Annotated in this window: 56 protein-coding genes and 1 pseudogene (1 of these 57 running past the window's edge); 29 read left to right on the top strand and 28 right to left on the bottom strand. The window is 55.0% G+C overall.

All coding sequences use genetic code 11. The annotated features are described in order from the left end of the window. A protein-coding gene (locus TW80_RS13505) for a sugar ABC transporter ATP-binding protein (protein ID WP_045997968.1) crosses the window boundary here: on the bottom strand, positions 1–1,397 show its 5' portion. It extends 121 nt beyond the left edge of the window; only the first 1,397 of its 1,518 coding nucleotides appear in the window; the start codon lies at positions 1,395–1,397; its stop codon lies beyond the left edge, outside the window. 61 nt (positions 1,398–1,458) lie between these two features. Then, positions 1,459–2,595, bottom strand: a complete 1,137-nt coding sequence (locus tag TW80_RS13500; protein WP_045997967.1) for a sugar ABC transporter substrate-binding protein — start codon at positions 2,593–2,595, stop codon at positions 1,459–1,461. 117 nt (positions 2,596–2,712) lie between these two features. Between TW80_RS13500 and TW80_RS13495 the strand changes: the two genes are divergently transcribed. Continuing rightward, positions 2,713–3,627 carry an SMP-30/gluconolactonase/LRE family protein gene (locus tag TW80_RS13495; protein WP_045997966.1) on the top strand — a complete coding sequence of 305 codons (915 nt, stop codon included), beginning with the start codon at positions 2,713–2,715 and terminating at the stop codon, positions 3,625–3,627. A 62-nt stretch (positions 3,628–3,689) separates the two neighbouring features. Next, positions 3,690–4,391 (top strand): transcriptional regulator NanR, encoded by a 702-nt coding sequence (gene nanR, locus TW80_RS13490; RefSeq protein WP_045997965.1) that lies wholly within the window; start codon positions 3,690–3,692, stop codon positions 4,389–4,391. A 913-nt stretch (positions 4,392–5,304) separates the two neighbouring features. On the opposite strand, the gene TW80_RS13480 is transcribed toward nanR, so the two are convergent. Continuing rightward, complete coding sequence (locus tag TW80_RS13480) at positions 5,305–6,066, bottom strand: SDR family NAD(P)-dependent oxidoreductase (protein WP_045998181.1); 762 nt, start codon at positions 6,064–6,066, stop codon at positions 5,305–5,307. A gap of 268 nt (positions 6,067–6,334) precedes the next feature. Between TW80_RS13480 and TW80_RS13475 the strand changes: the two genes are divergently transcribed. The 4 genes from TW80_RS13475 to TW80_RS13460 all read left to right on the top strand — a co-directional run bounded on the left by TW80_RS13475 (position 6,335) and on the right by TW80_RS13460 (position 10,118). Continuing rightward, on the top strand, positions 6,335–7,360 hold the full coding sequence (locus TW80_RS13475) for a TRAP transporter substrate-binding protein (protein WP_084625817.1): 1,026 nt from the start codon (positions 6,335–6,337) through the stop codon (positions 7,358–7,360). Between the two features lie 71 nt (positions 7,361–7,431). Continuing rightward, positions 7,432–8,013 carry a TRAP transporter small permease subunit gene (locus tag TW80_RS13470; protein WP_045997962.1) on the top strand — a complete coding sequence of 194 codons (582 nt, stop codon included), beginning with the start codon at positions 7,432–7,434 and terminating at the stop codon, positions 8,011–8,013. A 2-nt stretch (positions 8,014–8,015) separates the two neighbouring features. Beyond that, positions 8,016–9,329: a TRAP transporter large permease gene (locus tag TW80_RS13465; protein WP_045997961.1), complete on the top strand. Its 1,314-nt coding sequence runs from the start codon at positions 8,016–8,018 to the stop codon at positions 9,327–9,329. A 69-nt stretch (positions 9,330–9,398) separates the two neighbouring features. After that, positions 9,399–10,118, top strand: coding sequence for a FadR/GntR family transcriptional regulator (locus TW80_RS13460; protein WP_045997960.1), 720 nt, complete (start codon positions 9,399–9,401; stop codon positions 10,116–10,118). A 385-nt stretch (positions 10,119–10,503) separates the two neighbouring features. Here the strand turns inward: TW80_RS13460 and TW80_RS13455 are convergent, their stop codons facing one another. Together TW80_RS13455 and TW80_RS13450 are read right to left on the bottom strand one after the other, a co-directional pair. Beyond that, a complete protein-coding gene (locus TW80_RS13455; protein ID WP_045997959.1) occupies positions 10,504–11,499 on the bottom strand; it encodes a glutathione S-transferase family protein in 996 nt (331 codons plus the stop codon). Positions 11,500–11,611: 112 nt separating this feature from the next. Next, positions 11,612–12,043 carry a DoxX family protein gene (locus TW80_RS13450; protein WP_045997958.1) on the bottom strand — a complete coding sequence of 144 codons (432 nt, stop codon included), beginning with the start codon at positions 12,041–12,043 and terminating at the stop codon, positions 11,612–11,614. Here TW80_RS13450 and TW80_RS18485 point away from each other — a divergent pair. The 3 genes from TW80_RS18485 (at position 12,042) to TW80_RS18545 (ending at position 13,917) form a co-directional block, all read left to right on the top strand. Continuing rightward, positions 12,042–12,170, top strand: coding sequence for a hypothetical protein (locus TW80_RS18485; RefSeq protein WP_275041306.1), 129 nt, complete (start codon positions 12,042–12,044; stop codon positions 12,168–12,170). The genes TW80_RS13450 and TW80_RS18485 overlap by 2 nt on opposite strands. Positions 12,171–12,523: 353 nt before the next feature. Further along, positions 12,524–13,087: an ester cyclase gene (locus TW80_RS13445; protein ID WP_045997957.1), complete on the top strand. Its 564-nt coding sequence runs from the start codon at positions 12,524–12,526 to the stop codon at positions 13,085–13,087. A gap of 14 nt (positions 13,088–13,101) precedes the next feature. Continuing rightward, a complete protein-coding gene (locus TW80_RS18545; RefSeq protein ID WP_084625797.1) occupies positions 13,102–13,917 on the top strand; it encodes a CGNR zinc finger domain-containing protein in 816 nt (271 codons plus the stop codon). 189 nt (positions 13,918–14,106) lie between these two features. On the opposite strand, the gene TW80_RS13435 is transcribed toward TW80_RS18545, so the two are convergent. Continuing rightward, positions 14,107–15,117, bottom strand: a complete 1,011-nt coding sequence (locus TW80_RS13435; protein ID WP_045997955.1) for an alpha/beta hydrolase family protein — start codon at positions 15,115–15,117, stop codon at positions 14,107–14,109. A gap of 54 nt (positions 15,118–15,171) precedes the next feature. Between TW80_RS13435 and TW80_RS13430 the strand changes: the two genes are divergently transcribed. Continuing rightward, complete coding sequence (locus TW80_RS13430) at positions 15,172–15,783, top strand: GNAT family N-acetyltransferase (RefSeq protein ID WP_239450554.1); 612 nt, start codon at positions 15,172–15,174, stop codon at positions 15,781–15,783. A gap of 369 nt (positions 15,784–16,152) precedes the next feature. Here the strand turns inward: TW80_RS13430 and TW80_RS17890 are convergent. After that, positions 16,153–16,473 (bottom strand): annotated as a pseudogene (locus TW80_RS17890) (FAD-dependent oxidoreductase); the annotation flags it as partial. A gap of 184 nt (positions 16,474–16,657) precedes the next feature. Here TW80_RS17890 and TW80_RS13420 point away from each other — a divergent pair. Continuing rightward, positions 16,658–17,467 (top strand): IclR family transcriptional regulator, encoded by an 810-nt coding sequence (locus tag TW80_RS13420; protein ID WP_045997952.1) that lies wholly within the window; start codon positions 16,658–16,660, stop codon positions 17,465–17,467. A gap of 34 nt (positions 17,468–17,501) precedes the next feature. Here the strand turns inward: TW80_RS13420 and TW80_RS13415 are convergent, their stop codons facing one another. After that, positions 17,502–18,566, bottom strand: coding sequence for an OmpP1/FadL family transporter (locus tag TW80_RS13415; protein WP_052700988.1), 1,065 nt, complete (start codon positions 18,564–18,566; stop codon positions 17,502–17,504). A 492-nt stretch (positions 18,567–19,058) separates the two neighbouring features. Between TW80_RS13415 and TW80_RS13410 the strand changes: the two genes are divergently transcribed. Genes TW80_RS13410 through TW80_RS13400 form a run of 3 tightly spaced genes read left to right on the top strand, consistent with a single transcriptional unit; the run spans position 19,059 to position 21,842 of the window. Continuing rightward, positions 19,059–20,303 (top strand): acyl-CoA dehydrogenase family protein, encoded by a 1,245-nt coding sequence (locus tag TW80_RS13410; RefSeq protein WP_045998179.1) that lies wholly within the window; start codon positions 19,059–19,061, stop codon positions 20,301–20,303. 3 nt (positions 20,304–20,306) lie between these two features. Continuing rightward, positions 20,307–21,071 carry an SDR family NAD(P)-dependent oxidoreductase gene (locus TW80_RS13405; RefSeq protein WP_045997951.1) on the top strand — a complete coding sequence of 255 codons (765 nt, stop codon included), beginning with the start codon at positions 20,307–20,309 and terminating at the stop codon, positions 21,069–21,071. 3 nt (positions 21,072–21,074) lie between these two features. Next, positions 21,075–21,842 carry an SDR family oxidoreductase gene (locus tag TW80_RS13400; protein ID WP_045997950.1) on the top strand — a complete coding sequence of 256 codons (768 nt, stop codon included), beginning with the start codon at positions 21,075–21,077 and terminating at the stop codon, positions 21,840–21,842. Positions 21,843–21,875: 33 nt separating this feature from the next. Here the strand turns inward: TW80_RS13400 and TW80_RS13395 are convergent, their stop codons facing one another. The 10 genes from TW80_RS13395 to TW80_RS13350 all read right to left on the bottom strand — a co-directional run bounded on the left by TW80_RS13395 (position 21,876) and on the right by TW80_RS13350 (position 32,279). Beyond that, positions 21,876–22,577 (bottom strand): ABC transporter ATP-binding protein, encoded by a 702-nt coding sequence (locus TW80_RS13395; protein WP_045997949.1) that lies wholly within the window; start codon positions 22,575–22,577, stop codon positions 21,876–21,878. A gap of 1 nt (position 22,578) precedes the next feature. Beyond that, positions 22,579–23,337 carry an ABC transporter ATP-binding protein gene (locus TW80_RS13390; RefSeq protein WP_239450553.1) on the bottom strand — a complete coding sequence of 253 codons (759 nt, stop codon included), beginning with the start codon at positions 23,335–23,337 and terminating at the stop codon, positions 22,579–22,581. Further along, positions 23,334–24,623 (bottom strand): branched-chain amino acid ABC transporter permease, encoded by a 1,290-nt coding sequence (locus TW80_RS13385; protein WP_052700987.1) that lies wholly within the window; start codon positions 24,621–24,623, stop codon positions 23,334–23,336. Before TW80_RS13385 ends, TW80_RS13390 begins: the two co-directional genes overlap by 4 nt. Continuing rightward, positions 24,620–25,576, bottom strand: coding sequence for a branched-chain amino acid ABC transporter permease (locus TW80_RS13380; protein ID WP_045997947.1), 957 nt, complete (start codon positions 25,574–25,576; stop codon positions 24,620–24,622). The genes TW80_RS13385 and TW80_RS13380 overlap by 4 nt, the downstream gene beginning before the upstream one ends. Before the next feature lie 76 nt (positions 25,577–25,652). After that, positions 25,653–26,897: a branched-chain amino acid ABC transporter substrate-binding protein gene (locus TW80_RS13375; RefSeq protein WP_239450552.1), complete on the bottom strand. Its 1,245-nt coding sequence runs from the start codon at positions 26,895–26,897 to the stop codon at positions 25,653–25,655. 145 nt (positions 26,898–27,042) lie between these two features. Then, positions 27,043–28,068 carry a phosphotransferase family protein gene (locus TW80_RS13370; RefSeq protein WP_045997946.1) on the bottom strand — a complete coding sequence of 342 codons (1,026 nt, stop codon included), beginning with the start codon at positions 28,066–28,068 and terminating at the stop codon, positions 27,043–27,045. Positions 28,069–28,075: 7 nt separating this feature from the next. Continuing rightward, complete coding sequence (locus TW80_RS13365; protein ID WP_045997945.1) at positions 28,076–28,726, bottom strand: histidine phosphatase family protein; 651 nt, start codon at positions 28,724–28,726, stop codon at positions 28,076–28,078. Positions 28,727–28,738: 12 nt separating this feature from the next. Next, entirely contained in the window at positions 28,739–29,935 is a 1,197-nt protein-coding gene (locus TW80_RS13360; RefSeq protein WP_045997944.1) for an acetyl-CoA C-acyltransferase, read from the bottom strand. A gap of 57 nt (positions 29,936–29,992) precedes the next feature. Beyond that, on the bottom strand, positions 29,993–31,108 hold the full coding sequence (locus tag TW80_RS13355; protein ID WP_204218507.1) for an acyl-CoA dehydrogenase family protein: 1,116 nt from the start codon (positions 31,106–31,108) through the stop codon (positions 29,993–29,995). Positions 31,109–31,118: 10 nt separating this feature from the next. Next, on the bottom strand, positions 31,119–32,279 hold the full coding sequence (locus tag TW80_RS13350) for an acyl-CoA dehydrogenase family protein (RefSeq protein WP_045998175.1): 1,161 nt from the start codon (positions 32,277–32,279) through the stop codon (positions 31,119–31,121). Positions 32,280–32,422: 143 nt separating this feature from the next. Between TW80_RS13350 and TW80_RS13345 the strand changes: the two genes are divergently transcribed. Continuing rightward, positions 32,423–33,421, top strand: coding sequence for an NADPH:quinone oxidoreductase family protein (locus TW80_RS13345; protein WP_045997943.1), 999 nt, complete (start codon positions 32,423–32,425; stop codon positions 33,419–33,421). 17 nt (positions 33,422–33,438) lie between these two features. Further along, complete coding sequence (locus TW80_RS13340) at positions 33,439–33,906, top strand: MaoC family dehydratase (RefSeq protein WP_045997942.1); 468 nt, start codon at positions 33,439–33,441, stop codon at positions 33,904–33,906. A 7-nt stretch (positions 33,907–33,913) separates the two neighbouring features. Here TW80_RS13340 and TW80_RS13335 read toward each other — a convergent pair whose 3' ends face one another. Further along, positions 33,914–34,639, bottom strand: coding sequence for an IclR family transcriptional regulator (locus TW80_RS13335; protein WP_045997941.1), 726 nt, complete (start codon positions 34,637–34,639; stop codon positions 33,914–33,916). A gap of 172 nt (positions 34,640–34,811) precedes the next feature. Between TW80_RS13335 and TW80_RS13330 the strand changes: the two genes are divergently transcribed. The 9 genes from TW80_RS13330 to TW80_RS13290 are packed head-to-tail and all read left to right on the top strand — an operon-like array spanning position 34,812 to position 46,674. After that, positions 34,812–36,317, top strand: a complete 1,506-nt coding sequence (locus tag TW80_RS13330; protein ID WP_045998174.1) for a class I adenylate-forming enzyme family protein — start codon at positions 34,812–34,814, stop codon at positions 36,315–36,317. Next, a complete protein-coding gene (locus TW80_RS13325) occupies positions 36,310–37,500 on the top strand; it encodes an acetyl-CoA C-acyltransferase (protein WP_045997940.1) in 1,191 nt (396 codons plus the stop codon). Before TW80_RS13330 ends, TW80_RS13325 begins: the two co-directional genes overlap by 8 nt. Beyond that, entirely contained in the window at positions 37,497–38,258 is a 762-nt protein-coding gene (locus TW80_RS13320; RefSeq protein ID WP_045997939.1) for an electron transfer flavoprotein subunit beta/FixA family protein, read from the top strand. Before TW80_RS13325 ends, TW80_RS13320 begins: the two co-directional genes overlap by 4 nt. Beyond that, entirely contained in the window at positions 38,258–39,184 is a 927-nt protein-coding gene (locus TW80_RS13315) for an electron transfer flavoprotein subunit alpha/FixB family protein (protein ID WP_045997938.1), read from the top strand. The genes TW80_RS13320 and TW80_RS13315 overlap by 1 nt, the downstream gene beginning before the upstream one ends. A 16-nt stretch (positions 39,185–39,200) precedes the next feature. Beyond that, complete coding sequence (locus TW80_RS13310; protein WP_045998173.1) at positions 39,201–41,282, top strand: 3-hydroxyacyl-CoA dehydrogenase NAD-binding domain-containing protein; 2,082 nt, start codon at positions 39,201–39,203, stop codon at positions 41,280–41,282. A gap of 2 nt (positions 41,283–41,284) precedes the next feature. After that, entirely contained in the window at positions 41,285–42,472 is a 1,188-nt protein-coding gene (locus TW80_RS13305; RefSeq protein WP_045997937.1) for an acyl-CoA dehydrogenase family protein, read from the top strand. Positions 42,473–42,476: 4 nt separating this feature from the next. After that, positions 42,477–43,529, top strand: a complete 1,053-nt coding sequence (locus TW80_RS13300; RefSeq protein ID WP_045997936.1) for an acyl-CoA dehydrogenase family protein — start codon at positions 42,477–42,479, stop codon at positions 43,527–43,529. Positions 43,530–43,560: 31 nt separating this feature from the next. Next, positions 43,561–45,156: a GMC family oxidoreductase gene (locus TW80_RS13295; protein WP_045997935.1), complete on the top strand. Its 1,596-nt coding sequence runs from the start codon at positions 43,561–43,563 to the stop codon at positions 45,154–45,156. Between the two features lie 39 nt (positions 45,157–45,195). Beyond that, complete coding sequence (locus TW80_RS13290; RefSeq protein ID WP_045997934.1) at positions 45,196–46,674, top strand: aldehyde dehydrogenase family protein; 1,479 nt, start codon at positions 45,196–45,198, stop codon at positions 46,672–46,674. Between the two features lie 735 nt (positions 46,675–47,409). On the opposite strand, the gene TW80_RS13280 is transcribed toward TW80_RS13290, so the two are convergent. After that, complete coding sequence (locus TW80_RS13280; RefSeq protein WP_045997932.1) at positions 47,410–48,330, bottom strand: LysR family transcriptional regulator; 921 nt, start codon at positions 48,328–48,330, stop codon at positions 47,410–47,412. Between the two features lie 99 nt (positions 48,331–48,429). Here TW80_RS13280 and TW80_RS13275 point away from each other — a divergent pair, with 99 nt between their 5' ends. After that, positions 48,430–48,837, top strand: coding sequence for a RidA family protein (locus TW80_RS13275; RefSeq protein ID WP_045997931.1), 408 nt, complete (start codon positions 48,430–48,432; stop codon positions 48,835–48,837). A 68-nt stretch (positions 48,838–48,905) separates the two neighbouring features. Here the strand turns inward: TW80_RS13275 and TW80_RS13270 are convergent, their stop codons facing one another. The 3 genes from TW80_RS13270 to TW80_RS13260 form a co-directional block, all read right to left on the bottom strand. After that, entirely contained in the window at positions 48,906–49,193 is a 288-nt protein-coding gene (locus tag TW80_RS13270) for a hypothetical protein (RefSeq protein WP_045997930.1), read from the bottom strand. A 59-nt stretch (positions 49,194–49,252) separates the two neighbouring features. Continuing rightward, positions 49,253–49,528 (bottom strand): hypothetical protein, encoded by a 276-nt coding sequence (locus tag TW80_RS13265; protein ID WP_045997929.1) that lies wholly within the window; start codon positions 49,526–49,528, stop codon positions 49,253–49,255. A 125-nt stretch (positions 49,529–49,653) separates the two neighbouring features. Next, positions 49,654–49,953 (bottom strand): substrate-binding domain-containing protein, encoded by a 300-nt coding sequence (locus tag TW80_RS13260; RefSeq protein WP_204218506.1) that lies wholly within the window; start codon positions 49,951–49,953, stop codon positions 49,654–49,656. Between TW80_RS13260 and TW80_RS13255 the strand changes: the two genes are divergently transcribed. The 3 genes from TW80_RS13255 (at position 49,942) to TW80_RS13245 (ending at position 51,558) form a co-directional block, all read left to right on the top strand. Then, on the top strand, positions 49,942–50,295 hold the full coding sequence (locus tag TW80_RS13255) for a 4-hydroxythreonine-4-phosphate dehydrogenase PdxA (RefSeq protein ID WP_084625795.1): 354 nt from the start codon (positions 49,942–49,944) through the stop codon (positions 50,293–50,295). The genes TW80_RS13260 and TW80_RS13255 overlap by 12 nt on opposite strands. Next, the gene (locus tag TW80_RS13250) at positions 50,292–51,011 is read left to right on the top strand and encodes a dihydrodipicolinate synthase family protein (RefSeq protein WP_084625794.1); all 720 of its coding nucleotides are present in this window, start codon (positions 50,292–50,294) and stop codon (positions 51,009–51,011) included. The genes TW80_RS13255 and TW80_RS13250 overlap by 4 nt, the downstream gene beginning before the upstream one ends. Positions 51,012–51,189: 178 nt before the next feature. Next, positions 51,190–51,558, top strand: a complete 369-nt coding sequence (locus tag TW80_RS13245; protein ID WP_045997927.1) for a DUF3768 domain-containing protein — start codon at positions 51,190–51,192, stop codon at positions 51,556–51,558. Positions 51,559–51,758: 200 nt separating this feature from the next. Here TW80_RS13245 and TW80_RS13240 read toward each other — a convergent pair whose 3' ends face one another. From TW80_RS13240 to TW80_RS13220, 5 genes are all read right to left on the bottom strand, one after another. Beyond that, complete coding sequence (locus TW80_RS13240) at positions 51,759–52,859, bottom strand: Hint domain-containing protein (RefSeq protein ID WP_045997926.1); 1,101 nt, start codon at positions 52,857–52,859, stop codon at positions 51,759–51,761. A 195-nt stretch (positions 52,860–53,054) separates the two neighbouring features. Further along, positions 53,055–54,098: a succinylglutamate desuccinylase/aspartoacylase family protein gene (locus tag TW80_RS13235; protein WP_045997925.1), complete on the bottom strand. Its 1,044-nt coding sequence runs from the start codon at positions 54,096–54,098 to the stop codon at positions 53,055–53,057. After that, a complete protein-coding gene (rimK, locus tag TW80_RS13230; protein WP_045997924.1) occupies positions 54,098–55,003 on the bottom strand; it encodes a 30S ribosomal protein S6--L-glutamate ligase in 906 nt (301 codons plus the stop codon). The genes TW80_RS13235 and rimK overlap by 1 nt, the downstream gene beginning before the upstream one ends. 19 nt (positions 55,004–55,022) lie before the next feature. Next, a complete protein-coding gene (locus TW80_RS13225; protein ID WP_045997923.1) occupies positions 55,023–55,493 on the bottom strand; it encodes an ATP-dependent zinc protease family protein in 471 nt (156 codons plus the stop codon). Beyond that, positions 55,493–56,405, bottom strand: a 913-nt coding sequence (locus TW80_RS13220; protein WP_045997922.1) for a magnesium transporter, incomplete at its 5' end; no start/stop codon positions are given. The genes TW80_RS13220 and TW80_RS13225, both read right to left, overlap by 1 nt.

The raw sequence follows: 56,405 nt of genomic DNA, 5'->3' as shown, positions 1-56,405 counted from the left end.
CAGCCGATCAGCTCGGCATAGTCGGTCGAATAAAAGAGGATCGTTTTGCCTGCGGATGCCAAATCGCGCATCAGGCGGAATATCTCTTGCTTGGTGCCCACGTCGATCCCGCGAGTTGGGTCGTTCAGTAGGACGATGTCGGGATCAAGCATCATCCACTTCGCGATGACCACCTTCTGCTGATTACCGCCGGACAAGGTTTCCACCGGGTTCGCGGTATCGCCCGCCTTGATTTGCAATCGGGTGACCCCGTCGCGCACCGCTTCATCTGCCCGTCGGCTGTCGATGATCGGCCCGCGTGACACGGCTGCGTAATTCGGCAGCAAAAGATTGTCGCGGATCGACAGGTTCAGCATCAGACCTTCGGTCTTGCGGTCTTCCGGGATGAGGGCCAGCCCTGCTTTTTTGCAAGCGGCGGGCGAGGTGGGCCGAAAGGGTTTGTCATGCAGCTTGATCTCTCCTTCTACGCCTTTCAGCGCACCGAAAACTGCGAGCAGCAATTCCTTGTGGCCCTGGCCGTCAAGACCGCCCAAGCCATGAATCTCGCCCGCTTCGACCTTCAGGTTCACGCCTTTCAGGCTGTTTTCCCATCGCAGGTTTTTCACTTCCAACGCCGGCGGCGCAGGCTGTCGCTTGGGCTTGGGCGGGTATTGTGCGGAAATCTCGCGCCCGATCATAAGGCGCACGATCTCTGCATCGCTGCGTTCGCCTTTGTCGAAGGTCTCGATATGCTGGCCGTTGCGAAAGACCGATAGGCGATCACAAAGCGCGTCAACCTCATGCATCCGGTGGCTGATAAAGATGCTAGCCACACCGTCTGCGCGCAGATCCGAAAGCAGTGCATATACGGTGTCGACGTCCTTGCCAGTCAAGGCCGAGGTCGCTTCATCCAGGATCAGTAGCTTGGGCGATTTGGCCAGCGCCTTGGCGATCTCAACGATCTGGCGACGCGACAGGCTCAGATCGCGGATCAGGGTGTCGGGATGGACCTCTGACGCATTGAGCCGGGCAAGAAGTTCCGCTGCCTGCTTCCGCTGGGCTCTTCTGTCAATCAGGCCGAAACGCTTGGGCGGAGTATCGATATATATGTTGTCGGCCACCGAAAGATCGGGGATCAGCGATAATTCCTGAAACACACAGACGATGCCATCGCGCACCGCTTCGGCGGTCGAGCTATAGGTCACAGGCCGTCCCTCGACCAGCACTTCGCCCGCGCTTGGCTTCAAAACGCCGGACAGAATCTTGATCAGCGTCGATTTACCGGCGCCGTTTTCGCCAAGAATGCCGTGCACGCTGGCGCTGTGGCAGGTGAAATCCACCCCCGACAGCGCCGTGATGCCGCCAAAATAGCGTGAAACGTCGCGCAGCGCGACAATTTCCTCTTTCGCCTTGGTCATCTGTGGTTTCCCTGAAAAAACGGGGCGCAGACGTTCAGGTCTGCGCCCGCCCTAGTTCTGCTTAGTTCGTGTCGGACTCATCCTGCGCCATAATCGCGGGGCCAGAGATATTCACGTCACATGGCGGGAATTCGTTCACAGTGAAGAAGTTGTCCGGTAGGTCCGACCAATAATTCACACCGTCTTCCAGTTCATCATAAGTCGCCATCGGCAGCGGAACCGAGATCAGCTGCGGCATGACATTGCCTTCAAGTGCCGAGATCGCGGCCTTCATCGCGATGGCCACAAGACCGGGCGACTGACCGATAGAAATTCCTTTCAACCCTTCATCGGCATACTCGGCCAGATAATTGCGATAGCCGTTCTCTGACTCACCTGAAATCGGGACCATAGGATGCCCCGAATCGAGCATCGCCTGCACGACGCCAGTGGTTCCACCTTGTGCGAGGATGGCGTCGAATTCACCATGTACGGCAATGGCATCCGCCACGACCTTCTGCGCGGTTCCGTCATCCCAGTTGCCGACAACGCTGACCCGATCCCAGTCACCACCAGATTCATCCAGCACGTCGTTGATCCCCTGCGACCGGTCACGGTCAACGGAATTCCCCGCCAGCCCGCGCACTTCCAGCACCTTGCCAGAGGTCTTGCCGACTGCCGCAAGTTCACCCAGCACATGTTCAGCATAGGTGCGCCCCATCAGATACTGGTCTTCATTGACTTGCATGACCTGGTCAGTGTCGAGCACATTGTCGAATGGTACGAGGACCACATCGTTGCGGTCGGCCAAGCGGATCACACGATCGAACCCGTCAGGGCTTACGGCAATGGTGACGATGGCGTCGTAGCCTTGGTTGATAAAATCCTCGATCGCGCCAAGTTGCGCAGGCGCGTCTGTTCCGGTCGAGACCACCTTCAATTCGGCAATACTATCTGAAATTGTCGGGTCTTCAGCAAAGGCCTTTGCCGTTTGGATCATCTGAATCCGCCAGGTGTTTCCGACGAAGCCGTTGACGACTGCGATCCGGTATGGTCCCTCGCGTCCCTCCCACTGCAGATATTTCGTTTCTTCGTCCCACGGCGCAAAGCATGCCGGGTTGTAACCGGGTCCTTCGACGACCTCTGGCCCGGCCAAGGCTGATGTAGTCAGGAGCGCCGCACCAAGCGCGAGTCCCCAGAGCGCTTTCTGAGTCTTCATTGTCTTCCTCCCATAAAACTTTTTTCCGGCTTCCTCCAAAGCCGTCGTGACTCGACCTTATATACTAATCATGTCATCATACCAGTATAAATTCGATGATCTAGAGGAGAACAACATATGCCGCTTCGGGACTACGAGGTTCATGACGACCGTTTTCGGGGGCTGATCCTAGCGAACACGCATATCGAAGTGCTTTGTCAGGGTGGCCGCTGGCTCGAAGGGCCCGTCTACTTCCCGGCAGGAAAATATCTACTGTTCTCTGACATTCCGAATGATCGTGTTATGCGGTGGGATGAAACGGATGGTAACGTGTCCACGTTCCTTTCACCTTGCGGATATCACAATGGCCACAGCCTGGATCCGCAGGGGCGGTTAGTCTCTTGTGAACATCAGGGGCGCCGGGTCAGCCGGATCGAACATGATGGCACGACCTCCAATCTCGCCGACCAGTTTGAGGGGAAGCTCCTGAATTCACCCAATGATATTGTCGTCAAGTCCGATGGGACTGTTTGGTTCACCGATCCAACCTACGGGATCGACAGTGACTATGAAGGCGATGCGGCACCCTCTGAGATTGGTGAGAACAATGTCTACCGGATCAGCGTGAGTGGTGAACTGAGCAAAGTCGCAGGTGACCTGCGGCAGCCCAACGGGTTGGCCTTCTCTCCAGATGAGAAGATCCTCTATGTCTCGGATACCGGCCAGACACATGACCAGGACTGTGCGCCCGTGATCCGCGCCTATCCGGTGTCGGCCGACGGCCTTGGGGCCGGGCAGACCGTGGCAGCCAGCGATTGCGGTCTGTTCGACGGATTTCGGGTCGATGTCGCAGGCCGCATCTGGACCTCCGCCGGGGATGGGGTGCACTGCTATGCGCCTGACGGCACCTTGCTGGGCAAGATCCTAATTGATGAAGTTGTCGCAAACCTCACCTTTGGAGGGCCAAAGCGAAACCGGCTATTTATCTGCGCTACAACCACACTCCGCGCCGTCTATGTTAATACATCTGGCGCTACATGGCCCTTGGCCTAGGTTGAAAACCAGCCCTCGCTCAAGTATTCATCACCTCACTGATAGGGACAGATCTCTGCACAATGGCTGACGACGACAAGACCAAACTCATCACCCGCCTGAAGCTTTCGGATCAGGTGTTCGACAAGCTTTGGCAGATGATTGCGGATGGTGATTTGTCACCAGGCGATTTCATGCCATCGGAACGATCACTGATGGAACGTTTCGGCGTCGGTAGGCCCGCTGTACGGGAAGCGCTTCAAAGCCTAGCCAACAAGGGCGTCATCACGATCTCACATGGGGAGCGCAGCCGGGTAAATGAATTGAGCGCCAGCAATGCGCTGCATCAAATCGAAGACATCGCCAAGCTGCTATTGTCGTCAGAGCCGGACAATATTGAACACCTCAAGAACGCCCGGAAACTTCTGGAGTACGGCATTGCCCGCTTGGCCGCCCCCCGATGCACATCGGCAGACGCTGCCGACCTGCGGGCATTGATCGATAAGCAGCGTAAGTGTGTTAACGATAGTGAGCGGTTCATCGAGATGGATATCGCATTTCATATGCGTATCGCGGAGATAGCCGGAAACCCAATTCTGTTAGCCGTTTCAAAGGCGACACTGACATGGCTCTTTGAGTATTATCGGCCCCTGCTCTATTGGGAGGGGCGCGAGGTGACAACGCTGATAGAGCACAGTCATGTCGTTGATGCGCTTGAAATGCAGGATGAAGAGGCAGCGGTTGCTGCCATGCGGCAACATCTCAATAGGTTGGATGCAGCCTAAGGTGCGCGGCAGACTTCAAGTATACCAATGACAATGTCGGTAATTTCACGGTACCGTCCAGCGCGGCCATGATCGTTGGTGCCAATCAACTGGGTATGGCCGCGGCCAATTTCTATAATTGCTACGATCTCGACCGCCTAACAGGGGCCGCCAGTGTATGGGACAACCAGCGGGTCCGGACCGATGGCTTCACGCTCGCCATGTCTTGCGATTCGATCTACGACATCGCAGTCAAGGAGCAACGGCACATCCGCACGCCATCGGAGGCGAGGTCGATTAGTGGCGCACCACTTATGACTGGACATACACCAAGAGGGCGGCCCAGCCTGATCCGGGACCGCAGCTTCAGCTAAGACCTGATCCCCAACCAGACTGGCTGGGAGTACATTTTGAGCGGTACCTGCCGGACCTTCGCCTGGGGCGAAGAATTCTGCATCTAGGCGGTGGCGGACATCGTTAGGAAAATGACTTACCGTTAAGATGACGCAGGCGAACTTGTCATCAAGTGGGGACCGGACGGTGAACCTCATAGGTCAACCAGTTCTAGACCATTTGGAACCGCGCGCTAGTAGAGATGCGTCTCTTCGCAGGTGGCAAGCGGCTTGTGTCCTTGCTGGTGGGGTAACCGTGGGGTGTGGATGGCAAGGAGTATGCGGGCGAAAACGCAGGCAATCGACCTAGCGAGAGGAACATCCAAAACCATCGCTACGCATCTTGACTAGCACTGCTGCACGTCCTTGCGTCCACCATCCAGTCAACAAGGCGATGCGGCAATACATGAGTAAGGTCTATTCGAGCACGCAGGGATTTCTCGGGGAGTCCACGTGGTTCGCAGTTGCCCATACCCTTATCTGTTCCCTGTCGCTTATGCCCCGTGTCGCTGATCTGTGTCTCGGGTCTTCCTGCGAACCAGTCAAACCGCGCAGGAGTAGCCGCCGTCAACAGGCAGACTGACACCTGTCACAAAATCAGCTGAACGTGAGCACAAGAACACTGCTGCCCCGCGCAGATCGTCGGGTCGGCCCCAGCGTCCTGCGGGTGTCCGCAGCTTCACTTGTTCCCCCAGCGTCGGTATCTGCTGCTTGGCAGTGACCGTCAGATCCGTCTCGATCCAGCCGGGCAGAATGGCATTCACTTGAATGTTGTCCGTTGCCCAAGCGCAAGCCAGCGATTTGGTCATCTGCACCAATCCGCCCTTAGCTGCAGCATAGGGAGCAGACATCGCTGATCCGAACAACGACAGCATCGAGCCGATATTTACGATCTTGCCCGCACCTTGGTCGCGCAGGATCGGGTAGGCGGCCTGTGATACCGCGAAGGCCGAGGTGAGATTGCTCGTAAGCAAGGCGTTCCATTCTTCGAGGGAATACTGCTGTGGCAGTTTGCGGTCGTTTGTTCCGACATTATTGATCAGGATATCAAGTCTGCCAGCATCTTGGGCAACGTGACTGATGACGGATTCGACGTCGCGGGGGTCCGTCATATTGCCGACATAAGAGAGTGGGGCAGCGGAGCCCGTTCGGCGCAGCAGTGCTGTCGCGCCGTCGTTTTTTGAGCCGTCGCGCCCGACAATGGCCAAGTTTGCGCCCGCGTCGGCAAGAGCTTGCGCCATCGCCAGCCCAATTCCTCCATTGCCGCCGGTCACAAGCGCGACTTTGCCCTTCAGAATGTTCATGGTTTTGCTTTCCTTCTGGTGATCGCGATTCTCATTTTGTAGGACCAGTGACTTCAATTTGCTCCGCATTGGAAGAAAAATCATGTCATAACCTCGCGAAATATTCTTAAAACTATGCATTTGTAGGATGAAAAGCCTGATTTTCCACAAACTGTTGTTGCTTTGATATGTCGACCATGCGTAGTTTTTGACATCACGGTGGAGGATTTTATCTCCGCCCGTGAGACTAAGCACGAGATTTAAGCATCAACAAATGGGAGGTATGGAGATGCGCTTTATTGAGAAGCTGACCAGTATAGCTGCGCTTGCAGTTTCGGTCTTTGGATTTACTGGTGCTGCCACGGCGCAGGATTACAACTGGACATTCCAGACATCTGAAACCGCGGGCGAACCCGGTTTCGTCAACAAACAGAAATGGGCCGAGGAAGTCGGCGCGCTGTCCGGTGGACGTATTGCAGTAGAGATTTTGCCGATTGGTTCCGTCGTGCCGCACACGGATACGCTGGACGCCGTCGGTGCCGGCATTCTGCAAGGGCATCTGACCGACCCGAGCTACTTTTCCGGCAAGGATCCGGCTTTCGCGATGATGGGCAACCTCGTTGGCGCATGGAGCGATCCCTTTGAACTGCTGGGCTTCATGGAAAGCGGCGGCGGTAACGAGCTTTATTCTGAACTGGTTGAGCCTTACGGTGTACATTTCATCGGCGCAGCTGCAACAGAGCCTGAGGCCTTTGTATCCCGTGTGCCGATCCGTGCGGTCGAAGACTTACAGGGCGTCAAAATGCGTGCCCCCGAAGGCATGGTCTTCGAAATCTTCACCAAGGCAGGTGCGGCACCCGTGTCATTGCCAGGGTCCGAGATATTTTCGGCTCTGGACAAAGGAGTGGTTGATGCGGCTGACAACACCGTCTTTGCAACTAACCAGGCGCTGGGGATGAACGATATCGCGAACTATCCGCTTTATCCTGGTTTCCATTCGCTGCCTATGATTGACGTGTCGATCAACAAGGAAATCTGGGACGGCTTACCAGGAGATCTTCAATCCATTCTTACAGCCTCTGTGCAGCAGTTCAGCTTTAATCACATCTATTCTGTTCGTCAGCTAGACGCGGCTGCCGTAGAAGAAGCCCGTGCAAATCCCGACATCGAAATCATCAACTGGTCCGGTGATGAGCGCGCCAAATTCCGTCGCATTGCACAGGAAGAATGGCAGAACTGGGCGCCGCGCACAGAGATGACACAGCGCTACTATGATGCTGTGACGTCATATCTGCGCGGCCGAAACCTGCTCTGATACAACAAAATGCGTCCGTCATGTGATGTGGCGGGCGCAAGACTGGTTTGCGAAAGGAGGGCTGGCACATCATGGTGGATGCGGCTGAAATTAATTCCGAGATCAAAGATGTAGATACCGATACCCGGACTGGGTTGGATCGACATGTCGCGTCATCAACCAAGTTTTTTGCTTGGGCTATCTTCGTAGCATTTGTGATTACCGTCATTGAGGTGATTTCGCGATATGTCTTCGATACTCCGACCTACTGGGCCCATGAGACGACTACATTTCTGATCGCCGCGATTTTCCTGTTGGGTGGTCCTATCGCCTTGGCGCGCGACAAACATATCCGCGTGCGCATGATCTACGATGCTGTTAGCCCGCGCCGTCGCCGGATGCTGGATATCATCAATTCCTGCATCGCATTGGTCTTTTTTGCGGGTCTTTCCTTTGCCAGCTGGACGATGGTCGGAAAGTCATGGTTTACGCCAACGGGCGAGTTGCGGCTGGAAGGCACGGGCACCTCATGGAACCCGCCAACCCCTGCCTTGCTGAAAATGCTTGTGATGATCTGTGTGGTTGTCATGTTCGTGCAGACACTTTTTCACCTGATCGCTGCGATCCGCCGAGATGTCTCTCAAAACACATTCACATCAAAGGCGGAGCACTAAATATGGGCCTGAACGCGCTTGGCATCGAATACGGCTCATATCTGTTGGTCGCATCGATCTTTCTGTTGCTTTTAACGGGGCAGCCTCTTGCCTGGGTCACGGGTCTCGTTGCGCTGGCCTTTACCTTTGGCTGGTTCGGCACTGCGGCGCTGCCGCTGGTGACGTCACGGATATTTGGGTTCATTACGGAATACTCGCTGGTCGCCATTCCGATGTTCATTCTGATGGCAGCGATGCTGGATCGCTCTGGCATCGCCAGGTCGCTCTTTAACGGCATGCGCATTCTGGCCGGGCGCCTACCTGGTGGCGTCGCAGTGCAAACGCTGATCGTAGCGATCCTCATGGCTGCGATGTCAGGCGTCATCGGCGGAGAGATCGTGCTGCTCGGCATCTTGGCGCTGCCGCAAATGCTGCGTCTGGGCTACGACCGGAACCTTTCGATCGGTGTCGTTTGCGCCGGAGGCTCGCTAGGCACTATGATGCCGCCGTCGATCGTCTTGATCATCTTCGGACTGGTCGCCAGTGTGTCGATCGCTGATCTCTTTGTGGCGGCGATTACGCCCGCACTGTTGCTACTGGCCTTTTATGTCGCGTACGTTCTTTTCATGTGCTGGCGCAATCCGCAGTTGGGGCCACCCATGTCCAACGAGGAGGCAGCCGAGGAATCGCTGTGGAGTGCGCTGCGCTCGCTCGGGGCACCTTTGCTGATCGTTGTGGTGGTTCTTGGGTCAATCTATGGCGGGATTGCTTCCATCACCGAAGCGGCTGCGATGGGCGTATCGGCGGTGATGATCATTTCGCTTTTCCGACGCGAGTTGAGTTTCAAGATGATGCAAGACAGCCTTGTCCACACGCTCGAAACATGTGGCATGATCATCTGGATCGGGATTGCTGCGGCGGTGCTGGTCGGGGTCTATAACCTGATGGGGGGCAACCGGTTCGTCTCTCAGTCCATCCTCGCGCTTGATGCGCCGCCGGTAGTGATCATCATGGTGATGATGCTGATACTACTGGTCTTGGGAATGTTTCTTGACTGGATCGGGATTGCATTGCTGACGCTTCCCATCTTTGTGCCGATCGTGGTGCAGCTAGGGTACGATCCGATTTGGTTCGGCATATTATTCGCGGTCAATATGCAGGTTTCGTACTTGACGCCGCCTTTTGGTCCTGCAGCGTTTTATCTAAAGAGTGTGGCGCCGAAGGATATCACACTCAAGCATATCTACACCGCTCTTCTGCCGTTTATCGCGATCCAGCTGGTGGTGCTAGCGATCATTCTCTTTTATCCGCCGATTGCGACGTGGGCTGTTAGATGACAAAAAGGCAGAAACGTCCTGCGTCCCGAAGGGTCGCGGGCCGTCAGATCATCTTGGGGGTATTGCGCGTTGGACGAAACATCTGGTGAACTCGATAGCGGTTCGGCCGTCGAACACGTGGTAGGCCAGATCCGCGAGTTGATTGAGACGGATGGTTTGACCGTCGGGGACAAGCTGCCCACCGAACGGGAACTCTGTGAGAAATTTGCGACTAGTCGCAACACTGTGCGCGAGGCGATGCGCATGCTCAAGGCCTATGGCATTGTCGATGTGCGACCGAAGGTGGGAGCTACCATCGTTGATCACCGGATGAACCGCGCCTTTGATATCCTATCGTTCAACGTCGCCGAGATATCACGCAAAACATTCGACGATATTCAGGGGTTCCGTGAATTAGTCGAGATCGGCGTTGTTCTGAACGTCTTTGATACGGCGACCCCAAAAGACATCGTCGCGCTGCGCGAGATCAACCAGCAAATGGTTGAAGCGCCGAACATGGTTGAGGCGTCACAATGTGATCTGGAGTTCCACACCGGACTGCTGGCCCTTACTGGCAATAAATCCATTCTTGATATCTACAGGCTTATGACTCCTGTCATCCTACGCATAATGCAGCGCGGCAAGACGCGCCGCATTATCCAGGGCGAAACCTTTCTTGAGCACGAGGCCATTTTGCGCGCCATAGAGGACTCTGATAGTCTGGCCTATCAATACTTGATGCGGAGCCACCTGCGCGCCGGACTTTCCACATTCGCTTCGCCGACGGATGTCGAGTCAATGTCAGGATAACGGACAGAGTGGGCCGCACTATTGCGAAAGATTTAATAATCGCGGTGTGCTGGGATGATTATCAGTTTGGCCGTCGGGCACATTGAAAAAAGACCGTCATTTTCGACGCCATATCCCTGGAGGCCTACCGAACAGCGACCAGCATGGCCGTCAAACAAGTGCAGCTAATGAGCGCGATAATGTCATGCCCTAGCTTCCAAGCTTGTGAACCGTGCATGTGGTGGTGCCAGTTGCGAGTGAACGCCCGGTCAGGTCTTCGACCCTGCCGGTAGCTGTGCACGTTTTTTTCCCGATGGTCGACAGCGTACTTGCGTAATTTCCGGCAAAATGGGGCGCTGAAACTTGAACGCGGCACTTCCGCGTCAGCCATCCACGATATGCTGCGTCATTCGAATAGGGGGGATTCCTCTGACGGCAACCGACTGGCTGCGATCAACTCCTCGACATGTGCCGGACCAATCGGCCTGATACCCGTCGGGTTCAGCGCCTTGACGGAGTAATAGCCGCGGGTGATGTGATCCATGTTGACCGTCTCGCCCACGCCCGGCAGCTGCAGGATCCGCTTCAGGTAGTCGGTCAGCCTCGGATAGTCGGCAATCTGGCGCAGATTAGTTTTGAACAGACCGTGATAGGCGGCATCGAAGCGGATTAGGGTAACGAACGCACGGATGTCCACCTCCGTCAGCTCATCGCCCAGTAGATAGTCACCGGTCAACTGGCCCTCCAGCATATCCAGCGTCTGAAACACGCCGAGGACTGCCTCGTCATATGCTTCTTGTGAACTGGCAAACCCAGCCTTGTAGACGCCGTTGTTGAACTGATCGTAGAGCGTGCCGTTCAACGCATCGATTTCTGCCACCAGATTATCGGGGTACAGGCGAATATCGGACGGCACCAGTTTCTCAAACGCCGTGTCGAACATCCGCAGAATGTCGGCACTTTCGTTGTTCACCATCACATTACGCTTGGTGTCCCAAAGCACAGGAACGGTCGCGCGCCCGGTAAAGCTGGGGTCGGCTTGCGTATAGATCTCGTGCATGTAGCGTGCCCCGAACAGCGGGTCTTCGTCGGCACCGGGATAGCTGCCAAACTGCCAGCCCTGCTCGGTCAAAACAGGGTTGACGACCGTAACCTCCACCATCTTTTCAAGGCCCTTTAGCTTGCGGGCCATTAAGCAGCGCGAGGCCCAGGGACAGATCAGGGCAACATACAGCCGATAGCGTCCCGGAGCCGCCTCAAAGCCCGCTTCGCCAGTGGGGCCAGCGCTGCCATCGTGCGTGATCCAGTTCCTGAAACTTGACACTTGGCGCACGAACCGACCTTTTTTGTCGGCCTTCTGGACAGGCTGCCAGTTCTCGACCCATTTTCCGTCGATAAGCATTTTCTATTCCTTTTCAGTTTCTTATGCAGCTCAGGGCTGAACCGGCATTTGGGGGAGGGTATGCGAGGCTAGACATTATGTGTGTATTTGGTCAGCAAATAATGGGGACACGTCAGGCGAATTGGCCCAAAGCGCGGCTCAGCGCGGGAATGCGCAGTGCGAATGTACCCGCGCCAAGGATCGCGATGGCGATCTGCGCTGCGGCCCAGAACAGCGGGAACTCCCAGCCGCCACCTTCGGCAGAGAACAGCCACCCATTTCCGGCATGCACCCATGTCGCCCCCAGCAGCACCGGGATCAGGGCCAGCGACACCAGCCGGACCGCGACACCCGTGATCAGGGCCAATCCGCCGCCGATCTCTGCTGCGATGGTCAAATAAGCCAGGACTCCTGGCAGGCCTAGGCTCTCAAAGAAGCCTACCGTACCGGCGACGGTGAACACCTTCACCTTTAGAAGGCCATGGGCCAGGAAAAGCCCGCCACTGGTGAGACGCAGCAAAGTGGCTGCATAATCGGCGGATACGGGGGAGGTTTGAGTCGTCATGTCATTGGTCCTTTCGGTCGATAGCCCGCTGCGTCGTATTGGATTGGGGCTGGTTGAAACTGACGCCAAGCTATGCACCGCAGATAGAGAACAAAATGGTATTATCGGCGTAACACTATCCTCATGATGTTCTTAATTATGCCGTAGAACAGTCGGTGTAGGTCGAAGGCTGCTTCGAATTGAACTCCGCCCGCTCCGCCGTGAAAATGGCTGTAGCGGGCTCCGTTGGGGGGGGCGATCCCCAGCTTCGAAGTTTGAGTAGGGTAGGAGGAAGGTCGCGACGTGCAGTGCAACAAGCGCGCAGATTGATTTCGAGGTGGAGGATATTCGCTGGTCAGGGCGCCTGTAGACATCTTTCAATTGAGAACAAAATGAAGAGAGTGAAACAATAAATTCAACATTTTCTGCGAAATTGTTCATCGTTACTTCTTTTGGCAACGCATCAACGGGATGCGCCAACCCTGAAGAGGAGAGACCACTATGACCAAAAAAATCAAAGCTTTAGCTACCGCAGCCCTAATTGCCTACGGCGTCGTTCCGGCGTCGGCCGATGACAACGCCGCTACACTGGCGGCACTCGCCGAACTGGCCGCCCGTCAGGCTGAGGATGCCAGAATCGAAGCTAACTTAGAGACCTTCGATACCCTCGATTTCGAGGTGTTCTCTAACCAGCAATGGGAACGACTTCATGAAAGCCACGCCGAAGACATCAAGGTCCATTGGCCGGATGGTCGTGTGACCGAAGGTATTGAGGTGCATATCGAAGATCTGCAAGCCTTCTTCACATTCGCCCCCGACACCCGTATCGAAACCCACCCCATCCGCATCGGCCAGGGCGAGTGGACAGGCGTCGTCGGCGTTATCGAGGGCACGTTCTCCGAACCGATGCAGATTGGCCCGGACCAATTCATCGAACCCACTGGAAAAAGCTATAAGCTGACCATGGCAACCATCGGCCACTGGACTGAAGAGGGTGTCATGGATGAAGAGTTCTTATTCTGGGACAACCACGCCTTCTATAAGCAGATTGGCCTGATCGACTGACCCACGCACAGCCAATGATGAAGCGCCGCTCCCGGATGTGGGCGGCGCTTTGCATTTCCAATTCCCGAGGCAAGTGTTGTCAGTTGTCGAAGAAGCAGTCTTTGGCCTCGTTCAGGCAATGGTTTGCCCATTGTGATCGTAACGTTCGGATAGCGACAGCATGGCAAATCTCCAGTAATGGTTTATGCGTAAGTAAGTGGTTACATCTTTCCGCAATGAGGGTAACCAATAAAACGATTGATGAGGTTACAATGTGGTCGAGTGACAATTTTGTCGGGGGGCATATGGCCGTGGATTTCCTCAATACCGTTGGGGACACTGATAAGTCGCGGTCACACAATTTGATTGCGTCACCGGACGCGCTGCGTGATTGGCTCGCTGCCAGCGGCTGTGGGGATGACGGCGAAAAAAGCAGCGCGCCATCACAAGATGACGTGGATTCGCTCGTCAGGTTTCGGGAGCTTGCACATCGCGTTCTTTCCTCCTCAATGGGCAATGCCATAGCCGAGTCTGGCGACCTTCAGGCGTTCGAGGCACAGTTGAAGTCTTCGATAGGACGCGCGCATTTGGATCTGAGCGTAATGCCAGCCAGATGGAAAACCATCGGCAGCAATAGCCACTACTGGACCGACCGATTTGTCTTGCTTGTGGAAGGGTTTCTCAGTTCCCCAGAGGTGGCAAAACTGCGCCAATGTGAAAGATGTAGTTGGTTCTTCTTGAATTCGGGAAGAGGGCGGGGCCGTCGTTGGTGCAATATGTCAACTTGCGGTAACCGGCATAAAGTGGCGGCGCATAGAAAGCGGCAGTCAGCAAATGTCCAAAGGTCGTGAATGGTTCTGTGCGCTTATTGTCCCCCCAGCATCGAAGGCAATAAGAGCATGCTGCTGTAATTTGAGATACCGGCGAGACTGCGAGTATACGAGTTCAAAGGGGTGACATTTCCGTTCGTGGGAACCGCGTAAAGCGTTCCAATGACCAATCGTTCCCCAGAAGTTGGCCTTCAATGCGCACGATGTCGTCTATGGCGTTACCGAACGGTTCTCGATCCAATCGGCAATCGTCTCAAGGGCGCCAGGTGCGAAGGCGTGGCGCCCTTCTACGAGGAATCTGGCGACGGCATAGGGCGACCAGTCTTTGGTGAGTTGCCAGTTATAGGTTGGTGCTTTCAAAAGCCCGTGGGTCGCGTTGGGCAGGATCGCGATACGGGTGGACGTGTCTTGCCCATCAAGCAGCTCGGCGTAGATTGCGGCATTTGCCTTTGGGTCAACATTCAGATCTTCCGCCCCCCAGAGCGCCAGAAGAGGTGGGCCCAGTACCGAGAGCGCCCGTCGCGCATTTGCGTTTTGGTTCTGGTGGATAAATCGCCAACGGTCGGGCGTCATGCCTGCCGGGGCGTCATCTACGGTCGCATCTCTGCCAAATGCGCGGGCGTTCTCTCTGCCCTGTTCTGCAAGCACGGCCTCAATCTCTTGCGCACCATATCCTTCTGCGCGCAGCCGTGCTTTCGTGAAATACACACCTTGGTCTTTCCAAGACACTGCAGCGCCAATCAGGATCAGGAAATCTACATCATCGTCAGTCAGGTTCGGTAAAACCCACCCGGCTTGCGAGAACCCAAGCGCACCGATAGCCGGCCCCTCAAATCGACCTTTCAGAAATTGTAGAACGCCTTGGGTCTCAACGACCCGATCTGACATCGATTGGTCCAGCCAATTTCCCTCTGAAGAACCGACGCCGGGCTTGTCCCAGGATGCAACCGCAATCCCGCGATCAAGAAGAGCATTGATCATCGGGGCATAGCCACCTGCCATGGTCCGGTCTTGCGGGCCGTCGCCGTGAACGAAGGCGACGACAGCCGTAGCATTATCATCAGGCAGCCAGAGCGTGCCTGTCAGCTGGTCGCCAGAGACGGTGACGGCGAATGCCTCGCTCAGCCGGTGTTCTAGATCATGATCGGCCAGGCGCCAGAGAATGAGCGCCCCCGTCAAGGGCAGACCAATCCCGACCACCAGAATATGCCGCAATATCATTTGAAATCAGCGATCTTCATACCCAATTCAATCGAGACATAGGAGGCGTCCGACTTGAAAACAATAGATCGATCCGAACCGTTTATCGTTGAAATGGGTCTGCGGCCGGAACACCGCCAACAGGCGGCTCAAGGATATTGGCGCGCCTTTTCACGGAAACTCAGGTATCCGCTTGGGCCAGAAGCGAAGGCATTGTCCTTCATCGAAAGCGTTCTGGATCCGACCCATGCCATCTGCGCTGTATCGCATGACGGGCAGTTTCTGGGCATGGCGGGTTTCAAATCAGCGCACGGCGCACTCGTCGGGGGCGGAATTAGAGATCTTGCGCGGATCTATGGTTGGATTGGCGCTATATTGCGCGGCGGTCTGATCCACGTTTTGGAACGGGACTGCGCCGATGGAACGCTGCTAATGGACGGCATTTTTGTTGAGCCTAAGGCCAGAGGGCAAGGGGTAGGTACGGCACTCTTGCAGGCCGTGGAAGCGCATGCGGCAGAGTTGAAAATGCAGCGTATCCGCCTCGATGTTATCGATACCAATCCGCGCGCCCGTGCTCTCTATGAACGAGAGGGATATTCAGAGCGATCTGTCTTATCACTAGGTCCGCTGAAACTGATATTCGGTTTTTCTTCCGCAGCACAAATGACAAAAAACGTCAGCCGATGACGCGTCTTGCGGTCTGCCTCGAGAAATAGGCGAAAGTGCGCGGTGCTGCGCATCAGATGTTGGTGATCACAATTGAGCCAACCAACGTTTGCAACCGCGACGAATAGCGGAGCAGCGCCCAGAGTATTGAAGGCAGCACCTTGATCAAGTGTCGGCTTCTGTACACAGGGCTACAGGATAGCTCTCTATTGTTGAACGAATTTGCGCCGCGTCTTTCCTCAGCCCGCGTATCTCACGGCGGCAAGGCAAGCGATCAATCAACTCTATGCAACCGCGGACCGCGGTGAGCTTCTCAGGGGTGCGGAAAGCATCCTTGAAACCTCCCGACAGCATGCTGGGGATATCCAGTAATTTAGGGCACAGTGACACCTCGCTATCAAGCTCGTAATTCAGTGACTGGCTTTCGGGCACGGCGGCACCCATCTCTTTGGCGCGCTGCTCAAACTCCCATCCGATACCACCTGCTTCGACGGTTGCTTCGTGGCGATACCAGGCAAACCCTTCGACCCCGACTACCGTGATGTTTCCGCCAAAACATCCAAACCGTTCGAGCAAAGTCACCTGCACCCCGCAACGCGCCGCAGCGATCGCGGCAGCCAAGCCGCCGGGCCCAGAGCCAACCACCAAGACATCGGTTTCGTGGATCACAGGTGTTTCGCGGGCGGGTTCGGTTATTTGGCGTTGTGTCACTGCGGTGCTCTGATCATTGTGCTGGGTTCAGCATGATCGGGGGCCGGCCGACAAGTCAATGCGCGCGGCATGTTAAGTGATCAAAGTGAAAAGCAATTGGCCTTTTCTTTCGGGGCGCATAGACATGGGGTGCGACATTGATCAGGATGCAATTCTGACAGGACGGAGAGGACAAAAGAGCGCCATGGCGGAGGAACATCTGAATGAGATCGACGGTGATGAGGACCGAAAGTTTGTCTCGGCGCTTGCCCGTGGGCTTGATATTCTACGTGCGTTTCGCCCTCATGAAACGACGCTAACAAACCTTGAAATCGCAACGCGGACGGGTCTGCCAAAGCCGACGATCTCTCGATTGACGTATACGCTTTGTAAGCTTGAATATCTTGTCTATTCGGAACGCACGGGGACCTACCGTTTGGGCAGTGGCGTTCTCGCGCTTGGGTTTGGCGTGCTCTCTGGGATCGAAGTATCGGATCGTGCAACCGACGAGCTGATCGAGCTGTGTTCGGGTCCTAATCCGCATTTGACGGCGTCCTTTGGTGAGCGATTTAGAATGTCGGTGATTTATACGGCCGTACGCCGGAGCCAGCAGGCGGTTTCGCTCAGTAATAATATCGGTGCGCGTTTGCCGCTATTCCACAGCGCCATCGGTCGCGTGGTTCTGGCCACAATGCCAGAGGACGAGCGGCAGGTCATGCTAAACACGGCGATTAATGAACGTCCCGATGACGAGGGGCGCATTCGCGATGGCCTCAAACAAGCGCTGGAAGACTACGAACGTTATGGGTTTTGCACATCATTTGGTGGCTGGCTCCCTGAGGTGAACGGAGTTGCTGCGCCTGTTTTCTCGCTGAATGGTGATCGCACCTTTGGTGTGAACCTCGGCGGACCCTCATTCTTGGTCAGCCCATCCGAATTGATCGACGTCTATGGTCCGCGGATATTGGCAGCGACCGAACGGCTCTCTTATGGGGCGGCGCAACCGCAACGCTAAAGCGGTGGGGCAGTGCCCCACCGATCGTATAAGTTTAGAAAGTGCGTGCGATCTTAAATCCAACGGCCATCGTGGTGTTGTCGTTAAAATTGCTGCCTGCATTGGAAACCGCATCGCCATTGCTGATGATCTTGACCAGCCCGGAAATTTTGGTCTGATCCATCGTATAGGTCGCACCGATCCCTAACCCGAATTTTCCATCTGTCGGTGACAGATCGGATACAGGGCTATCTGTGGGTTGTTCATAGTCCACAGTAATTGCACCTGCCCATTCGCGGCTAAATCCTTTGCCCACCCCAAATGAGGTTTGCAATGTGTCGTCTGTATATCCGACCAAATCGCCAAAGGTTGTCGTGTTAATGTCCAGCGAGGTCCAGTCGATGTAGCGTGCGCTGCCAAATATGATTGTTGTCGGCGAGATTGCATGCCGCATTTCGAGATTAAGCGAAGCAGGCATTTCAAAAGTCGTTTCACCATCATCTGCACCATTGAACGACACATCGGCGGTGTGTTCGACTGCGGAATGATAGGTCAGCGATATTCGTGCAGCCTTGGCTGGAACTTCATACGCAGCGCCAACAGAATAGCCAAAGCCGGTGCTTTGCTCGATTGTGTTTTCTGCGCCTGCGGCGGGTAGATTTACGTCAATCTCAAGTTGCTCGGCGCGAATGCCACCATGGAGGCTAAAGCCGCCGCTTAGCTTGTACCGCGCGAGCGCGGTGATTGCCGCACTGTTCCATTCGGTATTTGAATCGGTAAATACGCCATTCGTTGCGTCGCCGTTATAGGTAATGTCGGCGCCCCAAGGCTGGTCAAAGATCACACCAAACGAAAGTTGCTCGTTGATATCTTTCTTAAAGGCTCCTCCAAACCCAAAGTAAGTATCGCCGAGATCGCTGATGCTATCCCCGCCCGCGGTTTCACCTGTCAGATCTGGCGAAACGGCCGAGAATGTCAGTTCGCCGTATGTGCCACGCTCGAAGAGCGGTGTGACGGATTGGCCTGACCTCTCTGGCGTGCCTGCAATCGCAGGCAATACCCCAAATGCGCAGGTCGCGAGCAACGTACCAATGAGAACTTTTGATGAATTCTTGTTCATTATTTCCTCCCTATTGCACCTGTGTGGTGCGTGGGTCCTAGACTTTGCCAGTCGGGTGTTTGAGTCAACAAAAATGCGAAACATAATTTCGCAAAACGTGTATATTTATGAATTAGTGTTTCGTGTGCGCCGCAGCGAAGATGCCAGAAAGACCTATATTATAAGAGAAGTGATCGAAAACTATCTTGATTCGGCTAGGTGTTCAGATCATGCCGCGTTTGGTTTTCTTCGATCATCTGGTAAATGCAGAATAAAATTTCGCAATGCGGTATTGGCAAAGGGTGTCCCGCTTACTAAGGTAAAGGCAATCGGGCATTAGGGGGTCGATTTGCAGCGCGCATCCGCGCGCCAAGGGGGAGGAGGTGTCATTCGGTCGCGACCACGGCGAGCGAAACGTGTTTGGCGCACGCCCCCCTATGCTTCCGGCTTTTGGGTGCCTCAATTCATACGCCGCGAGGAGCATGCATGGCACATACCAATACGCCTTTTGAAATGAATAACCTTGAGATGTCCGACAAGGCCAAGCCTTTGCTCGCTGCTGTGGTAAAGCATATTGCAGAAAACGTGGAACCGATCACGCAAGAATTCTATGACACGGCGCTGCCCGGCGACGCGCGCTGGTCATTATCAGAACGTCAGACCGAATTGCTGGAAGGCGCAAAGCAAAAGGCGCGCGATGCTGGGCTGTGGAATTTCTTTTTGCCAAATGCGGAAACCGGAGAAGGGCTATCGAACCTTGATTACGCTTATATCGCGTTTGAATTGGGTAAGAACCCGCTCGCTTCGCAGACGTTGAATTGCTCTGCGCCAGATACTGGCAATATGGAGGTGTTGGAACGGGTTGGCACAGCGGCGCAAAAGGAACGTTGGCTGAAGCCTCTCTTGGCAGGTGAAATCCGTTCATGCTTTGCCATGACAGAGCCTGAACATGCCTCCTCAGATGCGCGTAATATCCAGACGTCTGCAGTGTTGGATGGCGATGACTGGGTGATCAACGGAGAGAAATATTACATTTCGGGGGCAGGCGACGCGCGATGCAAGGTGATGATCTGTATGGTCAAAACCTCGCCCGAAGCCGAACCGTTTCGCCAACAGTCACAGATTCTGATCCCGATGGACGCACCCGGATTAGAAATTATAGGGCCGATGACTGTGTTTGGGGCGGATCACGCCCCGCACGGGCATATGCACCTGCGTCTTAACAATGTTCGTGTTCCCAAAGAAAATATACTCATGGGCGAGGGCTGCGGGTTTGAGATTAGCCAGTTGCGTTTAGGGCCGGGACGTATTCACCATTGTATGCGGTCAATCGGTATGGCTGAAAAATCGCTCGATATGTTTATGGAGCGTGGGCTGAGCCGGGTCGCCTTTGGCAAAAAGCTGATTGACCTTGGCAAGAATATGGAAACCTTGTCGCGCGCCCGCATCGAGATCGAGGCCTGCCGTCTGATGGTCCTCAAGGCAGCCAAAGCGATGGATACGCTCGGCAACAAAGAGGCGCGAATTTGGGTTTCGATGATCAAGGCGATGGTCCCTGAAAAAGTCTGCCAGATAATTGACCAAACCATCCAGATTTACGGCGCAACCGGGATGTCACAATGGACTGAGTTGCCAGAAATGTACGCCAATCAGCGGACTTTGCGCTTTGCTGATGGCCCGGACGAGGTTCACCATGCAGTGGTTGCCCGTGCAGAGGTCAAATCGTTTCAGGCGTCTAATGCGCGTTCAGGGGGCTAATCGATGTTTGATTTAACGGGAAGAACTGCGCTGCTAACGGGTGCCTCCAAGGGCATGGGGCTGGCCATGGCAAAGGCGCTGGCTGCGCAAGGGGCGCAGGTCGTGATTTCATCGCGCAAGCAAGACCAGCTTGATGTCGCAGCTGCGGAAATTAACGAAACGACCGGGCGTGCATGTGCAATCGGGATTGCCGCCAATGTCGGCTACCGTGATCAGTTAGAAACATTGGTCGCGCGGACCCGATCCGCCGTTGGCCCGGTCGATATCCTCATCGGAAATGCGGGCGTGAACCCATACTACGGCAAGACATCTGAAATTCCTGATGCTGCCTATGACAAAATTATGACCTCCAATGTGCAGTCAAACCTGTGGCTGGCGCAGCTACTTGCCCCTGATATGATTGCCAAAGGTCGCGGATCAATGATCTTTACGGCATCAGTGGGCGCGTACCAGCCGTCTGATATGCTTGGCCATTATGGGATGTCCAAACTGGCGTTGATCGGGCTGGTGCGCAATCTTGCGCTTGAGTTCGGCCCCAAGGGCATACGTTGCAACGCCATTTGTCCAGGCGTGATCAAGACCGACTTTGCCAAGGAACTTTGGGATAACCCCGAGGCAGAAGAACGCGCTCGTAATGACGTTCCTTTGCGGCGTTTGGGTGAGCCGTCAGATTTTTCCGGGTTGGCGGTTTATCTGGCCTCAGACGAGAGTAGCTACATGACGGGGCAGGCGCTGACGGTCTGTGGCGGCACGCATATGTGGGCCTAAAAAATGGAAATCACGGGTCAAATCGCAGTCGTCACAGGCGCAGCCAGCGGGATTGGGCGGGCCTTGGCCCTAAGGCTCGCTCGGGCAGGCGCGAAACACGTCATCTGCGCAGATATCAACAACGTTGGGGCTGATGAAACTGCCAGCGCCTGCGGAGGTATCGCTTATCGGCTTGATGTTAGCAAAGAAGCCGACATTGCCGCGCTCATTGCGCATATCGAGACAACGGTCGGCCCAATTGGGCTGTTTTGTTCAAACGCGGGCATCATGGTCAAAGGTGGGGCGGAGGCCCCGAATGCCGATTGGCAAAAGATATGGGAGATCAACGTGATGTCTCATGTTTGGGCCGCGCGACACATGCTGCCGCGCATGATTGCACGAAAGGGCGGCTATATTCTAAATACCGCATCTGCAGCTGGATTGCTTAGTCAAATTGGTGCCGCACCCTATAGCGTGAGCAAGCACGCAGCGGTTGGGTTTGCTGAATGGTTGGCATTGACACATGGTGACGACGGGATCGGCGTTTCGGTACTGTGCCCGCAGGCGGTCAGGTCCGAGATGACACGTGGCAAAGAAACATCCGTGGCGGCGCTGGATGGGTTGCTAGAACCCGAAATCGTCGCTGACGCCTGTATTGATGCGATCAAACAAGAGAGATTTCTCGTGCTGCCGCATCCAGAGGTGCTGGGATATTTCCAGAATAAGGCCGACGACTATGCGCGTTGGATCGGGGGAATGCGCAAACTTAATCGTAAGTTTCGGAAAACTTAGCTTACACCGCCCGCTCATATGGGGCGGTGTGTCTCAAACCTCGAGCCATTCTTTGCGGACTGTTTCATTGGCGCTTAGCTCTTGGGGGGTGCCTTCGAATACGACCCGCCCATGGCCCATCACATAGACACGGTCTGAAATATCCAACGCAATATCGAGCTTTTGTTCGACCAATAGCGTCGAGACCCCGCGCTTTGCGATTTCTTTCAGCAGGCCACCGACGCGCTGCACCATTTGTGGTGCGAGCCCCTCGGTCGGTTCGTCGATCATGATGAGGTCCGGATCGCCCATCAGCGCGCGGCACATTGTCAGCATCTGCTTTTCGCCACCTGAAAGAACGCTGGCTTCGGTATCTGCACGGTTGTTTAGGTTCTCGAACATGTCGAACATATCCTGTAGCGACCAACGCCCTTGCCCGTCCTTTTGGCCGGGTTTGAGGCCAAGGATAAGGTTCTGACGGGTCGTTAGCCCTGGAAAGATGTCGCGGTTCTCGGGAACATAGCCCAGCCCGAGGCGTGCAATATCAAATGCCTTTTTACCCGCAATTTCTTGGCCGTTAAACTTCACTGATCCATGGGCGGGGACCTCTCCGATGACCGTTTTGCATGTCGTTGAACGTCCAACGCCGTTGCGACCAAGTAGGGCGACAATTTCGCCCTTTTGAATGTGCATGTTCACGCCCTGAAGTACATGGGATTTACCGTAGTAGGCATGCAGGTTTTCGATTTCCAGCATGTTATTGCTCCGCCTTGATTGCCGTCCCAAGGTAGGCTTCTTGGACTGTTGGGTTTGCGCGAATTTCCTCGGGTGTACCTGTCGCGATGATCTTGCCGTAGACCAGCACCGAAATCCGGTCTGCCAGCCCAAAGACGACGCCCATGTCATGTTCGACCATGACCAATGTTTTATCGACCGTCACTTTGCGGATGAGTTCAACGATGTAATCCGTTTCGGTGTTGCTCATCCCGGCAGTGGGTTCATCAAGCATGACGACATCGGCGCCACCGGCAATTGTTAGCCCGATTTCGAGCGCACGCTGTTCCGCATAGGAAAGCACCCCAGCAGGAATGTTACGCCGCGATGTGAGGTTGATTTGTTCGATGATCGCATCCGCTGCCTCTGTCAGTGGTTTCGACCGATCGACCAGCGACCAGAATGAGTATCTGAATCCCATCGACCACAAAAGCGCGCAGCGGATATTTTCAAACACACTCATTCTTGGAAAGATGTTGCTGATTTGAAAGGAACGGCTCAGCCCCATGCGGTTGATCTTGCAGGGGACTAGCCCGTTTAGGTCTTGGCCATGCAGGTGAACCTTGCCTGCGCTTGGGGCCATGCGCCGGGTGATCAGGTTAAACAGTGTCGATTTGCCTGCACCGTTTGGGCCAATAATCGCGTGGCGTTCGCCTTTGGTAATGTGCAGGTCAACGCCGCGAATGATCTCGGCTTTGCCATAACTTTTCTTGAGACCGGAAATATCGAGAGCGTGTGTCATGATGCCCCTTTGTCGATGGTGTTGGCGTCATGCCAAGCGTCTTTGATATGTGGGATCAGCGCACGGGTCGTCATGATGGCCAGCAATGTGACGCCAATGACAATCCCCCAAGCGATAGGGCTGTGACTGTCGAAGGTGACCCAATACAGGCGCATTTCATGATCCCCGGGCGGGGCGTGCCTGACGTGGAAAAGCATCTCAAAGAGAGCCGCGCAGCCAAGTGTCGCAACCAGTACGGGGATCAGCACCTTTAGATATGGCGCAACTAGCCTGCGTAATTTCCCTAAGCGATATGCCGGTTCGTGCATCATCAGGAGGCCAGCTAGCCCGCGCGGGCAGTACATCACCGTCAGAACAAAGACCGTGCCGACGTAGAGCGCGCTCAGCTCTGTGTAGCGGCCCAGCACCGTTGTCAGCAGAGTAAACACGATCGCGCCAATGATCGGGCCGACAAAATATCCCATCCCACCAAGAAAGGTGATCAACAGGATCTTGCCCGACTGGACGAGGCTCATGCTTTCGGATGTCATAATCTCGTAGTTCAGCGCAAAAAGTCCACCAGCGATGCCAGCAAAGAACCCCGAGAAGATAAATGAATAAAAACGGACCCAGCGCGCGGAATAGCCCAAGAATTCAGCCCGTTCAGGGTTATCGCGCACCGCATTGGCCATACGCCCCATCGGTGTGCGCGTGTAAAGATACATCAAAAACACGGACAACAGCAGCCAAGCGGCGATCAGGTAGTAGACCTCTGATTGGCGTAGAAATTCGACGCCGAAAACAGGCAAGCCATAGGTCCGGTCAGCTGACACCCCTGTTTCCCCGCCAAAGAAGGTCACAAAGATCAGTGAGCAGGCAGCGATCAACTCGCCCACGCCAAGTGAAATCATCGCAAAAACTGTCCCGGCCTGCCGTGTCGAAAAGCTGCCAATGACGCAGGCCAAAAGTAGCCCTGCAAACCCACCAAACAAGGGCAAGAGCGGGAGTGGAAGCGGTGCGCCAAAGGCTTCGACATAGCTCATGACGTGGACGGCAAAGACGCCACCAAGCCCCATGAAAACAGCGTGGCCGAACGACAGCATTCCGCCTTGGCCCAATAGCATATTATACGCGAGCGCAAATATGATGGTGATGGCCATCTGGTTCATCAAGGTGATGGTCGCATTCGCCGAGAATATCTGCGGCAAGATTAGCAAGAGTAATGCAGCGCATAACCAAGGCATCGCCGATTTTAGGCGAAGCCCCATAGGTCCGGTGTCTGTCATTTGTGGTGTTGTGTCAGTCATAAGCCACCCTTTCGAAACAAACCATGCGGGCGGAAAATAAGCGTGAGCACCATCAGCAAATATGGCAGGATCGGTCCAACCTGGGATAGTGTGATGGACCAGAAATCACGCCACGGGCTGTTGCGCATATCAAGAGGTTGATCAACGCCTATCGCGTTCAGAATATCCGCAAGCCCAACGTCATAGGACGCGGCAAAGGTGGTGATCCAGCCGATCAGCAATGACGCATAAAGCGCCCCGCTTAACGAACCAAGCCCGCCGACGACAATTGTAACAAAGACAATCGATCCCAATGCAAACGCCATGCCCGGAAAGGTCCCCAAGACTGGTCCAGCGATCACGCCTGCCACAGCGGCAAGGGCAGTCCCCACCCCAAAGACACACATAAAAATCAAAGGCACGTTATGCCCAAGTGCTTCGACCGTGCGCGGAAAGCTAAGCGCCGCCTGAATGATCATTCCAATCCGGGTCTTGGTCAGCACAAAGAGCAACCCAGCAAAAATCGCGATGGCAACAAAGATCATAAAGACCTTGTAGGCCGGAACGGCATTGCCTGCGATTGAGAATAGCGCGAAGTCGAGCGCTTGAGGGGGCATAAACGGAACTTGGCTTTTGCCCCAAAAGAACTGCACCGCTTCTTCGATCAAAAGCGCCAGACCGAAGGTAAAGATCAATTCGGCGACGTGCCCATGCTGGTGAACGCGCCGCAGGCCGTATCGCTCGACCACCGCACCAAGAAACCCGACAATCACGGGCGCACAAACAAGAGCCATCCAAAAGCCCATATAAAGGCTGATCTGATAGCCAAAATATGCGCCAAGCATGTAAAAACTGGCGTGGGCAAAATTAAGAACGCCCATCATCGAAAAGATGAGCGTCAGCCCGGCTGATAGCATAAAGAGCAACAGTCCCGTGACGAGACCGTCAATAAGGTTGACCAACAAGAGGTCCATTTCGTTTCTCCGGCGTTTTTTGCGACGTCAATGCACCCGACCGGGGAATGACGGTCGGGTGCCTGTGCGAGCTGACTCAGGGACGATCCATCTCGCACGAGGAGGCAGCGTCGCGACCCGCCGCTGCGACAGTATCTGAAACCCGCAACCCAAAAGGCGATCCGTCCAGCGCGTTGACAATATCTTCGTCTGTATGCGCCATGACGTGAACATCTTGGATCAATTGATGATTGTCCGGGCGCATATAGAGCGTCCCACCAAAAGGATTTTCGATCTCAAGCCCTTCGAGCGCGTTGGCCACTGCCACCACGTCTGTGGCGGTGCCAGCCTCATTGATGGCGGCTGCGAGCATACGCATCACATTGGACGTCCGGGCGAGGGTGAAATTCTCACCGGGGAACGCGGTTTTGAAGTCACTGACATATTGCGCAGCCTCTTCTGATACTGGCGGGTTCGTCTGCCCTTCGGCGACAATGAACAATGATCCTTTGCCTGCCTCACCAAAGCCGGCGGTGATCCCGCTTGCTGCAGCGTAATAGGTGTAGATTGGTCCGGTAAAACCGTTTGAAATCAAAGCGGTTCCCAGCCCATACATATCAGCGCCCCACGCACCCGTAATCACAAAGTCTGCCCCGGACGAGACGATTTTGCGGGCGTAGGGGGTGAAGTCTTTGACTTGACCGATTGGGTGGACCTCGTCGCCCGCAATTGTGATATCCGGGCGTTTGTCGGCCAACATTGCGGTTGCGCTCGCGGCGACAGCGCGGCCAAAGCTATAATCTTGGTTGATGAGATAGCCTGACGTTAGTTCTGGACTTTGTGCAATAACGTCTGTCAAAGCGTCCATCTTTAGGTCCGAATTTGCATCGAAACTAAAGTGCCAGAAGCTGCATGCTTCGTTGGTTAGCGCAGGATCAATCGCGGCGTAGTTCAAGAATAGTACTTGCTGATCCGGGTTGCGGCGATTGTGTTTGCTGATCGCGTCGATCAGCGCCGCGGCGACGCCAGATGATTGCCCTTGCACGATATAGCGCACGCCATCGTCAATCGCGGTCTGCAAGTGGATGAGCGTTTCAGTTGCGCTGATCTTGTTATCAAGCCCGATCAGTTCAAATGTGTCGCCATCCAAAACGCCGCCTTGGTCATTTACGACGGCATCAACTGCATATTGAAACAGGTGATAGGCGTTTTCCCCGGTTGCCGCAAAAGGACCGGACAGCGGGTCGATAAACGCAATCTTGATTGTATCTGCGTAGGACGCGCTGGTGGTCAAGAGCGCGCCTGCGACCGCACCGCATAGTCCTTTCATCGTCTTATTCATGTTTTTCTCCTCCCAAAGAATTAGGTCACGATAGTCGACATGCGCTTGCGACCTTTGATTATTGAATCAGTTTTGCACATGTCCTGCGTTATTCAAACAAATTTGTTTCGCTTTGCGAAATATCATTTCGGAAATGGCGATTGGTCTATCTCAGTGCGTCTACCCCGCGCTGCGCGAATAGCGGGACTTTGGCACCGATCTTGGCTGCGCGTTCGGGGTTTGATGCGTTCCCACTCAGCGCGCGTTTGCGTACGCCTTGGATGATCGCAGCCATGCGGAAAAAACAAAACGACAGGTAAAAACCAAAGTTCTCGATCTGTGGAAGGCGTCTGCGGTCACAGTATTGGGCAATGAAATCGGCGTCACTTGGCAGACCCAATGCCTTGCGGTCTGCCCCTTCTAGTCCGCGGCCTTCGGCCCCGACGGGCATTTGCCATTGCATGATCACCGCAGCTAGATCCGCAAAGGGATGCCCGATGGTTGATAGTTCCCAATCAAGCACTGCCAGGCAATCGGTGTTGTCTTGGGCGAAAATCATATTGTCGATCCGATAGTCCCCGTGGACCAACCCGCGCTGCCCGTCATCGGCGGGTATCTGTTCGATCAGCATCGCAATAAGGCGATCCATGGCTGGAATGGTCTCGGTTTCCGAGGCGCGATATTGTTTGCTCCAGCGATTGATTTGTCGTTCAAAGTAATTGCCGGGTGGTCCATAATCGGTCAGCGCCCGCTGTTCGATGTCGATATCATGCAAGGCGGCCAGCACGCGGTTCATTTCAGTCATGATCGCGGTGCGTTCACTGACGGGCACATCCGGCAAATGCGGAAAGCCAAAGTTTCGCCCATCGACATGTTCCATGACATAAAACATGGATCCGATGACGGACTCATCATGGCAAAGGTGCAGCATTTTTGCCACCGGAACATCGCTATTTGCCAATGCGGATTGGACCCGAAATTCGCGGTCAACGGCATGGGCAGATTTCAACAATTGCCCCGGCGGTTTGCGCCGCAGAACCAGACGCTTTGTCGGGGTTTGCAAAAGGAATGTCGGGTTGGACTGACCCTGTTGAAATTTGGATGCGGTGATCGGCCCGTCTAACCCCGGTAGGTGATCGGACAGATAGGTTGTAACGGCCACAAGGTCGAGATTTTGCGTATCTGTTTTCATCATTTCACTAGCTGTAACTGATCATATCAGCGCCCTCGCCCTGTGCGAAATGGGGGGTGCTGTTGAATTCGTGCAGATAAAAACCGCGATCTGAATAGACAAAGCGTGTCATAGCAGTGTTCTTGATCTGCAGATTGAGCGTCATCATGTTTTCGACCGCGCCACCCAAAGTGCGAGACACGATCTGGCCAATCACACCGCCAGAACTGACGACCACGGTTCGCTTAGCCTTACCCGCAATGGCGAAACGGCGGGCCTGTTCAACGCGTTCGGTAAACCCAGCCCAGGATTCTGACGCGTCGGGGATTTCGTCGCGCATCCAAGCGTGCACCGTTTCACGCAAAAGGCGAAAATGGGTTTTGCGATCTGGTTGGTCTTTGGTATTGCTGGGCGTTAACGTTCTGGCGTTTAGCAAATCCTGAAAATCATATTCGTTAAACCCGCTGTGTTGTTCTGGCGTGACAGCGAACCCCATCGCGGCAAGCGTATCAATTTGCCGATCGAGTGTGCCGGAAATTGCGCGGTCGGGGACCCAGCCAGAGGCGCGCAATAGTTCACCCACAATTCTGGCTTGTTGTTTACCCAAATCAGACAAGGCATCGTAATTTGCTGCCCCAAAAGAAGCCTGCCCATGCCGAATGATCAAAAGCTCAGCCATACCGCGCCAGTATCAAAAGATTTCGAAAAGGCCAGCAGCGCCCATTCCGCCACCAACGCACATGGTCACCACCGCGTATTTGACTCCACGTCGTTTGCCCTCGATCAAAACATGGCCAGCCATGCGCGCCCCTGACATCCCGTAGGGGTGACCGATCGAAATCGCGCCGCCATTCACGTTTAAGATTTCGTCGGGAATACCAAGTTGATCGCGGCTATACAGCACCTGCACGGCAAACGCCTCATTGAGTTCCCAAAGCCCAATGTCATCCATCTTGAGACCATGCGCCTTGAGCAGTTTTGGCACGGCGAATACCGGCCCGATGCCCATCTCGTCGGGTTCACATCCCGCTGCGGTGATTCCGACACAACGGCCCAGCGGGGTTACGCCGTTTTGGGCTGCGAAATTTTCCTCCATAACAACAACGGCTGAACCCCCATCTGAAAGCTGGCTCGCGTTGCCCGCAGTGATGTGTTTGCCCGTTTTGATGTGGATACCGTCCTTAAAAACGGGCTCTAACGCGGCAAGGCTTTCGGCGGTCGTGCTTGGGCGGTTGCCTTCGTCCTTGGTCAGGGTGACCTCTTGGTCGAACCATTCGCCGGTTTCTTTGTTCTGGACCTTTTTGATTGTCGTGATTGGCACGATTTCGTCGTCGAACTTACCAGTTTGTTGGGCGGTATGCGTGCGGGCCTGCGATTGGGCAGCATAAGCATCTTGATCGCTACGTGGGACGCCATATCGTTCGCCAACCGTTTCGGCGGTTTCCAGCATGGTCATATAGGCCTCGGGTTTGTTGGCGACCAGCCACGGATCAGAGCCGGCCCGGAATTCTTGGTTCTGAACCATCGAAACGCTTTCGACGCCGCCGCTGACCACCGCATTCATACCGTCTATCGCGATCTGTTTGCAGGCCGTTCCAATCGCCATCAAGCCAGAGGCGCATTGGCGATCAATCGACATCCCGCCAACCGTCACAGGTAGCCCTGCACGCAATGCAGCACGACGGCCGATATTGCCACCTTGCACCCCTTGTTGGAGCGAAGCGCCAAAAATGCTGTCCTCGATTTGTGCCGGATCAATATTTGCGCGTTCAACAGCATGAGTGATCGCATGTGCCGCAAGCGCGGTCGGCGTGGTTGCATTAAACGCGCCGCGATAGGCTTTGCCGATTGGCGTGCGGGCCGTTGATACGATGACTGCGTTGCGCATGATTAAGATCCTTTGTTCGTCAATTTCTGAATTTTGTGTTGGTCAGGGGGCGTTCCGTCAGAGCCCGCGGGCCTGCGCAATTTTTTCTGCGTGATAGCCATAGTCGCCCAGCCATTCGGCCAGAACGCGGGCGCGTTTCATGTAAAAGCCCATGTCAAATTCATCGGTCATGCCGATCCCGCCGTGCATTTGCACGCCTTCCGAAACGGCTAATCGTGCTGTTTGCATCGCGCGTGCTTTTGCGAGCGACACAGCAAGCCCTGCATCTTGCGGGGATTGATCTAAGACGCGGCCTGCGTTCATCAGGGCAGAGCGCGTGGCCTCAATCTCGCACCACAGATGCGCTGCGCGATGTTGAAGGGCCTGAAAGCTGCCGATTTTGACACCGAATTGGGTGCGTTCTTTGAGATAGGCGATGGTCATATCAAAGGCAGCAATCGCGAGGCCGGTTGCCTCTGCGGCGACGGCGGCTTGTCCGGCATGCAGGGCGGGTGCCAGCACCTTCATCGCTTTGCCTGCGCTGCCAACAATTGCATCACTCTTTAGTGCAACTTGATCCAAAGTGATGTTTGCCGCATTTCGGCTGTCAATCATCGAGTTTGGGCTAATTTCCACGCCCGTAGCATCAGCAGCAATATCAAAGAGCGTCAGCCCCTCGTCCGTCCGCGCAAGGATCAGCAGCCGATTTGCAAAGCCACCATCAACGACAAAGACCTTGCTTCCACTCAACTCATAACCTTTGTCTGTAGATTTTGCGTAGGTTCGAACCTGCTCTGGGGCGAATTTGCCGCGCTCGTCAATTGCCATAGCGTAGATGCGATGACCGCTGGCTATTTCCTTTAGCGCCTTTTGTGATTTGTCTCGCGCGGCGTGGCGAAACACGGTCGCCGCAATGACGGCCGTTGAAATGAAAGGGCTGCTGGCCAGCGTCTTGCCCATTTCTTGCGAAAGCAGGCAGGCGGCGGTAAAACCCATGTCGCTACCACCTGCGTTTTCCGGGATCAGAACGCCCGCCCATCCCATTGCAACCATCTGTGCCCAAAGGTCGGGATCGTAGGTTTTACCCGCATCACGCAGCCCGCGTAGGTGGCTAACTGGTGCGGCTTGATCAATGAAACTCCGGGCGGATTCGACCAGCATCGTTTCGTCAGTGGTTTGTGCTAATCCGGTCATCTGCTCTGCCTTATCGTAGGTCCAAGACGCGGCGCGCGATGATGCTCAGCATCACTTCGGACGTGCCGCCTTCGATGGAGTTTGCCTTGGAGCGCAACCAAGGTTCAGCGAACCCAGCGCCCCACTCCAAGGCGTTGCTGCCATAGGCCGACATGATGAATTCGTGCCGCGATTTGTTCAGTTCTGTGCCTAGGTATTTAAGCATTGCAGAGGCGTGACCGACGCCTTGCCCTGCAGATGACTGATCCTTGTATCTATCCAGCGTTAGTGAAATCGCAAGCGCGTCAATCTCGGTTTCTACCGCCCGATTGCGCAATGTTTGATCGGCCAGTCCGTCGGGGTAGGCATCTGCCAAAACGGCGCCGAGTGCACGGCCACCGGAAACCCCAGTGCCTCCGCCCGAGATCATTTCGCGTTCATGCGTCAGAAGATATTTTGCGACATCCCAGCCGCCATTAACTTCTCCGACAACCCGATCCTTTGGGACCTGCACATCATCAAAGAAGGTCTCGCAAAAGGGGGAGCTACCCGAAATCAATCTGATTGGCTTGGTCGAGACCCCATCTGACGCCATGTCGACGAGCAAAAACGAAATACCTTTGTGTTTTGGCGCGTGTTTGTCCGTGCGGACAAGAGCGAAGATCGCGTCGGCCTTATCTGCGTAGGATGTCCAGATTTTTTGCCCGTTGACACGCCAATGATCGCCTTGGTCGTCGCATTTGGTTTGTACGCTAGCGAGGTCAGATCCAGCACCGGGTTCGGAATACCCCTGACACCAGCGCATTTTTCCCTGCGCGATGGGTGGCAGATACGCGCGTTTCTGTTCGGGCGTTCCAAATCGCAATAGGGCAGGGCCAAGCATCCAAATCCCGAAACTCTGTAGCGGCAAGCGCGCGTTGGCCCGTTCCAGTTCTTCGCGGTAGATCTTTTCGCGAGTTCGATCCAACCCTGCGCCGCCATATTCGCGTGGCCATGTGGGAACTGTTAAACCAACCGCTGATGCGCGTTCGAGCCAGAGCTGTTGCGCCTGTGATTCAAATACCCAGTTACGACCACCCCAACAGATATGCGCGGGGCTATGATCACCATCACGCATCTCGGCTGGGCAGTTTTCCGCGATCCACGCGCGCACTGCAAATCTGAACGCTTCAGGTTCTTCAATGCCAATCATTTTGTTCCTCCCGATCGCAGCGAACAGATCATGGTTGCTGCGATCATTTCGCATAGCAGAATGGCATTTCGCAAAATGATTGACAACCCGCTTGTCTTTCGATGTTGTGAAAAACACAATTCGAACGAGGAGGAGACACCACAATGAAGGCCATGATAAGCAAGGAACCCGGAGGTCCCGAGACGCTAGAAATGACCGAAATGTCGATGCCTGAACCCAAAGCGGGAGAGTTGCTCATTCAGGTGCATGCTGCAGGCGTGAATTTTCCAGATACCCTTATTATTAAGGACATGTATCAATTTAAGCCCCCGCGCCCCTTTGCCCCGGGTGGAGAGGTTTGTGGCGAAATCATTGGTATAGGTGAAGGCGTTGCGGGATTTGAGAAAGGCGAACGGGTGCTTGCGTTGACTGGTCACGGAGCCTTTGCAACGCATATGACGCTCACGGCGGATCGGGCTGTCAAAGTGCCAGATGGAATGCCTTCTGAAGATGCGGCTTGTTTCATTTTTACCTATGGAACGTCACATCACGCGCTAAAGGATCGCGCCCAGCTTAGGCCGGGTGAGACACTGCTGATTCTGGGGGCCGCTGGTGGGGTTGGTGCTGCGGCAATCGAACTCGCCAAGGCAGCGGGCGCAACGGTGATTGCGGCGGTTTCGACAGAAGACAAAGCGCGCTTTTGCAGTTCTATTGGTGCGGATCATACCATTATATATCCGCGCGATATGACGCGTGATGCGCAGCGTGCGTTTTCGGATCAGGTCAAGGCGCTTACCAACGGGCAGGGAGCGGATGTAATCTATGATGCCGTTGGGGGTGATTATGCCGAACCTGCGCTGCGTGCAATCGGCTGGCAGGGGCGATATTTGGTTGTTGGATTTCCAGCGGGTATTCCAAAATTGCCTTTGAACCTTCCACTGTTAAAGGGAAGCCAGATTATTGGGGTATTCTGGGGGGCTGCGGTACGTCATGACCCTAACGGACATGCCGAAAACATGGCTGATTTGTTCCAGCTTTATGCCGAAGGCAAGATAAGGCCACGCATTCACGCGCGTTTTCCACTGGCGCAGGCGGCTGATGCGTTGAATATGATGTCGGATCGCAAGGTCATGGGCAAAGTCATTGTCGCCATTCACGGCTAACAGGGAAAAAACCACATATGTCTGCAATTGAAATGGCATTTGCCGAAAGCCAGAAGGCTATAGGTCGTGAAATTGGACTGTCTGATTGGGTGTTGCTCAACCAAGCGCGGATTGATGCCTTTGCCGCAGCGACTTTGGATCGGCAGTGGATTCATACCGCACCCGAGAAAGCGGCGAATACAGCATTTGGGGGAACCATTGCGCATGGATTCTTGACGCTATCGCTTGCCGCGCATTTTGCCCAAACCGCACTTCCCCCGTCTAAGGGCGCTGTCATGTCCGTTAACTATGGGTTTGATCGCATCCGCTTTCTGGCCCCTGTTCGATCCGGTGCTCGTATTCGCGGTAGATTTATCCTTGAGCAAGCGGTCAAGCGAAAGCCACTGGAATTGCTGCGGACTTATGCGCTCTCCATTGAGATCGAGGGTATGCAAACCCCAGCCGTCAAGGCGACCTGGCTGGGGCTCACAATATTCGACGACTAGGGCGGACCTATTGCGGTAGCCCAAGCATCACCTTGAGCGCATTGACCTTTGTGATCAGCTTTGGTCCGATTTCTTCGTGAATGCGTTCTTTGGGCATTTCATCCATTCCCGCGCCGCACAAAAATGCGAACGGCAGTCCAGTCTGATCCGGCACGAATGGAACCGCACAGGCGTTCACTTCGGCGTTCCAACCGCCCAAGGATGTGACGTACCCTTTGATGATTAAAGATTGCCGGTCTGCGACGGTTTGATCGCTGTCTTCGGGTGATGCCGCGGTCGTTGCTTTGATCGCGCGTCCGGGCGCGCTGTGATCTAGGGGCAAACGATGCCCTTCCTGAAGCCAAATCGCTGGTCGTCCACGGGGCCGCCAGACGCGGGCTAACATCACGGCCTCGCCATCTTGGACGCCCACAGCAACCAGCGCAGAAATGTCATCCGCTAATTCTTGCATGATCGGGTCGGCCAACGACAAGAAGGAGAACCCTTCGCGTGCGGTGTAGCCCAATGCAATCGCCGCCGGCCCGAGCCGAAACGATTCGGAGGGCTGTAGCTGCACCAGAAAACCATGTTTGGTCAGTGTATATGTCATGCGCGAAACGGTCGAAGAATGCAGCCCCGTCCGACGCGCAATTTCCCGATTCCCAAGAGAAGCGTCCTTTTGGCTGAACGCGCGCAAGACCTGCAAGCCCTTTGCGAGCGTCGAAGCGTATCGTCTATCTGTTTCCTCGGTCACCTGTTTTCCTTCGCAAAATTTGATGCGCCCGCCCAGTTTAGCCGCCCGTTAGGGCGGGGTGAAGCGCATCACGACTTCTACAATAGTGCTTCACATAGTAAAGCAATGCATTGCATGTTGACGCAATATAGAATCTGTGTTTGTTTCTTCTCAAGAGGAGAACAACTGGCAGATGAAGCGTAGAATTCATGAACTGATAGAGGGGAGTCCGTCTGAACGTATCGCTGTGATCGACGATGATGGTCGGTCGTACAGCTATGCCGATTTGGATCGGATATCAGATGGGATTGCGCAGAAACTGCGCGGTCATGGCGTGCGCGGTGGGGACCGTGTGATCTTGTTGGCTGAGAACGGCATGACCTATGCGGCGGCCATTTTGGCGATCAGCAAAGTAGACGCTTGGGTCGTGCCAGTGAACGCGCGTGTCACAGAGCACGATATCAAAAACGCTCTGACCCATTCAGGCGCGCGGTGTATCTTCTATACGGTCGATGATTCATCTGCCGCGCTCGCTCATTCTGAGATCTTCGGTGGAGTTGACCTAGGGCAAGAAGACTGCGGGCGCATCGTCGTTTCCCCGGTTGTTGAAGTGGAGCCAGAGCCGGTGGAAGCCGGAGCAGATCAGGTTGCGGCCCTTTTCTATACGTCTGGCACAACTGGAACGCCCAAGGGGGTCATGCTGACACATGCCAATTTGATCTTTGCCGCAGAAGCAACCAGCGGCGTTCGGGGCATGGAAGAGGATGACATTGTGCTGGGTGTTCTTCCGGGCACCCATGTCTATGGCTTTGGCGGTATTTTGTTTCCAGTTTGGGATGCAGGCGCAACGATCCGTTTGATGCCAAGGTTTGAACCCAAGCGCGTACTTGAGGTGCTAAGCGATAATATCACTTTGTTCCCTGCGGTGCCGCAAATGTACGCGGCACTTCTCAAAGAGATGAACGAAACTGGCGTTGATCGTGTCGAGACGCCGCTGCGTATTGTGTCTTCTGGCGGTGCGCCTTTGGACCCGAATTGGAAGGATGAGATCGAGCGCCGCTTTGGTATTCATATGCATAATGGCTACGGGATGACCGAAGCATCGCCAACCATTTCTGTCACGCGGTTGGACGACTTGCGAACAGATACATCTGTGGGGCTGGCGCTGCCGGGACTTGAGATCAAGCTGCGCAATGAATCCGATGATGGTGCTGGCGAGCTTTGTGTGCGCGGGCCAAACATTATGAAAGGGTACTACAAAGACCCCGATGCGACCGCTAAGGCGATGACAGCAGACGGCTTTTTGAAAACCGGAGATGTCGGACGCATTGATCCCGATGGGGCAATTCATATTGTTGGGCGCTGTAAGGAATTGATCGTTCATTCCGGTTTCAACGTCTACCCGGCCGAGGTCGAAAGCGCGCTGAATGCACATAGCGCGGTTGTGCAATCGGCAGTGGTCGGGCGCGCGCGCGACGGCAATGAAGACGTCATTGCATTTGTAACCTTGGCAGCCCCCGTCACAGAGCCAGAGCTGCGTGCTTGGATGCGGTCGCATTTGGTGTCCTACAAGGTCCCTTTGCACATCATCCCGGTTGAAAGCCTGCCCCAAGCGGCGACAGGCAAAATCCTAAAGGGGTCATTGACCTCTGTATTTGACGACAAACTCCGGCAATTGGACCTTGAGAAAAATGCTTGATGCCTTTGTGTATGACGGGCTGCGCAGTCCGTTCGGCCGTCATGGCGGTGCGCTTGCGGGTGTGCGTCCTGACGATCTCGCGGCGCAGGTCATCGAAAAACTTGTCGCGCGCAGCAGCTTTCCAGTTGAGATGGTCGAAGATGTGATTTTGGGGAACGTCTGCCAATCTGGCGAGGATAGCCGCAATGTCGCACGGTTTGCCGGGCTTTTGGCTGGGTTGCCTGTGACCGTAGGTGGCTTAACGGTCAACCGGTTGTGCGGGTCGTCCATGGCAGCCGCCCTTGATGCGGCGCGTTCGGTCACATTGGGCGAGGCCCCGCTATATATCGCTGGCGGCGTCGAAAGCATGACGCGCGCGCCCTTTGCCATCGCCAAAAGCGCGCAACCTTGGCAGCGTAGTAGCGAAATTTATGACACCGCGATTGGCACGCGTTTCCCCAACCCCAAGATTGCCGCGACCTATGGTGATTTCGCGATGCCTGAAACGGCAGACAACCTCGCGGTGGATTACGATATTTCACGGGGCGCGGCAGATGCCTACGCTTTTGCCTCGCAACAACGGTTTGAGATCGCTAGGGCGCGTGGATTTTTTGACGCCGAGATCACCCCGATTGACGTCCCCGGACGCCGCGGCGCAATCACTGTAGTTGACCACGATGAACATCCGCGTCCAGAAACGCACCTCGAAAAGATCAGCGCAATGCGCCCCCTTTACGACGGGGGTGTCACGACGGCAGCAAATGCGTCGGGCGTGAACGATGGCGCGGCGATGCTGATGATTGGTGCGGCCACTGATCGGGCAAAGCCGATGGGGCGTATCATTTCTGGCGCAGTCTCTGGGGTGCAGCCGCGCGTTATGGGGATAGGTCCGGCCCATGCCGTGCCTAAGGTGCTAGAACGTGCTGGTTTGACCCTCGCGGATATGGATCTGATCGAAATCAACGAGGCCTTTGCTACGCAAGTATTGGCTTGTTGCAAACATCTAGGGCTGGATGAAACCGACAGTCGACTGAACCCACATGGCGGGGCAATCGCCGTGGGCCATCCATTAGGGGCCAGCGGTGCGCGGATCATCCTGACGGCGCTTCGGAATTTACAGGAAACAGGTGGAAAATATGCCTGCCTCTCGATGTGTATCGGGGTGGGGCAGGGCATCGCAATGATTGTGGAGGCAACAGCATGAGGGTCTTAGTCCCCGTAAAACGTGTGATTGATTACAACGTCAAGGTGCGTGTCAAATCTGACGGCAGCGGCGTTGATCTGAGCAACGTCAAAATGTCGATGAACCCTTTTGATGAAATCGCCGTCGAAGAGGCAATTCGCCTCAAAGAAGCAGGCAAAGTCACAGAGATTGTGGTTGTTTCCATTGGCGTGAAGCAAGCGCAGGAAACGCTGCGTACTGCTCTGGCAATGGGGGCAGATCGCGCGATTTTGATTGAGGCCAGCGCCGATGTTCACAATGATATTGAACCGCTGAGCGTCGCGAAATTGCTGGCCAAAATTGTCGCGCAGGAGAACCCAGACTTGGTGCTTTGCGGCAAGCAGGCAATTGACAATGACATGAACGCAACCGGGCAGATGCTGTCCGCCCTACTGGGCTGGTCGCAGGCGACCTTTGCCTCTGAGGTAGCGCTAGAGGATGGCGCTGCTGTGGTCACCCGCGAGGTCGACGGTGGCCTGCAAAAGATCAAGGTCAAACTGCCCGCAATTGTGTCCGTGGATCTACGATTAAATGAACCGCGCTACGCTACATTGCCCAGCATTATGAAGGCTAAGAAAAAGCCACTAACGATCCAAACGCCAGAGGAACTGGGCGTCGAGATTACGCCCAGGCATGAGCTAATCAGCACCTCAGAGCCGCCACAACGCTCGGCGGGCGTGATCGTCAAGGACGTGAACGAACTGATTGCCAAACTCAAAGACGAAGCGGGGGTTATTTGATGTCTGTTCTATTGTTGGCTGAAATAACGAACGGCGCACTTTCGCTTGATCAAACGGCAAAGGCGGTGACTGCCGTGCAGGCACTGGGCGACATCACTATTCTATGTGCCGGAAACGCTTGTTCCGATGCTGCCGCGATGGCCGCAACTTTGGCTGGGGTGAGCAAGGTGCTTTGCGCCGATGACATCCTTTATGGCAATGACCTAGCAGAGCCGGTCGCGGCGCTTGTGGTGGCACTGGCTGATAGCTTTTCGCACATCGTTGCGCCGGCCACTGCGAGTGCCAAAAACATTCTGCCGCGCGTCAGTGCGCTGCTTGATGTTATGGTCATTTCCGATGTGACAGAGGTCGTTGACCCCGAGACATTTGATCGTCCGATTTATGCGGGAAACGCTATTCAACGGATTAAATCACTAGACACGCAGAAGGTGCTGACTGTTCGCACCGCTGGATTTAGCGCCGCTGCACAAACTAGTTCCGCCCCAATCGAAAATCTCGCGGTGGCACAAGATCCCGGCCTGTCGACATGGATCGAGGACAAGGTGCAGCAAAGCGACCGCCCAGAGTTGACCTCTGCCAAGATCGTCGTGTCTGGCGGGCGCGGTGTTGGCTCGCTAGAGCATTTCAAAATCATCGAAGCTTTGGCTGATAAACTGGACGCTGCCGTGGGTGCATCACGTGCTGCTGTGGATTCAGGCTATGCCCCTAACGACTGGCAAGTCGGCCAAACTGGCAAGGTTGTCGCACCAGAGCTGTATATCGCAGCCGGGATATCGGGCGCGATCCAGCATCTTGCGGGGATGAAGGACAGCAAAATCATCGTCGCAATCAACAAAGACGAAGACGCTCCGATTTTTCAGGTCGCTGACTACGGGCTGGTTGCCGACCTGTTTGATGTCGTGCCTGCGCTGACAGAGGCAGTTTGAAATGGACGGAAAACAGATGACACAAGTCGTAACATTCGAGAAACATGGCGATATCGCGACGATCTGTATCGACAATCCGCCGGTCAATGCTGCGGGTCATGCCATGCGGCAGGGGGTGGTCGACGCACTTGACGCGCTTGAGGTGGATAGTGATATCAAGGCGATTGCGCTTTATTGTGCAGGGCGCACATTTGTGGCGGGCGCGGACATTCGCGAATTTGGCAAACCTTCACAGCCACCCGTACTACCGGATGTTTGTAATCGCATCGAAGCTTGCAGCAAACCAATCGTTGCAATCTTGCATGGCACTGCGCTTGGCGGCGGGCTTGAGGTGGCATTGTGTTGCCATGCGCGGGTCGCCCAAAAGGGGGCCAAGGTTGGGTTGCCCGAGGTTCATTTAGGATTGTTACCAGGTTCGGGTGGGACAATCCGTTTGCCGCGCCTGACGGATACGGCGACGACGATCAAGATGGTCACGGGTGGCGCGCCGATCTCGGCAGAGGAGGCTCTGGAAAAGGGCGTCATTGACCGGATAGTCGACGGTGACCCGGCACAAACCGCTGTCGAAATGGCCAAAGAGCTGCGCGATGGTAAGCTAAACGCCCGTGTGACCCGTGATATTCCCGTGGAATTGGACGCGACCAAGATCGCGTCTGCCCGCGCCAAATTCTCGGCCAAGGGCGCAGGTGGCGCCGTTGCCTTGCGGGCTTTGCGTGCAGTGGAAAGCGCAACAAAACCCGTTGATGAAGCGCTCGCAGACGAACGCGCTCTGTTTATCGAGGCGCTCGCCAGCGAAGAACATCATGGCCTTAAGCATGCATTCTTTGCTGAACGGGCGGTTGCGAATATCCCAGAGGCTAAGGCCACCGCGCGCGAGATTAATGCGGTCGGTGTGATTGGCGGTGGGACGATGGGCTCTGGCATTGCAACATCGCTGCTGTTGGCGGGGCTGCCCGTGACCGTCATTGAAATGGCCGAAGAACGCGTTGCCTTCGCCACGAAAACGATCACCGCCAATCTGCAAGGCGCGGTATCACGTGGCAAGCTGAGCGAGGCAGCCTTTGACGCCACGATCGGGCGGCTTGTTGTGACCACAGATATGCAAACGCTTGCGGGTGCGGACCTTGTGATTGAGGCCGTCTTTGAAAGTATGGAAGTCAAACACGATGTTTTTGGCAAACTTGATGACATCTGCAAAGACGGCGCGATTTTGGCGTCGAACACGTCCTACCTGAACATCGACAAGATCGCCGCAGCGGTCAAACGCCCCCAAGACGTGATCGGGCTACACTTCTTTTCGCCGGCGCATGTGATGCGTCTACTTGAGGTCGTTGTCGGTGCGGAAACTGCTGACGATGTTGTCGCGACGGGATTTGCATTGGCGAAACGGTTGCGCAAGGTCGCTGTGCGCGCTGGGGTCTGCGACGGGTTCATCGGCAACCGCATTCTGGCGCATTACGCGCGTTCAACCGGCTATATGATGATGGACGGTGCCGATTATGAACAGATCGATAATGCATTGGTCGAATTTGGTGCAGCGATGGGGCCATTTACCGTTGGCGACCTATCTGGGCTAGATATCGGATGGGCCGAACGCAAACGCCGGGCTCCTTTGCGCCCCAGCCAAGAACGCTATGTCGGTGTCGCCGATAAAATCTGCGAAGCAGGTGATTTTGGACGGAAAACCGGCAAGGGCTATTATGTTTATTGGCCCGATGGTTCGAAAACCAAAAACCCAAATGTCGCCAAGTATATTGCTGAAGAACAGGTGGCCAAGGGGATAACTCCGCGCAGCTTTACCAATGCGGAAATCGTTGATCGTTACATCACGGCGATGATCGTGGAATCCACACGCGTCGTCGAAGAGGGGATCGCGCTGCGCCCAATCGATGTCGATGCCGTTTTCTTGTTTGGCTACGGCTTCCCCAGGCATCGTGGTGGGCCGCTTTGCTATGCAGACCGGATTGGCGCCGCCAATTTGGTCGAGCGGATCAAAACCTACGCCCACGAGGACCCGTTTTACTGGCAGGTACCTAAGTTGCTGCAAAAGCTGGCTGACGACAACACCACATTCGCTGATTTGAATAAGGAGCGCTGATCATGGATCTGCAATTCACCAAGGAAGAAGAAGCCTTCCGCGAAGAGGTCCGGACATTTTTGGGGGAGAACCTTCCTCAAGATATTCAGCGCAAAGTGCGCAACAATACACCGCTGGACAAGGCCGATTACGAAACATGGCACGCGATCTTGCAGACGCGAAACTGGTTGGGGGCGACTTGGCCCGTCGAACACGGCGGGCCAGGTTGGAACAACTATCAACGGCATATTTTTGGCGAGGAAACCGCGCTCGCCTATGCGCCGCGTTTGGTTGCCTTTGGGGTGGCGATGCTCGGGCCGGTGCTGCTTAAGTTTGGAACAGAACAGCAAAAGGCAGAGATACTTCCGCGCATCTTGGATGGTTCAGACTGGTGGTGTCAGGGGTATTCCGAACCCGGTGCAGGATCGGATTTGGCGAGCCTGAAAACACGCGCAGTCCGTGATGGTGACGATTACATCATCAATGGGCAAAAGACATGGACGACACTGGGTCAACACGCCAACAAGATTTTTTGCCTCGTGCGGACCGACCCGGCAGCCAAGGCGCAAGAGGGGATCAGCTTTATCCTCGTTGATCTTGATACGCCCGGTATTGAGATGCGCCCAATCAAACTGATTGAAGGTGGTCATGAGGTGAACGAAGTTTTCTTCACCGATGTGCGCGTGCCTGTGTCTAATCTGGTCGGCCAAGAAAACGAAGGTTGGACTATCGCCAAATACCTTTTGACGCACGAACGGACGAATATTGCGGGGACCGGCTTTGCCATTCGTGATCTTGCTGCGCTCAAGGTGTTGGCCCAAAAAACGATCCGCAATGGCAAGCCGTTGATTGAGGACCCATTGTTCGCCAAGGAGATTGCCGAGACAGAGATCGACCTTGAGGCCATTCGTGTCACCAATTTGCGTGTCCTTTCCGAAAGCGAAACGGGGGCTGCGAATGGCTACGAAAGTTCGATGCTTAAGATCAAAGGTACTGTCATTGTTCAACGGCTCAATAGCCTGACACGTCAGGCGCTGGGGGCTGCTGCTGCGCCGTTTCCGGCAGAAAACCTGCCTGCAAATGCGATGACTGTACCTGAGGATGCCGCAGCCGCAGCGGCCGCATATTTCAACAACCGCAAACTTTCGATTTTTGGTGGATCAAACGAGATCCAGCGCAACATCATCGCAAAAGATCTGTTCAGAGGATAAGTTCATGGATTTCAACCTAAGCGAAGACCGGCGGATGTTGTCAGATACGTTGCGCCGCTACCTTGCAGAACAATACGACATCGAAACGCGCAACCAGGCGGCCTATCACGCGCCGTTTTATGCACCCGCGAAATATACTGAACTGGCTGACCTAGGCGTGATTGGTGCATTTGTGAGCGAAAGCGCAGGTGGTTTCGGCGGCGAAGGTTTTGACATCACCACGGTGTTTGAGGAACTCGGACGCGCGCTTTGCCCAGAGCCGATGCTTGCCACGTTGATGAGCGTGCGTGTGCTTGCCGATTTGAAGCAGTCAACGCTTGTCGATGAAATTGTGACCGGTCAGAAACGTCCTGCGTTAGCGGTGTTCGAACCCGAAGCGGGCGAAAACCTATGCGATATTCAGGCTACATTTAGCGATGGAAAACTCACTGGTCGGAAATCAGTTGTTTACGGCGCGCCCAATGCTGACCTGATCCTCGTCGTGGCAAAGGAGGGCGATCAAATAGGGCTTTACCTGACCGAAGCAGCAGAAACAGTTGACTATGCAATGATTGACGGGGGTGGCGCGGCCGAGGTTATTTTGGACGACACGCCAGCCACTTGTCTGTCCAATGACGCCCAAGCTGCATTGGAAGCAGCGCTTGACGCGGGGCGGTTAGGTCTTTGTGCTGAAGCAGTTGGCGCGATGGATGTCATGCTGGGCATGACGATTGATTACATGAAGCAACGGCAGCAATTCGGGCGATCTATTGCCGTCTTTCAGGCGTTGCAGCACCGTGTTGTCGATATGGCCATTGAGATCGAACAATGCCGTTCAATTTCCGTATTGGCTGCGTCCCATCTAGGTGCAGCGCACAGCGCTAAATATGTGGCGATGGCCAAGAACTTGGTCGGGCGCACGGTGGTGAAATTCTCTGAAGAGGTGATTCAACTGCATGGCGGGATAGGGATGACGTGGGAATATCCCGGCGCGCATTACGCTAAGCGACTGACAATGATCGATCATCAACTCGGTGATGCGTTGACGCAATTACATAAAGTTATGCAAGCCGCCTAGTATCAGCTGACAACCAAGGGGAATTCGACGAATGGAAGAGTTTGACTACATCATCGTTGGCGGTGGATCGTCTGGCTGTGTGATGGCCGAACGCCTATCTGCTAATCCAATGACAAAAGTTCTGATGATCGAACGCGGTCGCGGCGATTTTCACCCTTGGATTCATATTCCAGCCGCGTTTTTTAAAATCCTCAAGAGCGGGCGTGACATCAAAAACTATGTTGCTGCACCCTCGTCTGAGATGGGGGGGCGTCCGACGATTGTTCCGACGGGCAAAGTGATCGGCGGGGGGAGCTCGGTCAATGCAATGCTCTATGTCCGCGGCCAAAGTGAGGATTACGATAACTGGGTGCAACTCGGTGCTAAGGGATGGTCGTATAACGATTGCTTGCCTGTGTTTCGTGATCTTGAGAATAACGAAGTCTTCGGTGACACATATCACGGCCAAAGCGGCGATCTGCATGTTTCAGCGCCCAAGTTTCGACATCCGCTGAGTGAGGCATTTGTCGCGGCTGCGCAGGAGACGGGAATTCCACATAACCCCGATTTCAACGGTTCTGTCCAAGAAGGTGTCGGATTTTATCAAACAACCACACATAATGGGCGACGTTGGAGCGCGGCGCAGGCATTCCTGCGCAAGGCTGAAAAGCGGCCCAACCTAAAAATCCTCAAGAATGCCGAGGTTGCCAAACTGACTTTTGAGGGAACACGCGCAACTGGTGTTTTGCTGTCCACCGGACAGCAAATGCGGGCAAGAGCCGAAGTGGTCATGTGCGCTGGCGCCTTTGAAAGCCCGCGACTTTTGCAGCTTTCTGGTATTGGAAACGGCGAGGAACTGCGTGCCTTAGGTATTTCGGTGATCAGTGATTTGCTGGGGGTTGGCGAAAATTACCAAGACCATCTGGAATCAACGGTCCAGTGCGAAACACTGCAACCGATTTCAAATTATCGCCATGACAAAGGGCTGCGGGCAGCGCTGCATATGATGCAGTATTTGACCACGCGCTCTGGTTTGTTGACCTCGAATGTTTGCGAAACGGGCGGCTTTATAGATGTCTCGGATTGCGGCATTCCTGACCTGCAATTTCATGTGCTGCCAGCGATGGTTGCAGGGCTAGATCGTCCTGCGATCGAAGCGCATGGCATTTCAATTGGTCAGTGTTTTTTGCGGCCCCAATCACGTGGATCGTATAAAATCCGCTCTTCCGACCCGCATGAAAAGCCAGTCTTTGTCAGCGGTGCGTTGACCGACCAGCGTGATGTTGATCTGCTTATGCGGGGCGTGCGGAAATCCATTGAAATCATGGATTCGCCCGCCTTGGCAAAGCACATAAAACGTCGCCACATGCCCGAACCCGGCGTCGAGACCGACGATAGTGCTCTTGAGCAATATGTGCGCAAGACGGCCAAGACGCTGTTTCACCCGTCATGCACGGTCAAAATGGGTGCCGACACGGATCGTATGGCCTGTTTGGATAGCGAATTGCGGGTGCGCGGTGTTCAGGGGCTTCGGGTGTGTGATGCTTCGGCGATGCCCGCACTCATTAGCGGCAACACAAACGCGCCAACAATAATGATCGCGGAACGCGGTGCCCGGTTCATTTTGGGCAAAGAAACGGCCGCCTAGTACCGCGCTCCATGATCATAGTCACAAGGAGACAATGAAATGACCACTGTCGCACAGGACATTTTGGCGCCGCATATGTGGACGGGAAAAATCTATTCTAATGGATGGATTTCCCCGTCGGGCGGCACCTACGCTGTCACCGCTCCCGCCGATGGGTCGCAGATTGCAACGATGGGTCGCGCGACGGCATCTGACCTGAACAAATCTGCCACTGCGGCAAGGGCCGCTCAGCCCGCGTGGGAGGCAACCCCCGCTACAGAGCGCGCGGCGATTTTGAACCGTGCTGCCGATTATCTCGAAACGAATTTAGCTGCGCTCGTTCCTTGGCTCGTCCGGGAAAGCGGCTCTACCCCGCCCAAAGCTGGGGCCGAAATCAAGCAAAGCGTGGAAATCACCCGTGCCGCCGCAACCGCCGCGACCGAAGATCACAGGATGCAGCTTAAATCCGTTGATGGTCGCAATGCCGAGGAAGAACTCGTGCGCGTTGCACATGGCGTCGTCGGGGTAATTTCGGCATTTAACTTTCCGCTCTTGCTGTCGATTCGCGCTATTGCTGCGGCATTGGCGACAGGCAACACTGTAGTGCACAAACCCGATCCGCGTACGCCGATTTCGGGCGGTGTGATGATCGCTCAAGCATTCGAATATGCGGGCCTTCCGAATGGTGCACTGCACATTGTCACCGGTGATGCAGAGGTTGGCGCCGCGATGTGCGAAGACCCGAATATTGCGATGGTCTCTTTTACGGGTTCTGCGCAAGTTGGAGCAAAGGTCGCCGAAAGCTGTGGGCGAAATCTGAAGAAAGTGCAGCTCGAATTGGGCGGTAAGAATGCGCTGATCGTATTGGATGACGCCGATCTCAATGTCGCTGCATCAAATTGTGCGTGGGGGGCGTGGATTCACCAAGGTCAAGTTTGCATTGCCTCAGGGTTGATCCTTGTGCATGAGCAGCAGGCAGCGACGCTTGCAGATATGTTGACGCAGCGGGCGCAGAAGCTTCCAGTCGGCGACCCTGCGACCGATGCCTGCGCGCTGGGGCCACTGATTGCCGAACCCGAATGTATACGGATCGAAGCCATCATTGATGACGCCCTCGCACAAGGGGCTACGTTGCACATTGGCGGCAAGGGGAAAGGTACGCTTTTCCCGGCCACTGTATTGTCGGGCGTGCGCCCCGGTATGCGCGCCTTTGACGAAGAAATCTTTGGCCCGGTCGCTGTGATTGCGGCTTATCAAAACGATGAGCATGCCGTTGAACTTGCGAATATGTCATCGTTCGGCCTCGCTGGTGCGGTTATCGGCACTGATGTCGAACGCGCGCGCACCGTGGGATTGCAACTCCGCGTTGGGCATTTGCATATCAATGACCAGACGGTGAACAGCTCACCGCTCGCGCCTTTCGGCGGTCGTGGGCAATCAGGCAACGGAGGACGCATCTCTGGCCCGGCCGTCTGGGAGGAGTTTAGCCAATACATGTGGATTACGTCGAAACCGCAGGCAACGACCTATCCATTTTGATAGAATATTGCTGACACTCAGGGCTTTCGCAGAAATTGGATATGCTCACACAATGGGGCGCAGATACTGCCAGACTCTGTCAGGTTGGTCGAGAAAAGCGGAGCACGGATTGCTCCGCTCTTATTGAAGCGACCGTCTGCGAACAATTCCTGTATTGGGTCGCTTACATGGAATGCATCGTGAATGTCTGGATAGTATCCCTGACGTCACTTAGCATTTAATTGAAAGATTGCGGTGGTTCTTGTTGGGCTTGGCAGTTAATTCGTGACTACGAGTGTTTCCAGTCTTAAATTATCTGCATCTGGCGAGGGCAGGCAGCCCGAATTCCGGGTTGATCAGATGGTCGATTGCTTCGATGAGCCGGCTTCTATTTTGTTCGAAGGTATGTGTCTGCGGCAGCTTCAGCATTTCGGGTCCAGCGCGCTCCACGATGGCGAACCAGTACCGGTCGGATGTAGAGCGGGAGACTTGGATTCTTGGTGGTGGGCATAAACGTTTCTTTTCCTGGCGATGACGCCGTCGAGGTCGGCGATTAGTGCGCAGAGAACTCTGTAGCGCCAGAATTCGGCGTCGCGTCATCAAGGTCAGATTGCAGACGCCTTCGGTAACTGACTAATGCGCCACGGGAGTGCAGTGATTGGGCGCTGGCGATACACAGTTCCGTTCCCTGACCCCATTTTGGCAAGCGCGATTTCAGCTTGGCCAAGGTGGCGGCCAGCGAATGATCAGGGCTCATCATTGCGACGGACTGCCGGTTTGAACTTCTTTGAGATCTTCACTGAGTAGATCAATAAAATTCCGTACCTTTGCGTCGAGCAGGCGTTTGTGGGGATAGAGCGCCAAAATCGGGACTTGTCCGATGCTATGATCGGGAAGAACGCGTTCCAATCTCCCTTCAGTCAGATCGACCCCCACTACTGTTTGCGGTAGCAAGGCGATCCCTAAACCATCTAGTGCGGCTGCACGCAAGGCCTCTGCACTATCAAGACGCAGGCGGACCTGGCCGTGTACCCGAACGCGTGTTCCGTCGTTCTGCCGAATATACCAGCCTTGTCGCTCGCCCTCGCTGGTAAACTGAAGCAGATTGTGCAGTGTCAGATGTTCGACCGTCTGCGGTCGGGTTCTATCAGCGAAATACGTGGGCGCCGCGCATAAAATCGCTTCATCCCGCAAGAGCGTTCGTGTCACAAAACCCAGATCTGGCACATCCACACCGACGCGAATGGCGAGATCGAAACCCTTTTCGATGAGACTATCAATCCTATCTGAAAAGGACATCTCTATCTTTGTGTCGGGCCAGGTTTGCAGGTACTTTCGAACCGTCGGAAGAATAAGCCTTCGCCCGATTGCGTCAGGCGCCGTGATGCGCAGAACCCCACGTGGCACGCCGCTGTGACTTTCTAGACTACGGTCAGTGGCCTCAATCACCGCGCGCAGGTTCTGCCCATGCGCGTACAGTTGTTTTCCAGCCTCAGTGAGGTCTAGAGCGCGCGCGGATCTGTTCAGCAGCCGCGTTCCATAGCTTTCTTCCAGTCGCGCGACTGCCTTCCCTGCGGTAGATCGCGACAGACCGAGCGTTTTGCCTGCGGCGACAAAACTTCCTGTTTCAACGACCAATAGAAACAGGAGTATATCATTTACTCTAGACCCATTCATAACGGATATGTAGCATGTCTATCGCCATTGAGGCGATCACTATTCGTCGACGAACCAAACTAAATCTCTGCTCATCACAAACGACGAACGGAGAAAAATATGACCTATTCAATAGATCGTCTGAACCCAAATGCACTGCCGGATGCGAGTAAGGTCGGTTACTCGCAGATATCAATTGCAAACCCCGGACGATTGGCGTTTGTGTCCGGACAAGTCGCTTGGCGCGCCGATGGCACGCCTGCGCCTGACACACTGGCTGAGCAGACTGCCATCGTGGTCGAAAATCTGCAGAGCGCGCTTGCCGCGCTTCAAGCGACCCCTGATGAAATCGTGCAAATGCGCATCTTCATCAAGGATCTTAATGATGACACGATTCAAGTCGGCATGGGCCCGCTTCTTGCGTTCCTGGATGGCGCACAGCCTAGTCTCACGGGTGTTGGCGTGGCGGCGCTCGCATCGCCTGAACTGCAAATCGAAGTGGAGATGATAGTGCAAATGTCGATCTGATCTAGTCCGGCGGCCCACGTGGTTGACACGGAGTCCGAATGTCTCCTTCATTCTTGCGCTTCACCACGTCAAACTGGGCGTCTGTACCTTAGGTGCTTGCGGACGATCTCAGCGCGTGTTCTGAGTGCGCCGAGTTTGCCGCGCGTGACATCGCGCGAATGTGGCGCCATCCCGCAGTTGGTGAAGGGGCAGAGTTTGTCGACATAGACGAATTTCGGCGTTTTGATCGTGTTCGCGGCGACGTCGATCGCCCCTACCATTACCTTCTTGCCGCAGGTCAACGCGATCAGATCCAGCTGCAGATGCGACTTATGATATTCCGGCGAAACCATCCCGATGCTGGATTGCTGGATCATCGGGAAGGTCTACTCGTATTGGCGCCATTCGTTGCCGAGTGTCTTTTTCCGGTCCATAGTCAGGGTACCAGGTGGTCAACAGGAATGATGCCGTCATCGACCGCAAAACGTGTCTCAGACGGCGCATGAACTAGCAAGTTTCGCTTGATGCCGGTCTCGCGGATGTTGGCAAAGCATTCAGCTTCGTGGTTGGCGATTGCGGCCACTTTGCGGACGTTGAGCGGGATCGTCCGGATGTCGGCGGCGCGGTCAGGCGCAGCCGATCCAACGGCTTCGGACTTCTTTGAGGTGTTGGGTTTCGAGCGGGTCTTGGCCATGATCAGGATCGTTGTCACGCCGGTCCCTGAGGAGGCTCTATCTATCCTTTTGAGCCCGGTACCCCGGGCTTCCCCTTCTCCGGCTTTTAATGACAGACGCATAGTCCCGTAAGAACATCAAAACCCATCAACTAGGTTTGCCATCATAGTCGCCGATAACTGGGTTTTCCCGTATTGGATGACGTATCAGGAGTTCGGGACGAGGCGCGTGGGATTAGCATCGGGCTGAACCGCTGGACCGGCGTGTCTGGCGTGTCGTCGAGCAGCAGGCGCGGCGCGGCTTGGGCCACTTGATCAAAGGGCGCACTGACCGAGGTCAGCGGCACCGGTAGCCCGGAGGCCAGTGGGATGTCGTTGTAGCCAACCAGCGAAATGTCCCGCGGCACTGACAGGCCGCACTCTGCAACGGCCGAGAGCGCGCCGAAGGCGGCCTGTTCGGCCATGAGGACGACGCCCATGTGGCCCCGGCGGTGAGGTCCGCCCGCGCCGAAGGAATCGACTTCACCGGCGCCGTGCCTGAGGACACCTGCTATTATCGGGCCTACGAGGGGGCCTTTGATTTGGTGATCGCACAATATCACGACCAAGGGCATATCCCGGTGAAGCTGTCGGCTTTTGACACGGCAGTGAACGTCTCTCTGGGCCTGTCGCTCGATCGCTGTTCGGTGGACCACGGCACGGCCTTCGACATCGCCGGGCAGAGCAAAGCGAAACACGACAACATGCTCTTTGCACTGGATTATGCGTCCCGCACGGCACGGGCTAACCGCGAGGTGGCGGTATGACCAAAGAGGTATTTGTCGCCCTCGTCACCTGTTTCAACGATGACGAGACGATCAACTATTTCGCTACCCGAGCGCAGGTGCGCCGCCAGGTGGCCGCCGGCAACCACATCATGTGCGCCGGGACCAACGGCGATTTCAGCGCTCTGACATTCGATGTGAAGGTGCGGCTATGTGCCGAGGTGATCGAGGAAGTCGCCGGCCGCGCCCGTGTCTTCGCCAACGCCGGAATGCCCGCGACCTTTGAGACCGTTGCCTTGGCGCGGGAATTTGACAAGCTCGCCGTCGTTGCCATCGTGGTGATCACGCCGTTCTTTATCGACTGCTCTCAGGATGGGATGATCTGGCACTTTAGCGGCGTGGCGGACGCGGTTGAGACGCCGATTTACTTCTACGACATCCCGGCGCGCACGCTGAATCACATCGAACCGGAGACGGCCAAGCAGCTGGCCCTGCATGACAATATCGCCGGGACCAAGGATTCCGGTGGCGCGCAGCAGATCTTGAAAGACTATATGGCGGTGGGCCGCGACGTGGCAGGCTTTGACTTCTATTCGGGCCCGGATCAGCTGGTGCATTGGGCGCTGACACATGGGGCGCGGGGCCGTATCTCGGGTCTTGGCAATGTGATGCCCGAGGTGGTGGCGCGTATCGTTGCCTGTGTGAACGCGGGTGATGAGGCTGGCGCAGCAGAGGCACAGGCGACTACCGAGACCTAAGTGGCGAACTTATTGCCCTCGAGGAAGATTGCGATGCCCATACGTTTTTGCGCAAGTGGGAAGCAATGATTGGGGAACCTGTAGAGATCGAAGATGCGGTCGGGGGACTGAAATACATCCGAGATTGGCCCCGCTTCGGGACAAAAGCCTGTGAAGCGGCAGGGCAGGGGGGCATCCAATGACTTCCGTCCAAGAAACCATCAACGCCGAGATCGCCCGACAGAACGATGAATTCCGCCGCTCATATGGCCAAACCCCGCGCGTGCCCGGACAGATCGTAATGACGCAAGGTGTTGCCGCTTTCGATGCGCTCGTGTTGATGAACATTCAATCCGCGATCATCTTGTTCGATTCGCTCTCAAACGACAACGATCCCTACGGATTGCACGACTTTGGTGAAATCACGGTGAAAGTGAGCGGCGTGGACACCAAAGTTTGGTTCAAGATCGATTTGTACGACGCAAACTACGCTGCGGGTTCAGAAAAACCTGAGGACACCGCGCTGACACGGCGCGTGATGACGATCTTACTGCCATCGGAATACTGAGCCGATCATCCCAACATAAAACACAACGCGCCGCCTGCAACTGCAGAGCGGCGCGTTGCACATTTCACAGGAGAAAAAAACATGCGCGAAGAAATCACCGCGACAGTGCAGATGATTTATGGTTAACGTTGGCCCAAGGGTAATGCTGAGAAAATACGCTCCAGACCCCAATCGAGGCACGTGCAGGATGCGACAAACGCCTAGTTGGGTCTGGTTGTTTCGACCAGCGCTTTGCTATTTGATACATGGCGTTGGACGAACTTCTCGAGGCGCTTGCCTTGAACAATTTGCCGCGCACTTTTGGCAGCCTCTGCCATGACATCAGGAAAAAGCGCGTGCATTTCGGCAAGCGTATCCTCGTCGAGCGCGGCCAGTGCGCCGGGGCCAGTGAAGAATGACTCGCTTGGTGTGCTTTCGGCGTAGATCACTTCGTGGCGATCAAGCAGAAGGTGGTAATAGGTCACTTCTGTTGTGCGCTCTTCTACGTCTACTCCGGGCAGGCCTACAAGTTTAATGGCGGGAACAAGAACTTCTGATTGGCCAAACATTTTTGCGGCGATTTTGGAGTTCACAAGCATCCTGTGCTGACGCGAGACATACAAATCCCGCGCAGGAAGGTTCTTGCCAAGTGCGCCGCGTGAGATTTTGACGGGTGCAAGTTTTCCAGTTGCTTTGACCCGCGCCACGCCAATCCATCTGATCGTCTGAGGACCGTTATCGCGTGTCGTAACAACGTCGCCAACTGCAAGATCTTCGATATTGGTTTCACCAGTGGGAGTGTGAATACGTGTCCCGTCTAGGTAACAGGTGACATAGTCCCAAGTTTGCCGATCTCCGGCAAGGCCACTTAGGCTCGTATTCCTGTTGAGGCTGTCGAAAGTAATCGACCGAATTGGCCCAGCCTCGAGCGCGGCTTGATCGGTATTTGGCGAAAACTCTGGTGCCAGATAGGCATTGCCGTTGGTATCTTGAAACATGACGGCTGTGATTTGTGCCGTCGTGCCATCGATGTAGGTGATGGTCGCGTTGTAAATCGCTGTCCCGTCAAATGTCTGATTGGGGCCGCCATCGATCCTGAACGTCTCCGCAGGAGAGTTATCCATATCGTAGGCGTTATTTGTTCCGCCGCCATAACCAGTCGAACCTGGGGAAAACGTCCGCGCGTTATTTAGCAGCGCGTTATTTGTTCCGCCAAACGTAAGCCCGACAAGAGCTTGTGCGTTTTCAGCTTCGGTATTGCCTTCTCGCGTATCAATGTCCGCGAGGTTTCCTAATGAGAAAACCGTAAATGTAGTCGCCATGAGTGGTGGTCACTTTATAAAGGGTTGCGAAGACTCGCTTTTTATCAACTACGAATGAACCTAGAATTAAACAACATGTTCTTTTGGATACCGCCGCAATCGCGGTTTGGCCTTTGCGCGTTCAAAAACAGCCGTTTCCCCCGGTGAAACAAGCGGTCGATTTTGACATTTTGTGTAGCGCGCAAAGGTACCCGATCAGATGATCTCATCCTCGTCGAACAAGGGGTCTTCGCTCAGCTGTGTTTGCAGGTCTTCGACGGCATCCTCAACACCTTGCATTGATTTCACTTTCGCTAGGTGAAAGACGGCGTCGCCTTCGTTTACGATCGGCATGACAGCGCGTCCGATCACGATACCCCGAAATGGAGACACAATTTCCATTTCGCTTTCGCCAAATGGATCAGAGACGATTGCCATCACCTCTCCGGGTTTGACGACGTCGCCATCGGCTTTGAACGTCCTGAGCAGTCCACCGACAGGTGCGCGCAGCCATTTGCTTGATTGGCAATAGTGCGGGCTGGATTTCGGTTTAGAGATACCGCGCGCGGGCACCATTTTCAGATGGCGCAGGACGCGCATAATCCCAGCGACGCCAGCACGCGCTGACATCTCGTCAAAGCGCAGACCTTCACCCGCCTCATAAAGCAGAACGTCTTTGCCTAACTCCTTGGCTTCGCCACGCAGCGATCCCTCGCGTAGTGGCGATTTGAGGATAACTGGTGCGCCAAAGACCTCTGCCAATTCAGCCGTAACAGGGTTGTCCGGAGATATCCGGATCTGAGGCAAGTTGGTCCGATGGACCGCGGCAGAATGCAGGTCGATGCCCAGGTCAGAACGCGCGACGATTTCATTCAGAAACAGATGGGCCAACCGCGAAGCAAGCGAGCCACCTTCGCTGCCCGGAAAGGAACGATTTAGATCCCGGCGATCAGGCAGATACCGAGAATGGTTGATAAACCCATAGGTGTTCACAATTGGCACAGCTATCAAAGTACCCCGAAGAGAGCCGACTTTGATCGTATTCAGGATCCGACGAACGATTTCGACGCCGATGACTTCATCGCCGTGAATACCTGCACTGACAAAGACAGTCGGACCTGAAACTTTGCCATGAATAACATGTGCAGACATGGAAACAGGTGTGTGGTCCGATAGGACGCTGACCGGCAGATGCACAGTTTGGCGGGTGCCAGCCGTCACCGACTGGCCGCCAATTTCGAACGCAGCGCGCTTTGGCATCAACCTTTACCCTTTGTACGGGTTGCACCGGGTTTCGCGGATTTCTCGATGTATTCGATGATTTTGCCCGCGACGTCCAAACCGGTCGCCTTTTCGACGCCTTCTAGCCCCGGCGAAGAGTTGACCTCCATCACGACTGGGCCGTGATTGGCACGCAACATGTCCACACCACAGACGTTCAAGCCCATGGATTTCGCTGCGCGAACAGCGGTTGAGCGTTCCTCGGGTGACAGTTTGATAAGTTTGGCCGATCCGCCACGGTGGAGATTTGAACGGAAATCACCTTCGGCACCTGTGCGCTTCATCGCTGCAATCACACGACCACCAACGACGATGGCGCGGATGTCGGTGCCACCTGCTTCTTTGATGAATTCTTGTAGCAGGATGTTGACGCCCGCACCACGGAACGCCTCGACCACAGAGGTGGCAGAGCGTTTGGTGTCAGCCAGCACAACGCCGATCCCTTGGGTTCCTTCGAGAAGTTTAATCACGACGGGTGCACCGCCAGCCAGCTCTAGCACTTCTTCGGTCTGTTTCGGGTCGTGCGCAAAGGTCGTCACGGGCAGGCCAATGCCATCACGCGCCAACAATTGCATAGAGCGTAGTTTATCGCGGCTACGGCCGATGGCGACGCTTTCATTCAAAGGAAAGGTGCCCATCATTTCGAATTGGCGCAGAACCGCCAGACCGTAAAACGTAACCGATGCACCGATCCGCGGAATAACCGCGTCAAAGCCCTCGAGCTTTTCACCATTGTAGTAAATCTCAGGTCGCCGCGACGCGATGTTCATATAGCAGCGTAGCGTGTTGATGATTTGCAAGGTGTGGCCGCGTTCCTCTGCAGCCTGCTTGAGACGTCTATGCGAATAAAGTTCGGCATTCCGTGCGAGCATTGCGATTTTCATTTAGAAATCCTTTCCGCGGTCAAGTGTTGTTGGGTTTTGCGGTCGTTAAGTAGGCGCGCCGTGTGTGCACAGCGATGTTGCGCTTTTTCAGGGCAGAGCGGCCGACAATCATGGGGAACCGCATATTTCTGCGATCCGTCAGAGACACTGCGATAGGCCATGATTGGCTGCCAAGCGCGATGTGCGTTCGGATGACATATCGCTCTTCTGGGATGCCGCTTGTGTTCTTGATGAGCCGTTGATCATGAAGCGGCGTTTCCACCCATTGTGTCGGAGCATCGTCAGAAAGCTGCGCTTGAAAACGCACCCATGTTTCTCCGTCTTGATCGAATGGCTCAATATTCAGTGCGTGCAGCGCAGAGGTGCGCGCACCGGTATCAATTTTCGCTTTTATACTGTTTAGGCCAATCTCAGGCAGACCAACCATCTCCATCCAGCCGATAACGGAAAGCTCTGGCTTGGGCAGTTTCAGCTTTGTCTTTTGTGTCATCAGATCAACCAAGGCATCATCAGGGTGGCAAGGCTGAGAACAAAAAAGAACCCAGCCATATCAGTAACAGTTGTGAGCAGTGGGCCGCTCGCTGCTGCAGGGTCTTGCCCCAACCGTTTCAACAGCAGCGGAACAACCCCACCAATCGAAACAGCAAGCATTGTGTTCAACGCTAAGGCAAGGCCGATCACCAGACCAAGCGCGGGCTGACCTTTCCAGATCCAAGCAACAAGGCCGATCAAAATCCCAAGCGCGATTCCGTTGATGACCCCCACTGAAATTTCCTTGAGCCAAACACGCATCGCATCAACAGGGCGGACAAGACCCAAAGAAAGTTCCCGCATGGTCACGCCCACGGCCTGATTGCCTGAACAGCCGGACATATCCGACACCATCGGCAAAAAGATCGCGATAGCAATCACGGCGGTCAGCGTTTCTTCGTAGGCTGAAATGACCGAGGCCGCGATGATATTGAGAACGATATTCGCCGACAGCCATGCCAGACGCCGTTTTGAACGGAGCCAAGTCGGCATCGAACGCAGTTCGTCACCCACAAGACCCTGCAGTTTTAGGGTTTCGCTTTCTGAACGTTCCAACAGGGCCTGACTGACGGCACTACGTGAAACGACACCCACAAGACGGCCATCGGTCTCGACCACTGGGATACCCAGAAACGGATGCTCACTAAATATATCGTCGAGCGCCTCAAGCGACGCGTCGACATTAACCGTCATCGGCGTGATCATGATGTCAGTCAGCGGCATCGACCGTTTGGCCGTCAAAAGCCCGCGCAATGAAACAACCCCAACGGGGCGCCCATCGGCGTCCAAAATATAAGGGTGCTGGCCGCGATAGCGATCGAAATCGTCGTCGTCGCTCGCGAGCTGTTTTAGCACATTGCCCACCGTTTGC

Source organism: Loktanella sp. S4079 (assembly GCF_000967725.1).
GTDB lineage: Bacteria > Pseudomonadota > Alphaproteobacteria > Rhodobacterales > Rhodobacteraceae > Yoonia.
The sequence above is the reverse complement of the archived record's forward strand: the minus strand, read 5'-3'. Positions and strand labels throughout refer to the sequence as shown.

Coding starts and splice junctions, on each gene's coding strand:
- TW80_RS13390 (WP_239450553.1), bottom strand. CDS start 23,337: ATGACACACGCTCTCGATATTTCCGGTCTCAAGAAAAGTTATGGCAAA.
- TW80_RS13385 (WP_052700987.1), bottom strand. CDS start 24,623: ATGACTGACACAACACCACAAATGACAGACACCGGACCTATGGGGCTT.
- TW80_RS13350 (WP_045998175.1), bottom strand. CDS start 32,279: ATGATTGGCATTGAAGAACCTGAAGCGTTCAGATTTGCAGTGCGCGCG.
- TW80_RS13375 (WP_239450552.1), bottom strand. CDS start 26,897: ATGAATAAGACGATGAAAGGACTATGCGGTGCGGTCGCAGGCGCGCTC.
- TW80_RS13370 (WP_045997946.1), bottom strand. CDS start 28,068: ATGAAAACAGATACGCAAAATCTCGACCTTGTGGCCGTTACAACCTAT.
- TW80_RS13465 (WP_045997961.1), top strand. CDS start 8,016: ATGGGCCTGAACGCGCTTGGCATCGAATACGGCTCATATCTGTTGGTC.
- TW80_RS13320 (WP_045997939.1), top strand. CDS start 37,497: ATGAGGGTCTTAGTCCCCGTAAAACGTGTGATTGATTACAACGTCAAG.
- TW80_RS13480 (WP_045998181.1), bottom strand. CDS start 6,066: ATGAACATTCTGAAGGGCAAAGTCGCGCTTGTGACCGGCGGCAATGGA.
- nanR (WP_045997965.1), top strand. CDS start 3,690: ATGGCTGACGACGACAAGACCAAACTCATCACCCGCCTGAAGCTTTCG.
- TW80_RS13235 (WP_045997925.1), bottom strand. CDS start 54,098: ATGCCAAAGCGCGCTGCGTTCGAAATTGGCGGCCAGTCGGTGACGGCT.
- TW80_RS18545 (WP_084625797.1), top strand. CDS start 13,102: ATGATGAAGCGCCGCTCCCGGATGTGGGCGGCGCTTTGCATTTCCAAT.
- TW80_RS13300 (WP_045997936.1), top strand. CDS start 42,477: ATGGATTTCAACCTAAGCGAAGACCGGCGGATGTTGTCAGATACGTTG.
- TW80_RS13445 (WP_045997957.1), top strand. CDS start 12,524: ATGACCAAAAAAATCAAAGCTTTAGCTACCGCAGCCCTAATTGCCTAC.
- TW80_RS13475 (WP_084625817.1), top strand. CDS start 6,335: ATGCGCTTTATTGAGAAGCTGACCAGTATAGCTGCGCTTGCAGTTTCG.
- TW80_RS13250 (WP_084625794.1), top strand. CDS start 50,292: ATGACCAAAGAGGTATTTGTCGCCCTCGTCACCTGTTTCAACGATGAC.
- TW80_RS13290 (WP_045997934.1), top strand. CDS start 45,196: ATGACCACTGTCGCACAGGACATTTTGGCGCCGCATATGTGGACGGGA.
- TW80_RS13345 (WP_045997943.1), top strand. CDS start 32,423: ATGAAGGCCATGATAAGCAAGGAACCCGGAGGTCCCGAGACGCTAGAA.
- TW80_RS13280 (WP_045997932.1), bottom strand. CDS start 48,330: ATGAATGGGTCTAGAGTAAATGATATACTCCTGTTTCTATTGGTCGTT.
- TW80_RS13225 (WP_045997923.1), bottom strand. CDS start 55,493: ATGACACAAAAGACAAAGCTGAAACTGCCCAAGCCAGAGCTTTCCGTT.
- TW80_RS13500 (WP_045997967.1), bottom strand. CDS start 2,595: ATGAAGACTCAGAAAGCGCTCTGGGGACTCGCGCTTGGTGCGGCGCTC.
- TW80_RS13355 (WP_204218507.1), bottom strand. CDS start 31,108: ATGACCGGATTAGCACAAACCACTGACGAAACGATGCTGGTCGAATCC.
- TW80_RS13380 (WP_045997947.1), bottom strand. CDS start 25,576: ATGGACCTCTTGTTGGTCAACCTTATTGACGGTCTCGTCACGGGACTG.
- TW80_RS13415 (WP_052700988.1), bottom strand. CDS start 18,566: ATGAACAAGAATTCATCAAAAGTTCTCATTGGTACGTTGCTCGCGACC.
- TW80_RS13400 (WP_045997950.1), top strand. CDS start 21,075: ATGGAAATCACGGGTCAAATCGCAGTCGTCACAGGCGCAGCCAGCGGG.
- TW80_RS13260 (WP_204218506.1), bottom strand. CDS start 49,953: ATGGCCGAACAGGCCGCCTTCGGCGCGCTCTCGGCCGTTGCAGAGTGC.
- TW80_RS13365 (WP_045997945.1), bottom strand. CDS start 28,726: ATGGCTGAGCTTTTGATCATTCGGCATGGGCAGGCTTCTTTTGGGGCA.
- TW80_RS13325 (WP_045997940.1), top strand. CDS start 36,310: ATGCTTGATGCCTTTGTGTATGACGGGCTGCGCAGTCCGTTCGGCCGT.
- TW80_RS13410 (WP_045998179.1), top strand. CDS start 19,059: ATGAATAACCTTGAGATGTCCGACAAGGCCAAGCCTTTGCTCGCTGCT.
- TW80_RS13270 (WP_045997930.1), bottom strand. CDS start 49,193: ATGATCCAGCAATCCAGCATCGGGATGGTTTCGCCGGAATATCATAAG.
- TW80_RS13340 (WP_045997942.1), top strand. CDS start 33,439: ATGTCTGCAATTGAAATGGCATTTGCCGAAAGCCAGAAGGCTATAGGT.
- TW80_RS13240 (WP_045997926.1), bottom strand. CDS start 52,859: ATGGCGACTACATTTACGGTTTTCTCATTAGGAAACCTCGCGGACATT.
- TW80_RS13420 (WP_045997952.1), top strand. CDS start 16,658: ATGGCGGAGGAACATCTGAATGAGATCGACGGTGATGAGGACCGAAAG.
- TW80_RS13245 (WP_045997927.1), top strand. CDS start 51,190: ATGACTTCCGTCCAAGAAACCATCAACGCCGAGATCGCCCGACAGAAC.
- TW80_RS13435 (WP_045997955.1), bottom strand. CDS start 15,117: ATGATATTGCGGCATATTCTGGTGGTCGGGATTGGTCTGCCCTTGACG.
- TW80_RS13275 (WP_045997931.1), top strand. CDS start 48,430: ATGACCTATTCAATAGATCGTCTGAACCCAAATGCACTGCCGGATGCG.
- TW80_RS13395 (WP_045997949.1), bottom strand. CDS start 22,577: ATGCTGGAAATCGAAAACCTGCATGCCTACTACGGTAAATCCCATGTA.
- TW80_RS13455 (WP_045997959.1), bottom strand. CDS start 11,499: ATGCTTATCGACGGAAAATGGGTCGAGAACTGGCAGCCTGTCCAGAAG.
- TW80_RS13495 (WP_045997966.1), top strand. CDS start 2,713: ATGCCGCTTCGGGACTACGAGGTTCATGACGACCGTTTTCGGGGGCTG.
- TW80_RS18485 (WP_275041306.1), top strand. CDS start 12,042: ATGTCATTGGTCCTTTCGGTCGATAGCCCGCTGCGTCGTATTGGATTG.
- TW80_RS13305 (WP_045997937.1), top strand. CDS start 41,285: ATGGATCTGCAATTCACCAAGGAAGAAGAAGCCTTCCGCGAAGAGGTC.
- TW80_RS13360 (WP_045997944.1), bottom strand. CDS start 29,935: ATGCGCAACGCAGTCATCGTATCAACGGCCCGCACGCCAATCGGCAAA.
- TW80_RS13310 (WP_045998173.1), top strand. CDS start 39,201: ATGACACAAGTCGTAACATTCGAGAAACATGGCGATATCGCGACGATC.
- rimK (WP_045997924.1), bottom strand. CDS start 55,003: ATGAAAATCGCAATGCTCGCACGGAATGCCGAACTTTATTCGCATAGA.
- TW80_RS13450 (WP_045997958.1), bottom strand. CDS start 12,043: ATGACGACTCAAACCTCCCCCGTATCCGCCGATTATGCAGCCACTTTG.
- TW80_RS13295 (WP_045997935.1), top strand. CDS start 43,561: ATGGAAGAGTTTGACTACATCATCGTTGGCGGTGGATCGTCTGGCTGT.
- TW80_RS13330 (WP_045998174.1), top strand. CDS start 34,812: ATGAAGCGTAGAATTCATGAACTGATAGAGGGGAGTCCGTCTGAACGT.
- TW80_RS13470 (WP_045997962.1), top strand. CDS start 7,432: ATGGTGGATGCGGCTGAAATTAATTCCGAGATCAAAGATGTAGATACC.
- TW80_RS13315 (WP_045997938.1), top strand. CDS start 38,258: ATGTCTGTTCTATTGTTGGCTGAAATAACGAACGGCGCACTTTCGCTT.
- TW80_RS13405 (WP_045997951.1), top strand. CDS start 20,307: ATGTTTGATTTAACGGGAAGAACTGCGCTGCTAACGGGTGCCTCCAAG.